We start from the raw sequence: 57,671 nt of genomic DNA, 5'->3' as shown, positions 1-57,671 counted from the left end.
TTCGATACCGTGAATAGGCATAGGGGTATAAACATCATATATAGAGATGTTGTTCTCCTGCAATTTCTTGATGCCAGTTAGCATCTCATCAGGATCTCCAAAGCTGCCTAAAATATATTTGATATTACTCATTGTTATATTTTTGCGTAATCTTCTTGTTTAACACTATCAAATTTCTCTAAAGATTCAATGTACTCTTGTACATGCTCTTTATCTAAGTTTCCTTCTTTAATCAACTTCATCTTAGATTGCTCACTTGAGCTCTTCAAGATCATTTTAACCTCAGCAATTGCAATAGAAGGTAAAACTCTTAAGAACAATAGGAACAAGGTAAAGAATACACCGATTGAACCGACAAACACACCCACATCTACCCAAGTTGGCGAGAACATCGTCCAGCTTGACGGAAGGTAATCACGGTGTAATGAAGTTACGATAATTACGAAACGTTCGAACCACATACCAATGTTCACTACAATAGATAGTACCCAAGTTGCAGCGATGTTGGTACGGATTTTCTTAAACCATAGTAACTGTGGAGAAATTACGTTACAAGTCATCATTAACCAATATGCCCAGGCAAAGGGACCAGCGATACGGTTTTGGAACGCGTATAACTCGTATTGTGAACCTGAATACCAAGCAATGAATAACTCAGTTAAGTAAGCCACACCTACAATCGAACCTGTTAAGATGATGATCTTGTTCATTGATTCGATGTGGAACATGGTGATGTAGTTTTCCAAGCCTAATACTTTACGTACAACCAATAATAAGGTTAATACCATGGCGAAGCCTGAAAAAATCGCACCTGCAACGAAGTAAGGAGGGAAAATGGTGGTGTGCCATCCAGGAATTACCGAAGTTGCAAAGTCCATAGATACAATGGTGTGTACCGAAAGTACCAGTGGTGTTGAAATACCTGCTAAGATTAATGATACTGCCTCAAAACGTTGCCAAGTTTTTACACTACCTGACCAACCGAATGAGAAAATGGTATATACTTTTTTACGGATACCTGTTGCTCTATCTCTAATGGTCGCGATATCTGGTAATAAACCTGTGTACCAGAATAATAATGATACCGAGAAGTAAGTAGAGATCGCAAACATATCCCACACTAGTGGCGAGTTAAAGTTCACCCAAAGTGAACCGAATTGGTTTGGCAAAGGAAGTACCCAATATGCTAACCATGGACGACCCATGTGTGATACTACGTATGTTGCGGCACAAATAACGGCGAAAATTGTCATCGCCTCTGCCGAACGGTTAATGGAGTTACGCCAGTTTTGACGGAAAAGTAATAGTACTGCGGAGATTAGCGTTCCAGCGTGACCAATACCTACCCACCATACGAAACCGGTGATATCCCAAGCCCAACCTACCGTTTTATTTAAACCCCAAGCACCAATACCAAACCAGAAGGTATAGCCTACAGAAACTACCCATAAAGTAGCTCCGCATAGTGCAAGGATAAATCCAATCCACCAAGCCTTGTTAGGTTTATTTTCTACCGGAGATAAGATCTCTTCCGTAATTTGGGCATACGTGATGTCCTTTCCGGTAATTAAAGGTTCCCTTAAAATTGATTCGTTATGTCCTGCCATATTCTATATTGCTGTAAGTAATAGCTTACGCATGTACTTCTTTTGTTTCTGAATCTATGTTTCTAATTTTTGTCATGTAACCAATGCCTGGCTCAACGTTGATTTCTTCTAATACGTAGTAAGTACGCTCGCTACGTAGGGCTTTTGAAACTTCCGAGTTTGGATCATTTTTATCGCCGAAGATAATTGCGTTTGCAGAACAAGCTTCTTGACAAGCCATTTTGATATCGCCATCTTTTAATGCACGCTTCTCAATTTTGGCAGTTAATTTACCCGCTTGGATACGTTGGATACACATCGAACATTTCTCCATTACACCTCTTGAACGAGTGGTAACATCTGGGTTCAATACTAATTGTGTAAACTCGTTGTTCAAGTAGTTATCGAAACGTGAATCGTTCCAGTAGTTAAACCAGTTGAAACGACGTACTTTATATGGACAGTTGTTTGCACAGTAACGAGTACCTACACAACGGTTATAAGCCATATGGTTTAAACCATCTGAAGAGTGTACTGTTGCCAATACCGGACATACTGTTTCGCAAGGTGCATGATCGCAATGTTGACATAACATTGGCTGGTGCACAACAGAAACACTTTCTAGATTATCTAAATGAGCAATTTCTTTCTCTTTAGTAACAGCCCCGTGTTGCTCATCGTTAAAGCTATAGTAACGGTCGATACGTAACCAGTGCATTTCACGACGACGACGAACCTCATCCTTACCTACTACTGGAATATTGTTTTCTACGTTACAAGCCACAATACATGAACCACAACCTGTACAAGCGTTCAAATCGATCGCCATTACCCAGTTGTTACCCAACATTTCGTGCTTATCGGTAGTCCACAAATCATAAACTTTATGCTTGTGGTGGTTACCTGAACCAGCCGCTGGATCTTTCAAGAAATCTTTAAAAGAAGCTTCACGCACAATGTTTCTACCTTCGAAAGAGTAGTGAGTTTGCGTTTGCGCTAACTCTTCCCAAGCGCCAGTAGCTGTTAAAGTAGCCGTAGTTGCATACTTTAAAGTACCGTTAGTATAATTTACAAATGGGAAAGCATTTTTACCTACATTGTTACCTGCTTTACCAACTTTAGTACGTCCGTAACCTAAAGCTACAGAAGCAGTACCCATTGCTTGTCCTGGTTGAAACAATACTGGTAAATCAACCGAGTAACCGTTTTCACCTTTAATGCTTACTACGTCAAATTCTTTGTAACCTAATTTTTCTGCTTGTTTAGGGTTTAAAGCTAAACTGTTATCCCAAGTTACTTTAGTTACTGGATCAGGGAATTCTTGTAAAAATGCGTTGTTGGCTTGTTTACCATCACGCATCGGAATACTTTCAAAAATTTGAAGCTCGATATCTTTTTTCAATGCTTTGCTGCTTGCTACGATAGCTGCTGCTACTGCATCTAATGATAAAGTAAAGCCATAGCTTCCTGCTGGTTTAGCAGCATTGATGATCACACCAGTTTGTAAAACATCTTTCCAAGTTTTACCTGCTGCAGGTAAGATATTTTTCTCCCAGTAGTTACGTACATATTGGTAGTAATCTTGTACTGGAGCATCTGCCCAAGTTAATAAGCTTTGCTCTGCTTGGCGAGAATTGAAAACTGGGTTGATCGTAGGTTGAACAATGCTGTAGTAACCTTCGTAAGTATTTGCGTCACCCCATGACTCTAAATAGTTAGGTGTAATGGCTACTACATCAGAAAGATCAGCAGTTTCATCTTCTCTATCAGAGAAAGAAACTTTCAAACCAACTTTTGCTAAGCCTTCAGTGAAAGCTTTCGTATTTATAGCATCGTAAGCAGGATTTGAGTTCAAAAAGAACACCGCACCTACTTCGCCCTTGTTCATTTCGTCAACTAATAATGCAAATTCAGCATCATTACCTTCGTAACGTTTACAAGGATTATCTAAGTCGATAGTAGTACCATAACTACCGATTGCAACGTTAATGGCGTTTACTAAAGTTTGAACAGAAACATCGTTAGAACCAGCAACTACTAGTGCTTTACCTTTGTTCTGTGTCAATTCCTTAGCTACCAATTTAATTGCTTTATCAGCGTTGGCATTGTCTGGCAAACCTGCACCTGGCAAGCTAGCACCTGTAATTGCATTATATAAAGCAATTAACGCAGGTCCTTCTTCCGATAATTTCAAAGCAATACGAGTATCGGCGTTAGTACCTGTTAAACTCATACCTGCCTCAAATTGGAAGTGGCGAGACATTTTTTTCTTTTCTAAAGATTTATAATCTCTGTTAGAAGTATATTGAGCAGTGAATTCTTCGCCGCTGATCCAAGTTCCCAAGAAATCTGCTGCAAAGCTTACAATTAAATCTGCTTTTTCGAAGTTATATTTTGGCAATACTGCTTTACCAAAGCTGTTTTCGTTAGCCTTGATAATACCTGTATAAGAAACTGGATCATACTGAACCAATTTAGTTGTAGGATATTTAGCAGTAAATTCTGTAACTACCGCTTTTGCCGATGGGCTGTTCAAAGTACTAGCAACTACACGAATTTTCTTACCTGAAGCCTGAACTTTGTTCAATTCGCCTTTAACGAATTTATCCAAATCAGCCCAAGTGGTTTCATCCTTTTTCAATAAAGGACTTTTTAGTTTAGATACATCGTACAAGTCTAAAACCGAAGCCTGAGCTTGCGCATCAGTACCGCAGTTAAATGTTCCTGCGTTAGGGTTAGCCTCAATTTTAATTGGGCGACCTACCACAGTTTTAACCATTACGCTATTTCCTTTGAAACTTGAAACATAAAAGTTAGGGATACCTGGAGTTACCTCTTCTGGTCTAACTAAGTAAGGAATTGATTTATGTACTGGTGCTTTTTGACATGCAGCTAAAGTCACAGCCCCTAAACCAAAACCTAATGCCTTCAAGAAGTCACGGCGTGGGGTAACTGTACTTAATCCTGCTTCACTTAAAACATCTTCTATTGGAAGCGGCTCGGCAAATTCGCTTTTGTTGTTCTCAACAAACTCGGGAGTTTTATTCAACTCCTCCAAACCTTTCCAGTATTTCTTGTTGCTTTCCATTTAAGCTATATTACTGTTTATCGAACTTTCTAAAAAACTCTATTTATTAATAGTGGCACTTACCACACTCTAAACCACCTAACAATGCTGGGGTAATTTTTTCACCTTTTTTGATTTTCTCGTGAGCAGCAATTACGTTAGCATAAAAAGCATCGTTTTTCTTGCCAGAGATATCAGCATCTTTATGACAGTTGATACACCATTTCATTGTTAACGGAGAGTATTGGTAAACCTCTTCCATAGTGTTAACTGGACCGTGACAAGCGAAACAAACTGGATCAGTTGGTTTCAAACCTGCTTCCTTACGAATTGCTTCCTCACCTACTACTACGTGTTGAGAGTGGTTGAAGTAAGCGAAATCTGGCAAGTTATGTACACGAACCCACTCAATTGGTTTTTCTTTAGTCTTATCGTAAGTTTGAGTGTCTGGGTTATAGCCCAAAGCGTTATAGATTTTTTGAATTTCTGGAGAAATCAAACCGTCATCTGTTCTTGCTTGTACGTTTTTATGACAATTCATACAAACGTTCAAAGAAGGAATAGTTGAGTTTTTAGATTTGAATGCACCTGTGTGACAATATTGACAATCAATTTGATTGATACCTGCGTGTAATTCGTGAGAGAATTTGATTGGTTGCGTTGGTTGGTAACCTGTGTGAACACCAGTCTCCCACATACCCATCCAACCGAATGAACCTAACACAATTACCAAACACAATACTGAGAAGAAAACAAATTTCTTGTTTTTGAACAATCCTTTCAAGCCAGTAGCTAAAGAAACATTCTCATCTTCTACCACCTCGATACCTTGCTTTTCAAGTATTAAACGCTCAAGCATTTTAACTGCTCTGCCCAACACTACCAAAACAACGATAGAAAGAACAATGATTGCGATTACACCTGCAATAGAAAGACCTGAAACACCTTCGTCTTTAACCGCTCCAGCACCAGCTGCAACTTCTTTTTTAGGCTCCCCTGCTTTTGCATAAGCGATGATATTTTTAATTTGATCATCAGTCAAATTAGGAAAAGCGGTCATCTCCGATGGAGAGAACTTAGCAGCCTCGATAGCTTGTTTGTTACCTGAAGCTCTTAATTCAACGTTGTTTCTAATCCAAGGAATCAAGAATGACTCTTCCAACTCGTTAACCTTAGGAGTTAGAGCAGGTCCAGTACCATCGTGATCTAAGGCGTGACATGAAGCACACTTCGACTTAAATAACGTTCTTCCCTCTACAACATCTTGCGCTTTCGATACATTTACAATTAAAAAAGATAGTGCAGCTAATACAAATGTTGCTTTTCTAAATTTTTTAAGTCCGAATGAGATATTCCTCATAATGAGTATTTTATGCTTTATTTTGAAATAAAAATTTTTATCTAAGTGATGAATGATGATTTACCTCTCAGAAATAATTGGACAAAAGTAATCTTTATTAGGATACCAATGACATATTAATGACAGTGAAATACAATTTATAATCATTCTAAACTATTGCCTTTTTAGCCGCTAGAGCTAAATAAATCAGCGATTTTTTTGGAAATCGCTGATCTAATTTGGGTTGGTTTTATACACTGATATTTTGATATTAATTATTGTTTTAATATCCAAGCAAAAATGAGTGGCGCTACGATGGTTGCATCACTCTCCACAATAAATTTTGGCGTATTGATATCTAATTTTCCCCAGGTAATCTTCTCATTTGGAACTGCTCCCGAATAAGAGCCATAAGAAGTAGTAGAATCAGAAATTTGACAGAAATAACTCCAGAATGGAATGTTTTCCATCTCCATATCTTGATAAAGCATAGGTACTACACAAATAGGGAAGTCACCCGCAATACCACCACCAATTTGAAAAAAGCCTACACCTTTGCCTTCTGAATTTTTCACGTACCAATCAGCCAACCAAGCCATGTACTCAATACCGCTTTTCATTGTTGTTGCTTTAAACTCATTTTTGATGACGTATGAAGCAAAGATGTTACCCATGGTACTATCCTCCCAACCTGGAACCACAATTGGCAAGTTTTTTTCTGCAGCAGCCAACATCCATGAGTTTTTAGGATCGATCTCATAATATTGCTCTAACACTCCGCTTAACAACATTTTGTACATGTATTCGTGCGGAAAATAGCGCTCCCCTTTATCATCTGCATCTTTCCAGATGGCGTGAATATGTTTTTGTAAACGACGGAAAGCTTCTTCTTCTGGAATACAGGTATCAGTAACGCGGTTATAGTGGTTTTCTAACAAATCCCACTCGTCTTGCGGACTTAAGTCACGATAATTTGGAACTCTTTTATAATGTGAATGAGCAACAAGGTTCATGATATCCTCTTCTAGGTTCGCTCCTGTACAAGAAATAATCGAAACTTTGTCTTGTCTGATCATTTCCGCTAAAGAAATGCCCAACTCTGCAGTACTCATCGCTCCAGCCAGGGTAATCATCATTTTACCACCTTCGTCTAAATGCGTTTCGTAACCTTTAGCTGCGTCCATCATAGCCGCCGCGTTAAAATGGAGATAATTGGTCTCCATAAATTTCGATATTGGTCCTCTGTTAGTACTCATTTTATATTCATTTTGTTTTCGCCCGCAAAAGTACAAATGATTTATGATTTTAGGCCTTATGTATAGGAACGATTTACAATTTCAATCTAAAGCTACTCAAATGATTCACTTAGAGGCGTAGCTTTTAAACACATAGACACATAACCTCTCCATAACAATTAACAGCACCTATATGCTCATCTGATTTCATTTTAATTTCAACAACTCTCTTTAGATTTACGATTTGACTCAAAAACACTGGAATTAGTAGTGCTCAATTAAACAGTTGAACGATTAAACATTTAACCTTTAATAAAATATGTAGCTTTGCTTAAAATCCTTCGTTTATGAACGCAAACCCTTCTGATTTTAGTAAAACAAACGCAACCGTATTTCCCATTTTATTTGCGCTAAGTTTCTCCCATCTACTTAATGACACCATCCAATCTCTTATTCCAGCCATTTACCCGCTGGTTAAAGATTCGTATCACCTTACCTTTTCACAAATTGGACTGATCACCCTAACTTTTCAACTGGCAGCTTCATTGTTCCAGCCGTTTGTTGGCCTGTATACTGATAAAAAGCCCCAACCCTATTCATTAGCCATTGGCATGGGCTTTACCTTGGTAGGACTTATTACACTTTCGCTATCGAATAGTTTCTACCTGATTTTATTTTCAGTAGCCCTGGTTGGCACAGGATCATCCATATTCCATCCAGAAGCATCTAGAATGGCACACGCCGCATCTGGCGGAAAAAAAGGTTTGGCTCAATCGGTTTTTCAATTGGGCGGAAATGCGGGCAGCTCCATTGGGCCTTTGCTAGCCGCTTGGATCATTGTTCCAAAAGGACAGTTTAGTGTCATTTGGTTTTCGGTAATTGCTTTGTTGGCTATTATGGTGTTAAGCTACGTGGGCAATTGGTATAAAAACTATGTTTTAAATCGCGAAGCGAAAAAAGCTAGTGTAATTGCAGAAAGACATCATCTTTCAAAATCGAGGGTAATTACTGCCATTGTGATTTTGTTGGTGCTTATTTTTTCTAAGTATTTTTACATGGCTAGCTTAACTAGCTACTTTACCTTCTACATGATTGATAAATTCCATGTTTCTGTACAAACGTCACAGATATACTTGTTTGTATTTCTATTTTCGGTAGCTGCAGGAACATTACTTGGTGGACCTATTGGCGATAAAATTGGCCGTAAATATGTAATATGGGTATCTATTTTAGGTGCTGCACCTTTTGCATTGATGTTACCTCACGCCAATCTATTTTGGACAGGCATCCTTATTGTTCCTATCGGAATGATTTTGGCTTCGGCCTTCTCGGCAATCTTGGTATATGCACAAGAACTCATTCCTGGGAAGGTAGGCTTAGTTGCCGGGCTTTTCTTCGGCTTTGCGTTTGGCATGGGCGGTCTTGGTTCGGCGTTAATTGGAAACCTTGCCGATAAAACAAGCATCAATTATGTGTTTTCAATTTGCGCTTACCTACCCTTAATAGGACTCATTACGGCTTTTTTACCTAATATTAGCACCACTAGGAAAGCGAAATAGTCATAAAATATATGAGTCAAAAATTAGTTTTATCCTTATGGTGATTTAACAATTGGAGTGGCGTAAAAATAAGTTTCCAAAAAATCAGAGTTATACCTATAATAACCCTGAGGCTGATTTTCGATCAATAAATAAATCTTAGTAGTTGCACCAGGGGGCACATTAATGATAGAACTACCTGTAACAAAACCTATTGAGTAACCACCTCTGGTATCAGTGTCATGCATTGGCCCTCCATAACAAGTATTGGAACCTCCTACTCCTAAATGACTAAAACCTACTTGCGCAACCGTTGTGGGACTTGACGACAAATAGGCCCTTTGCCAAAAAGCAAGATTATCACCTGCGCCCAGACTTGCCCCTATCTCAACAAAAGTGAGGCCAGTGTTTACAATCCAATCGCCCTCGCTTAAGGTAATGCTGAAACCCGTTTCACGATATTGAAGAGTTGCACCTGGACCAGAACCACCGAAATTAGAAGACACACCCGTTCCTTTAATTACATCGCCAACAACATTAGGAGTCATCACTGGATGATTTACCCATTTTGCACTGCCGTTAGCATCACTCATTAACACGTAATTACGGCCCTGGCTACCATCTTCTATACGTATGGCCGAAATAGGAGTAGTGGCAGTGCCACCACTAATCAAGTGTAATTTGGCAAGTGGCGCCAGTACGCCAATACCCACGTTACCACTGGCGTCCACTATAAAATCATCATCGGGCTGTGTTCCCGTGGGAGTACCGGTTGCGGCGTTGTTCTTTTTAGCATCAACATGCAATGCTCCTTGTGGATTTTTGGTGTTTACTCCAGTTTTTTGCGCCAAGCCATTAAGGCTAAAGCCCATCAGTAATATCATGAAGGAAAAGTATTTTTTCATCGTTCTCAAGATATAAGTGATTAGATTTTGACATCTTTTTTGACGTGTTGTCAAATGCCGTTTTTTATTAATTCAAAGGAAAGGCGTAAAAGTAATTTTCAGGAGCTGAGGGATTAAATCGATAAGAACCCGAGTCTTGGTTTTGCAGCATCAAATAGATAGTAGTAGCCACTGTAACTTGTATTATTGCCCGTCCCGTAATAAAGCCTTTCCTATCAGTTGGCGTATTTGGCGTAAAAGCTACTGATCCCGTTAATACTCCACCGTATAAAGGATCCGTTGCGTTAGGACTCGGATGCGAGAAACCAGTTCTTGTTATGCTGCTTGAGGAGTTTGACAAGTATATGTTTTGCCAAAATGTACTAGGGCCTAAATTATCAAAAACCAAGCCCAGGTTTACCGCCCATTCACCTGGCTGCAGAGTTATGCTCAATAACGAGTACACAGGAGTAGATGTACCATTTGCTACTGGATATGTAAAAGCGCCACTTGGGAAATTCCCCAATTTTCCTGTCTTACTTAGCGGCGGAGTTATCCATGTGCCAACACCATTGGCATCAGAACCTAATACTTTGCCTGCCCCTTGGGTACCATCTTGTAAAGTAATAGCTGGGCTGTTGGCACTTTTAAGATGCAATTTAACACTTGGAGACACGGTGCCCACCCCTACTTTCCCATCTGCATCTACTATAAAATCATCCTCTTCCTCTACCGCGGTTGGTGTACCTGTTGCAGGGGTGTTTTTTTTGGCATCAACATGTAGTGGGCCTTTCGGTTTTTTAGTTTTTATTCCAGTTTGTTGCGCAAAACTGCCAAAGCTCAATATGGTAAACAAAAATGTCAAACAAATCAATTGAATTTTCATGAGTATATTTTTAAACGGTATAAAAATTTTATGAATTCAAACAAACAAATACGCACTTACTAGTTAACCGGAACTGCATAAAAATAATTTTGCGGAGCATTGGTTTTGTACGTATAACTAAAATCTTCAAGCAACAAGTAAATGGTTACGGGAGTAGTGCCAGGAACTTCTATCAATGAATTGCCCGAAATAAAGCTTGTTTTTGTCGCTGCAGGCTCATAGGTTAAAAAGTTACCATATAATACACCCGCGTAAGTGGTGTTATTGCCAGCTGGCCCTAAGTGGATAAATCCGTTTTGTTGTACTGCAGAAGTACTTGTTGAAAGATATGCATGAACCCAACCCATCTGTGGCGTATTTGAAACGGGGATACTTTCAAACGTAATACCAGCACTTACTACCCATTTTCCTTGCCCAAGAACAATAGACTGGCCTGAGTAAATAGGACTACCACCAAAGGGTGATGTATTTGTAATTGTTGTAGGAACAGGAAAAACTCCCTTTACCGCCCTCCTTGTTACGGCGGGGGTTACCCAAGTACCTACACCCGAGACATCACTTACCAGCAACTTTCCCAAGCCCTGGCGGCCATCCACAATACGTATGCCGCCTGCTGTAGCACTTTTAATGTGCAACCTGGTAATGGGGGCTAAAATCCCGACGCCTACCTTCCCATCGTTGTCCACTATAAGATCATCGTCAACTTCTGCAGCGGTGGGTGTTCCTACTGCCGAATTATTCTTTTTAGAGTCAACATGAAAGGCTCCTTGTGGGTTTTTGGTGTTCACACCGGTTTGTTGTGCGAAAAGGCTGGCGCCACAGCTTAAAAATAAAGCAGCACAAGAGATAAATAACTTTCTCATAGGCCAAAAATTGGTTAATAGATAGTATGAAGTTAATCAAACGAAGTGTCATTTGCAATTTTTTTTCCAAAAAAAATAACCACAACCAGCTGACTACCAATAAAAACTGCCTTAGTTAGCCAATTTGGACAAAAATAGTTGCTAGAAAGCTCTTCTATCTTTCTACGGCTCTTCCACGAGTAAGCTGCTTTTCCGATAAAAGAGCATCCTGCTTTTTGGCAAATTCTTCAAAGCATACACCTCCAATCCCCTACCTTACCAACAAATCCTTCATTGTTAGCGCTATGTTGGGACAAACATCGTTCAAGATTTGAAATTGAACCGATATGATATTTATCGAGAACTGCAGTAAATAACACAGGCATAGATCATACCTCAAGATAAACAAAAAAGCCTCACTAGAAATACTAGTAAGGCTTAATGTGGAGGATACTGGGTTCGAACCAGTGACCCCCTGCTTGTAAGGCAGGTGCTCTGAACCAGCTGAGCTAATCCTCCAGAGTTTTTATTAAAATCGTTTACTATCCTGTAAACTTTTGGTGGAGGATACTGGGTTCGAACCAGTGACCCCCTGCTTGTAAGGCAGGTGCTCTGAACCAGCTGAGCTAATCCTCCAGAGTTTTATTCCCAATCTAACCAGCTGAACAAGCCCTCTAATTCCGTTTGGGAATGCAAATATAGCGTTATATTATTTCATTGCAATTCTTTTTTTATTTTTTTTAGGAAAGAACTTCTTCAAGTATTTGATGCGACTTTATCTGGCCAAAAGAAGCTGTGTGCAATTGATAGTAAATCAATATTTTATCTAAAACGACACGCCTGTAAGTATTCGAAAATTTAATTTCATTAATTTTTTCAAAAGGTGTGTTTAACAACTGCATTAAGGAGTTGCCATCTACGTCAGCAGTGAAATAAGGATGCACTGGAACAACAGGTGTAAAGCTTCCTTCTTGCAAATCGAAATATTTTTGGTCAACCCTAGCCTGAGCTTGTGGCGCAAAGCCTAAAAAACGAGTCAACTTCATTAAAAATGACAAATGGAAATTTACACTGAGCTCATCCGCTTCGTCAAACCAGCTAATTGCATTATAAAGGTACTCGAACAGCTGCTCGTCTACATGTTGTTGCCTAATGCTCTTATATAATACTTCATTCAAAAACTGAATGATGGTATTTTTAATCACCTCATAAGGGATACTTTTAAATATGGGTACTGCCCTCGCTTCAGCAATTCTTTGTATTTGCGTATTCTGTTTATAATAAACAACCATATCCAATAAATGTAGCGGCTGCAATACATTCATCGGGATTTTGGCCTTTGGCTTTTTCACACCGTTGATCAGGTACGACTGTATGCCGAACTTTTCGGTAAACATTTGTACCACTACGCTACTCTCACTGTACGTAGTTACTCTCAACACTATACCTCGGGTTTTATGCAGCATTTAAAATATTTTGGGCACGAAAATAACAAATGCTACGACTAATGCCACCAAAGCGGCCACCAAAACTGCTCCAGCGGCAATATCTTTCACCAAACCTGCTTTCACATTAAATTCTGGCGACAACCAATCTACCAAAGCTTCAAAGGCTGTATTAAGCAACTCGGCTACCATTACCAATCCAATGCAAATTAAAACAGCCAACCATTCTCCCTTTGAGATATCAAAATACCAGCCTGCCGCAACCACCAATACTGCCGCAACTACATGGAATATAAAATTCGGCTGTGTTGCTATGGTATAGGACAGCCCCTTGGCCGCAAACTTAAAACTCTTCAAAAACCTATTCATCAAATGGAAATTTGTGCATTTTAAAGTTACTTCATTTTTTAAACAACATTTATAGTAAAATCTCTGTTTCTATTAAGCAAGACCCTGCATAAATAGCCTGGTTATTTTGTAATCCGTCATTTTTATGCGTTCTTTACATTTTTTTATAAATCTATATGTGGGTAAAACTATCTAATGCTATTTTAAAAAATCGCGTTCTCCTTATCCTTTTATTTATCGCCATTACCATCTTTATGGGTTGGCAGGCCAAAAACATTAAACTTTCTTATGCAGGAAGTAAAATTCTACCGCTAACCGATTCGGTTTTCATCAAATACAATGCTTTTAAAAAGCAGTTTGGAGAAGATGGTAGTATTGTAGTGATTGGTATTAAAGACGATAAAATCTTCCAAAAAGACACCTATAATAAGTGGGCGAAACTTTCTGACGACCTACAACAACTTAAAGGCATTAAAGGTGTACTTTCCATAGGCAAGTTTTTTGAATTGGAGAAAGACACCGTCAACCAAAAGTTTACGGTTAAACCTCTTCCTGGCAAAATCATCGCTACCGGTGCAGAAATGGATTCGCTAAAGAGCAAATTAAACCAGCTGCCTTTTTACAAGGGACTTTTATATCATACAGAAACTAACGCGACTTTAATGGCAGTTACTTTCGACCAGAAAATCCTTAATTCGGCAGCCAGAAATCCCATCCTTAAAGAAATAGAAGAAAAAGCGTTGGCTTTTGGCAAAAGCGAGAATATAGAAGTTCACCTATCGGGGCTACCCTATATCAGGACTGCCACCAGCAAGCTCATTTCTAACGAATTTGTGCTTTTCCTTGGTTTATCCATTCTAGTTTCTGCTTTAATATTAGTTATCTTTTTCCGTAGCTTTTCGGCCGTATTTTTCCCAGTGCTTGTCGTAATTATGGGAGTGATTTGGAGCGTAGGTACCCTGGTGCTATTTGGCTATGAAATCACCATTTTAACTGGACTAATCCCACCTCTGATTGTAATTATTGGTATTCCGAATAGTATTTTGCTTCTGAACAAATACCACAATGAGCTTAAAAAACATGGCGATAAGCAAAAGGCCTGGAGCGTTACCGTGGAAAGAATTTCGGTAACCACCTTGATTGCCAATATTACTGCTGCTATTGGATTTGGTGTACTTTACTTTACAGGAAGTGAGCTGTTAATGCAATTTGGTAGTGTAGCGGCATTAAATGTGATGTTCACTTGGTTAATGAGCTTGTGTTTAATCCCAGCTATTTTCAGTTACCTGCCTGCACCAAAAAACAAAACACAAGGAACACACGAACCAAATTTATTGGATAAGTTACTAGCAAAAACAGATAAACTGGTGCAGCATAAAAGTGCTTCGATTTATATCGTTACCATCATTCTAACGATTGTTTCCTTAATCGGTGTTTACCGCATTAATGTGAATGGTTACGTGGTAGATGATTTACCGAAAAGTTCTAAAATATTAACTGATCTAAAGTTCTTCGAAAAGAATTTTGAAGGTATTTTACCACTGGAAATCAGTGTCGACACCAAGCGCAAGAATGGCATCTTAAGTCTTTCCTCGCTCAATAAGATTGACAAATTGGAGCAGATGATTGCTGCTTACCCAGAGTTTTCTCGTTCTATCTCTTTGAACACTGGACTAAAATATGCGACGCAGGTATTTTACAACGGAGATACCTCATTTTATCGCTTGCCATCAGATTTTGAGAAGAACTTCATCTTGATCTATGCAGCAAATTCTGGTAAAGGCAATGGAAATATGCTCACCAATTTTGTGGACAAGGATAAACAAACGGCACGTGTAAGTTTCCAAATGGCGGATGTCGGCTCTAAACGTTTAGATCAATTGCTTGATGAGCTGAAACCAAAAATTGATTCTATCCTATCTCCAAAACGTTTCAATGTAACGCTAACGGGCTCCAGCATCATTTTCTCTAAAGGAACCGACTACCTATTGGAGCATTTATTTGAAAGCATTGGCTTGGCCATTGTTTTGATTTCATTGCTGCGTTTGGCGCAATTCAGGAGTTTGGGTATCATGTTGATTTCTCTCCTACCTAATGTTGTTCCGCTAATCATCACCGCAGGATTGATGGGATTCTTCGGCATTCCATTGAAACCGTCAACCATATTGATTTTTACCATCGCCTTTGGATTGGCTTCCGACCAAACCATTTATTTCTTAACCAGATACCAACAGGAGCTTAACCTCACTAATTATAGTGTAAGCAAAGTAATTACCGATACCATTACTGAAACGGGAGTAAGCATGACTCATATTGCTTTAATTCTATTCTTTGGCTTCGGAATTTTTACCGCTTCCACTTTTGGTGGTACAGTGATATTAGGATTCTTACTATCGATCACCTTAATTGTGGCTTTGGTATTTAACCTTACATTGTTACCTGCTTTAATGCTTTGGTTAGACAAGAATAAAAAGCGCAAAAAACTATCTGAAGCCGAAGTTGCTAAGAACCTAGAGAATTTGGATGACCATTAGAAATTGTTTATTTTCAGACCTGCAAGGTTTTAAGAATCTTGCAGGTTAAAACAAAAATGAACTTCCTTAATATCCACTACCTCAAGCAAGGCAACCAGCGACAACAGTCGGCCTACCAAACGTTGGTTAGCCATCAAATCATGGAAAAGCTTGACGCCTACAATCCCATTTTAACAGGCACTATTCCCATCAATATTGATATCGAATCTAGCGATTTGGACATCATCTGCTATTGGGAAGACAAAGGAACTTTCATCGAAACACTTACCAAGTTATTCGCTACCGAAAAAAATTTTCACCTCCGTGAATGCCTTATAGGAAACCAACAAACGATCGTCTGTAATTTTAAGGTAGATACGTTTGAAATTGAAGTTTTTGGACAAAACATCCCTTCCGAAAATCAAAATGCCTATCGCCATATGCTGATAGAACATCAAATCCTGCAAAATGAAGCGAAGATTTTCGGTTGAAAATTATCGAACTAAAGAAAAACGGGTATAAAACCGAGCCTGCTTTCGGAAAATTATTAGATTTGGAAGGAAATCCCTATCATGCACTTTTAGCTTACCAAATTTAAACACCTCACAAATGACGTTCAGAGAAGCCAGACTTGAAGACATTCCTCAAATTCAAATCGTAAGAAATGCGGTAAAAGAAAATACACTCTCAGATCCAAATTTGGTGACAGATAGCGATTGTGAAGAATTCCTATTTTCGAGAGGTAAAGGCTGGGTTTGTGAAATTGATCATCAAGTTGTTGGATTTGCCATTGCTGACCTCAAAGAACAGAACATTTGGGCATTGTTCATCCATCCGACATTTGAGGGGAAAGGCATTGGCAAAATACTACACGGCATGATGTTAGATTGGTATTTTGAGCAACAACAAACCTATGTTTGGTTGGGCACATCGCCTCGCACTAGGGCTGCATCATTTTACCAAACCGCAGGTTGGACACAAAACGGCACTCATGGAAAAAATGAAATAAAATTTGAGATGACTAAAGAAAAATGGATGTCACTTAGGAAGCCATCTCTTCAGTAACTGGTTCCTTTGCAGCAGGCTTCAGCTCCACATGTTTACCATCTTTATCTGCTTTTGTTGCAAATAATATCGGATAGATAAAGATCAATGCTCCCGCGATAAATAGTACTCCAGCAATGGCCAATACAACTTGGCTTCCACTTACTTTATAAGCTTCCATAATTTTGGCGGCAATAAGCGCCGTGATTCCTAAAGCTATTGCTACAATAGCCTTAGTTAGCTTCAGATTTTTAATCATAACTTATTGGTTTCTTACCCTTCTTTGTTGCAATATGCTTATGACAACAAAGATGAGCCCAATAAGTTCTAAAACCATGCTTAAAAAAAGTACTCCTAGTGTTATATTTTCGTTGCTATTCTTCAACAACAGCGCTAAAGGCATCAACCATACCGCCCCTAACATACAGAAAAGCCCTCTTTTCAGAAATTTATCCATAAAACTATTTCAGGCCCAAAACTACCATTATTCATTCTAAAATCTTAACTTTGCAACCTTTAATTTTTGAGATACTTGATTGATGTATAGGGAATTTAAACAATTAGAACTAGCGAAAATAGGTAAAGAAATACTGGAATTTTGGAAAGCGGAAAACATCTTTGAGAAAAGTATTGACAGCAGACCAAAAAACAAACCTTTTACTTTTTACGAAGGACCGCCTTCAGCAAATGGCATGCCTGGCATTCACCATGTGATGGCCCGTGCGATTAAGGATATTTTCTGCCGTTATAAAACCCTAAAAGGATATCAGGTAAAACGCAAAGGCGGTTGGGACACTCATGGTCTTCCAATTGAGCTTGCCGTAGAGAAAAAATTAGGGATCGTTAAAGAAGACATCGGAAAGAAAATTTCTGTAGATGAATACAATGCCGCTTGTAAAGAAGAGGTAATGCGCTACACCGATGTTTGGAATGACCTTACCGAAAAAATGGGTTACTGGGTTGATTTGCAAAACCCTTATATCACCTACAAAAACGAATATATCGAAACCCTGTGGTGGATTTTAAAACAACTTTACAACAAGGGATTTCTATATAAAGGCTATACCATCCAACCTTACTCGCCAGCAGCAGGCACAGGTTTAAGTTCACACGAACTGAACCAACCAGGCACTTACCGCGATGTAAGCGATACCACCATTGTAGCGCAGTTTAAAGCTATTGCAGAAACCTTACCTTCGTTTTTACAAGGTTTTGGAGAAATCCATTTCTTAGCTTGGACCACTACACCTTGGACCTTACCAAGCAATACTGCTTTAACCGTTGGGCCAAAAATCGACTATGTATTGGTCAAAACTTTTAACCAATACACTTTCGAACCTATCAACGTAATTTTAGCAAAACCTTTGGTAGGCAAACAATTTGGAGGCAAGTTTTTCTTAGCGGAAGATGAAGCAGCTTTTGCCGACTACAAAGCTGAAGACAAGAAAATCCCTTATCAAATTCTAGCCGAATGTAAAGGCGAAGAATTAGTAGGCATTAGATACGAGCAACTTTTACCTTTAGCCCTACCTTACCAAAATGCAGAAAATGCGTTCCGAGTAATTAGTGGCGATTTTGTAACCACCGAAGACGGTACTGGTATTGTTCACACCGCTCCTACTTTTGGTGCGGATGATGCTCGCGTAGCGAAACAAGCTAGTCCTGAAGTTCCTCCTTTGTTGATTTTAGACGACAAAGGCAATTCCGTTCCTTTGGTTGATTTGCAAGGTAAATTTGTAGCTTCATTAGGTGAGTTTGGTGGCAAATACGTAAAGAACGAATATTACACTGAAGGTCAAGCACCAGAAAAATCAGTGGATGTAGAAATTGCCATCCGTTTAAAAGAAGAAAACAAAGCTTTTAAAGTAGAGAAATATGTACACAGTTACCCTCATTGCTGGCGTACGGATAAACCAGTACTTTACTATCCGCTAGATAGTTGGTTCATTAAAACCACAGCCGTCAAAGAAAAGATGGCTGAGTTAAACAAAACCATCAACTGGAAACCTGAAGCTACAGGAACTGGACGTTTTGGTAACTGGTTAGAAAACTTGGTAGACTGGAACCTTTCTCGTTCTCGCTATTGGGGAACACCGCTACCGATTTGGCGTACTGCCGATGGTTTGGAAGAGAAATGTATTGGCTCTGTAGAGGAATTGAACAACGAAATTGCGAAAGCTATTGAAGCAGGTTTAATGCCTGCTGGTTTCGAGCTAAAAGACATGCACCGTCCTTATGTAGATGATGTATTTTTAGTTTCCTCAAAAGGAGAAAAAATGACCCGTGAAACCGATCTTATTGACGTTTGGTTTGATAGCGGTGCCATGCCTTATGCCCAATGGCACTTTCCTTTCGAAAACAAAGAAGAATTTGAAAATGCCTACCCTGCTGATTTCATTGCAGAAGGTGTTGACCAAACTCGTGGCTGGTTCTTTACTTTACATGCCATTGCGGTAATGTTAAGCGAAACCAGTGATGAAATCAAAGCCATCAATGAGCGTGTTAACAATCCAGGTATAGCCTTTAAAAATGTGGTATCAAACGGATTGGTACTGGATAAAAACGGCAACAAAATGTCTAAACGCTTAGGCAATGCTGTAGACCCATTTAGCACCATTGATACTTATAGTGCCGATGCTACTCGTTGGTACATGATTAGCAATGCATCACCTTGGGATAACTTGAAGTTTAACCTAGAAGGATTAGATGAAGTACGTCGCAAGTTTTTTGGAACCTTGTACAACACCTACTCTTTCTTCGCCTTATATGCCAACATTGATAAATTCGAGATTGACTTGAACAATCAAACTCCTGTGGCACAACGTAGCGAATTAGACCGTTGGATTTTATCACTATTGCAAAATCTTATTGCCGAAGTTGACGAAAGCTACAACACTTACGAGCCTACCAAGGCCGCAAGAGCGATCCAAAACTTTGTTGACGAGCATTTAAGCAATTGGTACATCCGTTTATCTCGCCGTCGTTTCTGGAAAGGCGAAATGACTGAAGATAAAAAGGCAGCTTACGAAACTTTGTACACCTGCTTAACCAACATCGCACAGTTAATGTCTCCAATTGCACCTTTCTTCTCAGACTGGTTATACCAAAACCTAACGGAGATTTTACCTGCTGCCGCCAAATCCGAATCGGTGCATTTGACTATTTTACCAGAGGCCGATTTATCATTGGTAGATAACGCATTGAACGAACGCATGGAGTTGGCTCAAAACATTTCGTCGATGGTGTTATCACTGCGTAAGAAAATGGGCATCAACGTACGTCAGCCATTAGCTAAAGTATTGATTCCTGTTTTGGATGATAACTTTAAAGATAAAGTAGAATTGGTGAAAGACCTTATCCTGTCTGAAACCAATATTAAAGAAATTTCCTATATTACCGACGCCGCAGGTTTCATCAAGAAAAAGGTAAAACCAAACTTCAAGGCTTTAGGTGCAAAAGTAGGGAAGGATATGAAACTGGTGACCGAAGTCATCAACAACATAAGCCAAGAGGCACTTGCCAAATTTGAAAAAGAAGGCAGCTTCTCTATCCCTGATACGAGCTACTCGATACTTTTATCAGATGTAGAGATTATTGCTGAGGATATTCCAGGATGGCAGGTAACAAACATGGGCAGTTTAACTGTAGCGTTGGATGTAAACATTACTACAGAACTTAAACAAGAAGGTTTGTCACGCGAACTGGTAAATAGGGTGCAGAACCTGCGTAAGGAAATGGATTTTGAAGTAACCGACAGGATAACTGTAAGTTTACAACAGGATAACCTGATTACGCCTGCGGTATTACAAAACAAGCAGTACATTTGCACCGAAATTTTAGCCGATGATATATTATTGTCGGAAAAACCGCTTAACGGAAACAAAATTGTAATTGAAGATGTTGAACTTGAAATTTTGATTGCCAAAATATAAACCATATGGAAAAAGCTGAAAAAACACGCTATTCAGATAGCGAATTACAGGAATTTAAAGAGCTGATTTTAGAAAAATTGAGAAGCTCTAGGGAAGAGTTACTATCGTTAACTTCATCATTAAGCAATCCGAATTCAAATGGCACAGAAGATACTTCTGGTGCCTACAAAACCTTGGAAGATGGTTCTGCAACCTTAGAAAAAGAACAAATCAATCAGTTGGCAGCACGTCAACGTAAGTTTATTGATAACTTGGAAGCAGCATTAGTGCGTATTGAGAACAAAACCTACGGCATTTGCAGAGAAACAGGTAAACTCATTCAAAAGGAACGTTTACGTGCAGTACCTCATGCTACATTAAGCATGGAAGCTAAATTGAAACAAGGTTAATGAAAGGCTATACAAAACCCTTACTTTTAATATTTATTGTGCTTTTGGTCGACCAGGTTTCTAAAACTTGGATAAAAACCAATATGTACTTGGGACAAGAGTATAAAGTCTTAGGTGACTGGTTCATTATCCATTTTACAGAAAACAATGGAATGGCCTTTGGCTTAGAGTTTGGTGGTGAGTTTGGAAAATTAGCCCTCTCTCTGTTCAGGATCATTGCCGTGGGCGGTATTGGTTACGGGCTTCACTACTTAATCAAACGTAAAAACCATCGTGGTTTAATCCTAAACGTAGCTTTGATTTTTGCAGGCGCTTTGGGTAACATCATCGACTCCGTTTTTTACGGAGTGATTTACGGCTACGAAACACTGTTTCATGGTCGTGTGGTTGATATGCTGTACTTTCCAATTTTGAAAGGCACTTTCCCTACTTGGTTTCCAGTTTGGGGCGGCGAACCTTTCGAGTTTTTCAGGCCAGTATTTAACCTTGCCGATGCAGCCATTTCTGTAGGCGTCATCACCATCTTGATTTTCCAAAAAACTTATTTTAAGGAAGAAGTGAAAGACGAGATTGGTATTAATAATGAAACTGTAGAGGACTAGGGTGATTAACGATTGTAGCGTTACGATTTTAGATTTGTCCTATCAAACGAAAAAAGCCTCGCAAAAATTGCGAGGCTTTTTTTATTCACCCCCCTTCTTTAGAGCAGAATGCAGTACCGAGTAGCTGGGATAAAACTTTGGACTATTCAATCTAATCAAATCCAAAGATTTCTCTACAACGCCGAAATGACGCTATAAACCGAAATGCTATGTTCTCACGTCATTGCGAGGCACGAAGCAATCCTACAACTATCGCATTAAGATTGCTTCGTGCCTCGCAATGACGAAATTATTCAAAGATTTAGCTTCGCTGATTTACGATTTACTTCTCAGCTACTACGAGGTCGAAATGACGTACTATGAGTGGACAAGTCCGAAGGACTGATATTATTCTAGAATACGAGATTGTTTAATAAACCACGAAGTGGTGATATAATTTTGTTAGAGAGTGCTCTTTTTAATTCATTTTCATTGCATCTTCAAAGATTTCTCCACAAGGTCGAAATGACGCGATGAACTCAAACCTCTACAAAACTGAATGATGAAAATAATTAAAGCATTTGCTTACATTTGATAAAAGACCAAATCGTATGTTCAGCAAACAAACCTTCCTTATCTGCCTATTTCTAATAAGTATCAATTATGCCGCCAGCGCTCAAAAAATCAAACTATTTAATGGGAAAGATTTGAAGGGATGGCATGCCGACGTACCCGCAAAGGATAAAAACCCAGATACCCCCGCCTCATTCATTGTTCGTGACGGGAAGTTAGTAAGCATGGGAAATCCGAAAGGGCATTTGATTACCGATGCTGTTTTTTCCAACTACCGATTAGAGGTTGAATATCGCTTTACGGGAAAACCTGGAAATTGCGGCGTTTTGGTTCATGCTTCTACTCCTAGGGTGCTGTATAAAATGTTTCCAAAATCGTTGGAAGTGCAAATGCAACATCAAGATGCAGGTGACTTTTGGTGCATTGAGGAAGACATCACCGTACCCAACATGGAAGAGCGACGTGGGCCAAAGGAAAAATGGGGTGTTAGCGCTGGAAAAGAAAGAAGAATTAAAAACTTAACAGATGGTTCGGAAAAACCTTTGGGCGAATGGAACAGCATGAGCATTGAGTGCTTTGGAAATACCGTTAAAGTTTGGGTGAATGGTGTTTTGGTAAACGAGGGAACCAACTGTACGGCTAGTAAAGGTCAAATTGCCATACAAGCTGAAGGTGCCGAAGTAGAATTTAAAAAACTGGAACTGACGCCAATTAAAAATTGAGTCAATAGTTGAGTCACTATGTGTCTAAGTGGTTAGGCAGCTTTCTGGTATTTAGAGATTGTAAAACGTTGAAGGTAGTTAAAGTGAAAATATCACCACATCTAGCATTATATTACATATTACTTTTTAAGATTGACCATTTTTAAATAGAACAGTGCCATCTAAACCCGATTAAAGTGAAAATACTTTTTGTTGCAACTATAAAACAAACCTCGCAGGTTTTAAAAACCTGCGAGGTTTAAAAAGTACTAATGTTCACAAAAAGATTGCAACGAAAAGCGGGACTATCTTTCCCTAGTAGCTTTGAAATTGCTTTTCAAAAAAATAAAAAAATAATCCCCTCATTTTTTGACCTTTGGCTCAATTTTGGCTTAAGGGAGGAAAATTGTTTATGGATTTGCTCCGATATTTACATCTGACTTATAAACACACAAAAATTTGAAATTATGAAACGATTATTTGTAATAGCTTTATTAGCTTTAACGACACTATCTACTTTTAATGCATTGGCTCAACAAGCTGATTTGAGAAGAAAAATTACGGTTACTGGAACAGCCGAAACTGAAGTTACTCCAGACATTATCTACATCAGCATTTCGTTAAAAGAATATTTGAAAGATGGCAACAGTAAGAAAAAAGTAGACATTACCACTTTAGAAACACAACTTTTTAATGCCGTACAAAAAGCAGGAATTGCTAAAGAAAACTTAACCATTAACAACTTAAGCAGCTGGAGCTATCAAACTGAAAAAAGAAAAAATCCAGATTTTTTAGCTAGTAAACAATACCGCTTGAAAGTAGCTGATTTGAATAAGTTCAACTTAATTTTAGAAGGAGTTGACGCGAAAGGGATCACTAACACCTATGTAGAAAGCTACGATTACAGTAAAATTGAAAGCTTGAAAAAAGAGCTTAAAGTAAAAGCTTTATTGGCGGCCAAAGAAAAAGCGGCTTACATGGTTGAGGCTTTAGGAGATAAATTAGGTAATGTATTGGATATTCAAGATGTGGGCGACAATGGTGGCATGATGGTTCCTCAATACAGAAATTACGCCATGAAAGCCGAAATGTCTATGGATGCAGGTGCCGCTCCAGAAATTGACTTTAAGAAGATTAAATTGAGCTTTACGGTAAACACCGTTTTCGAGATTAAATAATTTATTTTTAATAATTTTGCGAACCTATCAGCGTAATTGTTGATAGGTTCTTTTTTTTACTCATAATTCACACATACATGAAAAAACTTATTTACTTGTTTCTGGTTCTTGTTACGCTTACCACTACTGTTAATGCTGCTCCTATTAATGATGATAAACCTAAAACAGAGTTAACGCTTGAGCAGAAAGCTGAACTTGAGTATATCACCAAGCGTGTGGAGGAAATTAAGTCTATGGATAAATCGAACTTGACCAAAGCGGAAAGGAGAGCGCTTAGAAAAGAAGTAAAAGAGCTGAAAAAACGTTCAGATTTTCTAAGTCAAAACATCACGCTTTCTTTAGGCGCAATTATCATTATTTTATTGTTGCTGATTCTTATTCTTTAATTTTAGCAATTAGGTTTTACGATAGAACTTTTTTAAACATGAGTTGTTTATAGCATTGTAACTAGAAACTAAATCGCATGAAAAAAATTATCTATCCATTAATGTTATTGATGGCATTAACATTTAACCTAAATGTAGCCCTTGCTGCAAAAGATAAACCTAAAACGGAACTCACTCCTGAACAAAGGTTAGAGCTAAACAGGATTACGTCCAGAGTAGAAGAAATTAAGGCTATGGACAAATCAAATCTTAGCAGAGAGGAACGTAAGGAACTGCGCAAAGAGCTTAGAGAGATGAAGAAAAAAGCCAAAGCTATAGGAGGCGGTGTTTACCTATCTGTTGGCGCAATCATCATCATTATTTTATTATTGATTCTTATCCTATAAGATAGCACATCACATTAATTAAAAGCTGGAATTTACATTCTGGCTTTTTTTGTGCGTTTAATCACCCCCATATATAAGGCACATCAATTTACGAAGTGAGCCGCATCACGTGCTTGGCTCCTATTTAGCCAGACCTTTATAGTATTAAAACTTGAATGCTATGAAGACTTCTAACACCTTCTGGATTGTCCTGGCCATCCTTCCGTTTTTTGCCCTAGTAGGCAAAGCGCAAACCGCAAAATTAAACTTAAAAGAAAGCTCAATTTTAGTAAAGGGAACTTCCTCTCTTCATGATTGGCGCTGCAAAACCGAACAAATTGCGGGTGATATTTCCTATAAAGCCGAAGCGCTTACTCTAAAAGATATTACTGCTTTAGACTTACAATTAGTTGTCAAATCGATGCGAAGCATCAAAGAAAATGGCAATTATTATGAAAGTGGCATGGATAAAAACATGTACAAAGCGTTAAACGCCGAAAAGTTCCCCAAAATCACTTTTACGTTAATCGACATTAGCAATGTAAAAGCCAGCGCTGGCAAAGCCGATTTTGTTGCCAAAGGTAATTTAACCATTGCAGGCAATCAAAAGCCCATCAGCTTTCCAGTAAATGCTACGCTTACCGCTAACGGAATTGTTTTCAAAGGCACTACCACTTTCAAAATGACTTCTTTCGGGGTAACTCCGCCAAGAGCCTTGTTGGGCACCATTAAAACTGGCGATGAAATCACCATTGAGTTTAATGCCTCTTTTAAAAACAACTAATTGCTACACTTTAAATAAATTAAGATGAAAAGACTTTTACTCGCTGCAGTTTTTGTTACAGTAGCTGGAACTGCGTTTGCACAGCAGAGCAAAATTGCCAACATGAGGCCCTACGATAAATCAGGCATTAATATGTTTGAAACCCCAAAAACAGATACCGTTCCGTTTGATGATGTGAAAGTGAGGATTGGTGCAGGGTTTACGCAACAGTTTCAGGCCTTGAAACACAGCAATAACTCCACATCTGCCACTAAATTGTATAATTTACGCAGTGGTTTTAACTTGGCTACCGCCAATCTTAATATCGATGCACAACTGGCCAAAGGGATTAGGCTGAATCTGATTTCTTATCTATCCGCCAGACACCATCAAGAAACTTGGGTAAAAGGAGGCTTTGTACAAATTGATGCTTCTCCCGTAAATTCTGAATTGTTAGACAATGTTTTCAAGTACGTGACCGTAAAAATTGGCCACTATGAAGACAACTACGGTGATGCCCACTTTCGTAGAACCGACAACGGACATTCTTTATATAACCCGTTTATTGGAAACTACATACTAGATGGTTTTACTACAGAGATTGGTGCGGAGATCGATTTTCAAAAAGATGGCTTTTTAGCCGTAGCGGCCGTTCACAATGGAGAAATTAAAGGCGAGATTTCTGATGCACCAACCCGTAATCCTTCTTTTATTGGAAAATTGGGGTACGATAAACAATTGAACAATGATTTAAGGGTGCGTTTAACGGGTTCGGTTTACCACAACAATGGTGCAGCAGCCAATACCTTGTACACTGGCGATAGAGGTGGTTCTAGGTATTATTTAGTAATGGAAGCTGCTGGGTCTAATGCAAAAGATGCCGCTTGGTCAGGGAACTTACGCCCAGGTTTTAGCCGTCAGGTCACTGCCTTTATGATTAATCCTTTCGTTAAATACCAAGGTTTGGAATTATTTGGCACGCTTGAATTTGCCAAAGGGAAAGCCATTAACGAAGTGAATAAAAGGGATGTGAATCAGTTAGCGGTTGAAGGTATTTATCGCTTTGCGAAAAACGAGAACCTTTTCGTGGGCGTGCGCTACAACACCGTTACGGCCGATATGTTATTTGGCACTGCTACCCAAGAAATAAAAATGAACCGAGTACAGGCCAGTGCAGGCTGGTTTGTCACCAAAAACATGGTGGTGAAGGCAGAATATGTAAGCCAAAAATACAACGACTTCCCTACTTCCAATCTGTTATCAGGTGGCAAGTTCAAAGGGATGATGTTTGAAGCCAGTGTAGGATTTTAGTTAGTTGAATAGTTATGGTTTGAGCCGCTCTTTAGGTTTAGGGGCGGCTTTTTTCGTGAAACGATAGACAGAATTAATATTTATTTCCTCTCCTACCTCCTCCAAAGCGCAAGGACAGTTAGTCCGAAATTCCCCTCTCCTAGAGGGGGGCCAGAAAGGTGTTTGACCAACCAACAAGATAAATCCTCCCCCTGCCCCTTTTGGAGGGGGCAGGGGGAGGAATATTAAACACAATGCTATACTGATTACCACATTTTAAAATCATGAGCACATTTCCCCATCATTTATTAAGCACTATTTTGCTTCTTTTTTTTCAGATAAGCTTTGCACAAGAATACCAGCTCCAACTTTTACCAGAGAGCAGTATCTTAATTAAAGGCAACTCTAACGTGAATAAATTCACCTTTACCTACGAGAAATCGCTCAAACCATACAGTAGCATCAGTGTAGAGAAAAACAGAAACGCACTTATCCTAAAGAATGCAAGGATAGATGCAGAAGTGACAGCCTTTAACTCAGGCAGTAACATGATGGACCGCGATTACAGAAACATGATGAATTACAGGACTTTTCCTTATATCAGCATTGTAATACATCAAATCAATTTTTTGAAGATTTATAACGAAAATAACGGCACTGCCGAAGCTGTAGCAAGTATCAGCATTGCGGGTGAAAAACGCCTGGACACGCTACAGTTCAACTATTGCAAAACGAAAGAAATTTATCGCTGCAATAGTTCACACCAACTTTCGCTAAGGGATTATAAAATAAAGCCCCTCAAAAAAATGATGGGGCTTATTTCATTAAAAGATGTTTTGGCAGTAGAAATGATTCTCTACCTTAAAATAGATTAGTCGATGATATCGAAACCTGTGTATTTTCTCAAAACTTCTGGAATAACAATACCCTCAGGAGTTTGATAGTTTTCTAAAATTGAAGCCACAATACGAGGCAGGGCCAAAGCGCTTCCGTTTAAGGTATGTGCCAATTGGGTTTTCCCCTCTTTGCCTTTAAACCTTAGTTTTAAACGGTTACTTTGATACGTTTCAAAGTTTGATACCGAAGAAACCTCCAACCAACGTTGTTGAGCAGCACTCCAAACTTCCATGTCGTAAGTCATGGCCGAAGTAAAGCCCATATCGCCACCACACAAACGCAATACACGGTAATGTAAGCCCAGTTGTTGCAATAACGACTGTACATATTGACTCATGTCTTCCAACGTTTCGTAAGATTTATCTGGGTGCGTAATTTGCACCACCTCAACCTTATCAAATTGGTGCAAACGGTTTAAGCCACGTACATGGGCACCGTAAGAACCTGCTTCTCTACGGAAACAAGGTGTGTAACCAGTATTTTTAATCGGAAGATCTTCTTCTTTCAAAATCACATCACGGTACAAATTGGTTACTGGTACTTCAGCAGTAGGAATCAAATACAGATCATCTACCCCTACATGGTACATCTGTCCTTCCTTATCAGGCAACTGTCCAGTACCAAAACCCGAAGCCGCATTTACCAAGTGAGGCACTTGCATTTCCTTGTAGCCAGCGGCAGTTGCATGATCTAAAAAGAAATTGATCAATGCACGTTGCAACCTCGCACCTTTTCCTTTATAAACTGGGAAACCAGCGCCAGTAATTTTAGTGCCCAGCTCAAAATCAATGATGTCGTATTTAGCAGTCAGTTCCCAATGCGGCAATGCACCCTCTGGCAAAGCCGTTGGCTCACCATGTGTTAAAACCACTTCGTTATCATCTGCAGTGCTTCCTGCTTTTACCAAATGGTAAGGCAAATTAGGTAACTGTACAATTAGCGATTGTTGTTTTTCTTCAACTTCGTTAAGCTTTTCAGTCAACACTTTGATGTTCTCCTTGTGAGATGCCGTGCTGGCTTTGATCGCTTCTGCCTCTTCTTTTTTACCACTGCGCATCAATTCGCCAATTTGTTTGGCGGCAGTGTTCGCTTCAGCCAACAAGTTATCCAGCGAAACTTGAGTGGAACGGCGTTCTTCGTCAACGGAGATGATTTGATCTACCAATTCAACTTGTTTAAAATGACGAACGCCTAATCGCTCTAAAACTTTCTCTCTATTTTCGCGGATATAGTTAACTTGCAGCATTATTTTAATTTTTCACAAAGATAATAAGAGTTACGTGTTATCTGTTATGAGTTGTATGTTTTTATAAATGCAAACTCAGTCTCGCAACCCGTAACCCGAAACTCGCAACATGGAAGGAAAGCTTTACATTGTACCTACACCCATTGGCAACTTAGAGGACATGACTTTTAGGGCGATACGCATTTTAAAAGAAGTGGATTTGATTTTGGCAGAAGATACTCGCACTAGCGCTCCTTTGTTGAAGCACTTTGGTGTTGACAAAAGAGTTTTTGCCCATCACCAACATAACGAGCATAAGGCAACTGCCGAAATCATCAAGTTTTTAAAGGAAGGACAAAATATAGCCCTAATCTCCGATGCGGGAACTCCTGCCATCTCGGATCCTGGATTTTTCTTGGTTCGCGAAGCGTTAAAGAACGAAATAGAAGTCACCTGCTTGCCAGGCGCAACAGCTTTTGTTCCTGCTTTGGTGAACTCGGGCTTACCTAATGACCAATTTGTTTTCGAAGGTTTTTTACCCGTTAAAAAAGGAAGACAAACGAGGTTAAAGCAGTTGGCAGCGGAAGAAAGGACCATGATTTTTTATGAAAGTCCACACCGGTTACTGAAAACATTAACTGAGTTTGCAGAGTTTTTTGGAGAGGACAGGCAAGTTTCCGTAAGTAGGGAGTTAAGCAAGGTGTACGAAGAAAATGTACGTGGCACGGTAATGGAAGTAAAATCACATTTTGAAAACAATATTTTAAAAGGAGAATTCGTAATTTGTGTGGGCGGGAATGAGCATAAGGATAAAAGAGCAAAGAATAAAGACAAATACTCAACAAAAGAAGATAATGATTAACATAGATAGATTTTTGGCCGATGAGCAAGACCCAAAGGCCGTTGAAAAAGTAGCAGGTAAGCTAAACGATTTATTAACCAGTGGCGAGGAGATTTTGTACCTGGCTGTACAAAAAAAACCTGCCGTAAACTTGCTGCCTGATTGTATTGCCATCAGTAATAAAAGGATTTTTTATTGCTCGCCAAGCAACTTGGGATTGACCATGAACTTCAAGGATATTTCTTGGAAAAACATTAAAGAGGTTTCTTTTAAGGAAGGTCTTTTAGGTTCGAAGTTTATTTGCGTACCTCAGTCGGGTGAAAACATTGTGACTGATTTCATTCCTAAAACTCAAGTGCGCAAGCTACACCAAGCGGCAAACCAACAATTGGAAGAGTATAAAGAAATGTTGAGGCAACAAAAGTTGGAAGAAAACAGAGCTTCGGCTTCTTCGTTCAACATGCCAGCTCCAGCGGCTACTCCAGTAATTGAATTGCCAATTGAGGAAGCGGTGATTATCCCAGAAATAGCGCCAGTTGAGGTGAGCAAAGAAGACGAAATTGAGCAAAAACTGATTAAGCTAAAAACTTTATACGATAAACAGTTGATTACCCGTGAGGAGTATGAGCACAAAAAAGCTGCAATTTTAGATAGTATGTAGGTTGATCGTCATAGCGAATGCAATGTCATTCTGAGCTTAGCGAAGAATCTGTAAGTAAAAAAGCACTACTGGAGATTCCTCCTAACGTCGGAATGATGAGAAGCCATTGCTTTATGCCCGCTATAACGAACGCCATTAATTACAAAATGACAAAAAAAACAACACTGCTCACATTATTGAGCGCCTTAGTGATGTGGTTAGCATGGCCACCACACAACTGGTTAGCACCCCTACTTTTTGTTGGACTTGTTCCGTTGTTGATCGCAATCAATAATATCAAAACAAACGCTGGAAAGAAAATTGGTAAAAAAATATTCCTCACCGCAGGGCTTTGCTTTCTAGTTTGGAACACTGCCTCTATTTACTGGGTGTTTAACTCCATTAATGCAGTAAATACTGGTTTTGTAGGCACCATTGTTTCACTACTTGTATCCTTAATTCCATACGGACTAGGTGCACTGCTTATGACTTTTGCCGTTTGGATGTATTATCGATTGAGCACCTACACTAACAAACCTATTGCTTATACTGGGCTTATTGCTTTTTACATCAGCATGGAATACCTGCACCAAACTTGGGATTTGGCTTTCCCGTGGATGACCTTAGGAAACGGTTTTGCGGGCATGCACCAAATCGTGCAATGGTATGAAGTTACCGGCGTTTACGGGGGTTCGTTGTGGGTTTTATTGAGCAACATTTTGGCATTTGAGGCCTACCAAAAAATCAAAAACCAAAAGCAATATCAACTAGCAGGAATTTGGGCTTTGCTCATTATTTTACCTATTGGATATTCCCTTTACAGATACTACAATTATGAAGAGAAAAGTGTTCCCGTGAATGTGGTGACCGTACAACCCAATATCGACCCTTACGAGAAATTTGGCTCCATATCGGCAAATGAGCAACTGAACATATTAACACACCTGTCAGACTCTGTTGGACAAACCAATACCGAATATTTTATCTGGCCAGAAACCGCCATTCCTAATTATGCGGATGAAGAGCGCATCAGAACCAATCCAGACTTTTTAAGGGCACAACAATTTCTTTCAAAATACAAAAACGGCACATTGATTACGGGCATTGAAAGTGTTAGATTTTATAATGATAAAAAAACACTATCGGCCAAAGTAAATCCTAACGGCGGTTATTACGATAATTACAATGCGGCCATGCAGGTAGAAAACTCGGCTAATGTTGCATTTTACCATAAATCTAAGTTGGTACCTGGGGTAGAGAAAATGCCTTTTCCTAAAGTGTTTTCGTTTTTAGGCCCTGTTTTCAGCAAGCTTGGCGGTAGCGTTTCAGGCTGGGGATGGCAAGAAGAACCAGGTGTTTTTTACGCTTATAGCGGCATTGGTGTAGCACCAGTGATTTGTTACGAGTCCATTTGGGGCGACTGGATTGCTGGTTCGGTTAAACAGGGTGCGCAGTTTATTGCCATCATTACCAACGATGGTTGGTGGGGCAATACTTCTGGCAAAGACCAACATTTATTGTACGCCAAACTACGTTCCATTGAAACTAGAAGATATGTAGTAAGATCGGCAAACACAGGAATATCAGGCTTTATTAACCAACGTGGCGATGTGGTACAACAATCGAAATGGTGGACACGCACTGCATTAAAAGCAGACATTAACCTTAACGACCATATTACCTTTTATGTAAAACATGGCGATGTGGTGGCAATAGTAAGTGCTATTTTAGCGTTATTAGCGGCGGGATTCATCATCCTAAAAAAATGGTTTTTGAAATAAAATAATAGCCACAGATACACCGATCATTTTAATTTTATCTGTGCATCTGTGGCCAACCCTATCCAATAAAAAATGATTAACCAAAAGAAATCTATCAAATTTGCTTTCCTTTTAGTGATAGTTGCCCTTAACTTGGGCTGCGATCAGGTTTCGAAAGTAATTGCACGCAAAAGCATTGAACCTTATGAGCAAATTAGCATTATTAAAGACCGTTTTACCTTAACCAAGGTAGAAAACACGGGAGCTTTTTTAAGTGCTGGCAGCAACCTGCCCGATTTTGTGAGGGTGATTTTGTTAACGGTAATGCCCATTTTGGTATTAGGTTATGGCTTATGGTTTCTTTACAGCAATCGAAACTTACCTCGAATGATGCAAATCGGTGTGTGCTTTTTAATTGGCGGTGGCATTGGAAACATCTACGATAGGATTGTGTACGGCTCTGTGACGGATTTCTTGCACATGGATTTTGTACTGTTTAAAACGGGCATTTTTAACATGGCCGATGTTTCTATTATGACGGGGATTGGCTTACTCCTGCTGCAAACTTTGCTGGCCAAAAAAGAAGAAAAGCAAATCACCAGCCCTGAACAATCCATAGATTAAATATTTAAGACCTGAGGTAGACTTACGAAGTGCCGAGAGAGATTTACGAAGTTTTAGAAACTTTGTAAGTCTTTGATCTAGCCCCGATAGGAGCGGACACGTAGCCCAAGTTTACGCAGGGCGAAGTAAAGCGGATAGCGGGACTACAGGGTAATAGCAGCAGGACAACTGCGCTTCTAAAAAAATACTTAAGCAACTAGAAGTTTAGCATTCATATTTTGGAAGCTTCCAATTCACTAATTACACGTTACCAATCTACCAATTGGAAGCTTCCAAATTTAAATTGGAAGCCTGCAATCTTATACGACTCGGTAGCTTAGTAGACTTACGAGGTTTTAAAAACTTAGTAAGTCTTTATAGACCGACATTACGGGTAGTGCACCTTAATCCATATACTTGCCCACAATTGGCATACGACGGCCCATTCCAAAGGCTTTTGGCGACACTCTTAAAATTGGTGGGGTTTGGTAACGTTTAAATTCGGCGAGGTTAACCATGCGCAAGATGCGTTTCACCAAAGCTTCGTCAAAACCTTGTGAAATGATTTCTCGGGAGCCTTTTTTAAGTTCAATATGTTGGTAAAGGATTTGGTCTAAAACATCGTATTCTGGCAACGAATCGGAGTCCTTTTGGTCAGGACGCAGCTCGGCAGAAGGTGGTTTTACAATGGTATTTACAGGGATAATTTCTTGATCTTTGTTGATATATCTGGCCAAGTTAAACACTTGCGTTTTGTATACATCGCCAATCACACTAATGGCCCCGCACATATCGCCGTACAAAGTGCCATACCCTACCGCACATTCGCTTTTGTTGGAAGTATTCAATAAAATGTAACCAAACTTATTGGACATGGCCATCACCACAATGCCTCGGCAGCGAGCTTGGATGTTTTCTTCGGCCAAGTTAAAAGGTAAGCCCTCAAAAGGTTTGGCCAACATGCTATCAAAAGCGTCGGCAGCTTCTTTAATGGGGATAATTTCGTGTTTACAGCCAATGTTACTCACCAGATCCAAGGCATCCTTAATAGAGTGATCGGTAGAATATTTGGAAGGCATTAATACCGCCATTACATTTTCGGCACCCAATGCCTTGCAGGCCAAAGCACATACCACCGCAGAATCAATCCCTCCAGAAAGTCCCAAAACTGCTTTCTTAAACCCAGATTTAGCGAAGTAATCCTTAATACCCAAAATCAGTGCGTCATGTATTTGCTCAATATCCGAAACACGTTCTGCTGCAGGATATTTATTTTTAACGTTCTGGACCTCGTCCAAATCAAATAGCTGAAGATCTTCCTCAAAATATTTCATTTCGGCTTTCAGTGCGCCTTCTTGATCAAATACTAATGAACCCCCGTCAAAAATAATCTCCGTTTGTGCGCCAACTTGATTCACGTAAAACAAAGGCAATTCATACTTTTTGGCATTGTCTGCCAAAATTTTGATGCGGTCTTCGTCATGACCATAGTCAAAAGGCGAAGCGGCAATGTTGATCATCAAATCAGGCTGCTGTTTGATCAATTCGTCCATTGGGCACGAAACGTACAAAGGATTATCGTTAATGTTCCAAAGGTCTTCACAAATGGTAAGCGCAATTTTCTTTCCCTTAAATTCTACACAATCAAATACGGTGTTAGGCTCAAAATAACGGTACTCATCAAAAACATCATACGTAGGAAGTAATGCCTTTTTCACCACTTGTTTCACCGTCCCACCGACAATAAAATAAGCAGCGTTAAACAAATCCTTACCCTCAATCACCGGGTTTTTAATAGGTAAACCTACAATGCAGGCAATATCAGTGCAATGCTCAGCTATTTCCTGCGCAGCCTTTTCGCAAAGCGATATAAAGTCATCATATTCCAGAAAATCGCGGGGCGGATAACCACTAATGGCCAACTCTGCAAATACCACCACATCAGCTCCTTTGGCTTTTGCGGCTGCTATATTTGCAATGATTTTTTTCGTGTTGTTTTCGAAATTTCCAATGTGATAATTGAGTTGTGCCAGTGCTATTTTCATGGTTTGCGTTGTGCTATAAATATAAAAAACAAGCCTTAATGAGGCTTGTTTGATTTGAAAGGGTTTTAGTGTTTATTAAAAGAACACGCCAATATTTAAACCCACATAATGGTTGCGAATAGATTCACTATTTTTTGCAATATTGGTTAAACCGTTGTTATAAGTTAAACCTGTCATTAAGCTGGTTTTTCCACTTAAGCGATATTCCATTCCACCGCCAATGATCATTCCTGCTCTTAAAAATTTGGTAAGATCAGTTGACTTAGTATCATCAGCAAATACGGTATTACCGCTTTTCACATCTTGTCTTGCCCCAATACGAATATCAGCGGTTAAACCAAATTGGCCATACCATTTCATCCCATTGTTCTCATCTGTCTTTAATTTAACAGATAATGGAATTTCTAGATACTGCATTTTAAACTTCACATCATATTCTGCAGCATTGGTAGAGCTAGAAAGTAAATGATAAGGTATATAGTTCAGGATGGATGCCTTGCCATTAATGGTGGTTACCGTTAAGCCCGTAGCAAAGCTGTAGTTTTCGGCAAACTCAAAATCACTCATTAAGCCATAGCTAAAACCAGTACTTACGCCATTACCTTTGCCATTTTCTACTTTCAAAAATCCAAAGTTAGGATGTGCGGTAAGTCCCAATCTCACTTGCGCAAAAACTTGCGTAGTGGCAATGACAAGTAATGATGCTAAAAGTATTTTTTTCATAAACAAAGATTTTTGTTGTTTTTAAATTGTTAGGGATACATCATGATTTTGTAAATGATGATGGTTTCCTATTCTGTAGTTTATATATTTGTTATCAATGATACAGCTATTGAAACTTCGCCAAAGTTATTTATTTTTTTTATGCGCTACCCTATTTTTTTCGTGCAACAACAGTAGCAAGCCCGATGTAAGCAAAATTGATCTTGCCATAAAAGTAGAAAGATTTGACCAAGATTTATATCAGCATCGAGGAAAAGACATTAAATTAACAGATAGCCTACTCCACAAAAAATACGGTGCATTTTACGAAGACTTCATCAATAAAATGGTAGGTAATGATAGCTACACCAGCCTAGAAGTACTGCAAGGTATTTATGAAGACAAAGCTTACACCGATCTGAACAAAGAGGTGGATAGCATATTCCCCAACCTTAACAAGGTTGAAACCGATTTAACCCAATCTTTCAAATACATTAAATATTATTACCCAAAAGCTCCTATCCCTCGTTTCATAGGCTTCCTATCAGGATTTGCTTACCAAACTCCCATAGGGGATGATTATATGGGCATTGGATTGGATATGTTTTTAGGTAATGACAGCAAATTTTATGGGGCATTAGTGAAAAGTATTCCACTGTACATGTCAAAACGATTCACTCCCGAATACATTGTACCTCGAGTAAGTGAATATTATGTGCGTGAAAATTTATTTAAGGAGAGAGATCAAGATCGGAGCTTATTGGCAAAAATGGTTTACAATGGCAAAATATTGTATTTTATGGACCAAATTATGCCCGATAATATGCCCGACAGCATTAAAATTGGCTATACCCAAAAACAGCTGGATTGGTGCAAGAGTTTTGAAACCGAACTTTGGGCATATTATTTAGAAAGCAATTTGCTTTATGAAACAGATTATGCTAAAATACAGGTTTTTTTAAGTGAGGGGCCATTTACTCCCGGGTTAGGAGAAAGGAATGAATCGGCACCAAAACTTGGCATATGGACAGGCTGGCAAATTGTAAGGAAGTACATGAAAGAAAATCCAGAGGTAACCTTACAACAATTGATGGCCGATACCGATGCGCAAACCATTTTAACCAAATCAAAGTATAAACCAAAACCAAGCAAATAATAATTAGCTAATGCGACGATGACCTAATTATCGCATTATGCAATGATCATATCAACAACTATCACATTAACACACATGAAAATTGGGATTGTATTAAGTGGAGGCGGAATAAGAGGCATTGCCCATTTAGGCGTGCTGAGTGCCCTAAAGAAAACAGGAATTAAATTTGACCATATTGTGGGCACCAGCGCAGGTTCAATTGCTGGCGCTTTTTATGCGGCTGGCATTGACCCCGAAGAGGCTTTTAACATCTTCATGAGGACCCGCTTAATTAAATTTGTACGACCTGCATTTGGTTCTTTGGGCTTGGTGAACATTGAAAAAACGGGTGATATTTTCAAAGAATATTTGCCTGCACATATTGAAGATTTAAAAACCCCTTTAACCATTTGCACCACCAATTTTAGTGAAGGCAATGTGGCCTATTTTAGCAAAGGACCTTTAATTAGGGCTATCCATGCTTCATGCTGTATCCCAGGAGTGTTTAAACCAATCATGATCCACGACCAGATGCATGTGGATGGCGGCGTGCTGAACAATTTCCCTGTGGAACCCCTTTTAAATAATAGCGATTATATCATTGGCTCTACCTGTAACCATTTAAAACCAGTTGACAAGATTGTAGGTATCACCCGATTAATGCAAAGAGCGGGCATTATGTCCATCAATCATGATATGGAAAGAAAATCTAGGTTTTGCAACCTGATGATTGAACCAAAGGGCATGGGCGAAATCAATACTTTTGATACCAGAAAAGCAGAAACCATTTACTGGATAGCTCACGAAGAAGCTTTGAAAACCATCAGAGACAGCGAAAGCTTTCAACAACTTCTTGCGGCGCAAAGGAATCCGTTAATAGGTTTTAGCAACTCAAGCGCGGCCCATTAACGGATCGGTAAAGCTGGCATTTCCTGTTTCAATATGTCCTGCAAACTGCTGGTAAAAGGAATTGTTGCCTTGTACGTTCACTTCAATATCGTACCAATGGTGACTTTTAGCAACATTTATGGTGAGTGTACCTTTGGCACCAGCAGGCAACTCCTTTGTTATTGGCGCTTGTCCGTATGACTTATCGTTAACCTGAACGGTGAGCCGTTGGCTTGAAGTGTTCGTTAATGACACCAGTAACTTGCCTGTTGGCTTTTTCGTTAGCCTGTTTAATTCTGCCGAAAAATCTACCGTTAAAGGATCATTTCCATCACCTTTAAAGTTCCTGAAAAAACCATTCGGCCCATGCAACCTCAGCTCGTAGTTGCCTGCTGCAAACTTTTGTAATGGCCATTGGTAGTTGATTTCATCTCCTGCTTTTACCGCAAAAGACCAATTTCTACCTACTTCCGCTACTTTGTCTGCTTGATAGCTTATGGGCGAATAGACATTGAAAGGCGCTCCTGCCGAACGGTCGGCAAAAACCTGATTGCCTGCCTGCATCTTTATCGCAAATGATTTTTTATCGGCACTAAGGCTTCCCGTTGCCTCCAATTGATAAGGCAAAGCTAGCGCCTTTCTTACCCCTTTTTCCTGCGGAACCATCAAGTCATCAAACCTCGTTTCCTTTTTCACTTTTGCAATGGCCGCTTCATTTAACTCGGTAAAACCGCCAGGTTCTTTTTTAAACTTGGCATTGTGGATCAAAGAGATAAATTCATTTCTATTTTGGAAAGGTAAATTTTCTTTACCTGCACTAAATGGTTCAAAAACGGAAGTTAAATCGCCACAAATGGTACGACGCCAATCGCTAATGTTATCTATCTTAATATTCTTTCTGTATTTCTTATTCAAGAAAGTTTCCAAAAATTGCAAGGTAGATGTATGGTCAAAAACTTCCGAACAAACTTTTCCGCCCCTGCTCCACGGCGAAGCTACCAACATGGGCACCCTAAAGCCTAAACCTATGGCTGCTTCCCTCGCTTGTTTTTGCGGGACACCGTGCGCCACTTCATGTGCCAAACGCACCTGTTCAATTTCTGTATCTATTCCTGCAGAAACCTTTCCTGTATCTGGCTTGGTGCCGTCTGGGATCGAAAACGGCACGACGTGATCGTAATAACCATCGTTTTCGTCGTAAGTCACAATAAAGATGGTCTTTTTCCAAACCTCTGGGTTTTTGGTTAAAATATCGACAATCTCGGAAATTAACCACGAGCCATACCAAGGCGCACTTGGATGGTCTGAAAAATTTTGAGGACCAGCTAACCACGAAACCGTTGGCAGTTTACCTTCGTTCACATCTTTTCTAAACTGGTACAAAATATCGCCCTTTGGCACCACCAACTCCCGCTCCACACCATTGTCCTTGTGTTTCAACGTTGCTGTTTCTCGGTAGTGCTTATCTCCTTTATTCACCACAAAGGCCCTATTAAAAAGCTCTTTTTGTTGGGCACTCAGTTTTGCAAATTCAGCTTCGCCCCATTGGTTAAGTTCTTTAGTAGCATTTTCTAAGGCCGTTGTTTTATCGGCTACGCTTTTTGCAATCTTTTTTGACGCTTCTTCGCTCGAAGGACTTTCTTCCTGTAATTTGGTAATTTCTACAGGGAGTGTTTCTACTTGCTTTTTAAGGTTCTCTACATATTTATCCTTAAACTTCACATTATAAGCCTTGAAAAACTCTAGCAGGTTACATCCAAAGTTAGCCAACCACGAGCGTTCTTCGCCTTTAAAGCCACCGCCACAACTGGTTTCGTTTTGATAAAACTTCCAATTGATTTGGTTTTCCTGCAATAGTTCTGGAAATGTTTTCCAAGTATGTTTGCCATAGGCGAAGTTGTCGTTCCTGATATTGGCCTTTGGCAGTCCATTCTCTACATTGCTAATTTTTCCTGTCCAAAAGAAAGAGCGATTAGGCGTAGTGCTGGTCATGGCCGAGCAAAAGTTGTGGTCGCATACCGTAAAAGCATCAGCCATGGCATAATAAAAAGGCAAATCTTCACGAGTATAATAGCCCATGGTTAAGGGCATGTGGGCGTATTGCTTATTGCCCGATTTCTTCGCCAATAACCATTTATCATATTTGCCCTGATTATAGGCATCAACTTGGCTGGCTCTGGAATGTGGCAGCGAACCCATCCAAGTCACCTTGGTATCTTTAATATTCAAACGAAAGGGAGCGTAAGTTTTCCCGAGCGAATCGGTTTGGAACCACACAGGTTTTTGGTCGGGCAAAGTAACAGCCCTAGGATCATTAAAGCCTCTAACGCCTTGCAAACTCCCAAAAGTATGGTCGAAGGAGCGATTCTCTTGCATGAGGATCACCACATGTTCTGCATCATAAAAAGTACTTCCATCCTTTGGATTTATGGCTAGCGCCTTTTGGATGGACAATGGCATTGTATTAGCTAAACCCGCAGCACCAGACAGCAACAGCGACTTTCGCAAAAATTCCCTTCTACCGTTCATTTAGTTTTATTTGATTTCGATTTATTTCCTTTATGCAAGTTAGAACTTTATTGTTTAGAGAAGTTTAACCGCATGTTAAGTAACATTCGTTTTACAAAACCCTAAACACAAGAGGGAAACAAGAAAATCAACAACAGGAAAAAAGAAATTAGGCTAGTGCCACCAACATTTCGCCTTGCAGCACAGGAATAGCTTTGCAAACATCAATTTTTAAGCAAAAACGAACATCTTCCTCTATATTCAGCTTAATTAAACGATGGTTATGAGAAGATTTTTGAAGATACCCACGTAAATCGCCTTTGGCCAGTTGGTACATATCCAGTGCAGCCACACTCGAATCATCACCAACGGTAAAATCACCTTGAAGCTGCTCTACCACAGCACCAGCAAATAAAGTATCTTCTAAGTTGAAATTATCTTTCCAGCCCGCACACAACAATAAAACATCTTTATTTTCCTTTTTAAGATAGTCGCAAACGGCCGAAAGATTAAGAAAAGAACCCACAACCACCTGATAAGCTCTTTCTTGCGCCAAATGCATGGCTTTTGTACCATTAGTGGTAGTCAATACAATGGTTTTTCCCGCTACTTTTTCAGCAGTGTATGAAAAGGGCGAATTCCCGAAATCGTAACCCGCTACCACTTCCCCATTACGCTCTGCCGCCAATAAATAACCTTGATCAGCATAAGCCAAGCAATCCTCCACATTCATCACTGGAATAATCGCTTCAGCACCATTTTCGATGCCGTATGTAATAGAAGAAGTTGCTCTTAAAATATCAATGACAACTACAATACTATTTTCAATTGGATATAAATCGAGCAGCGCAGGCGTTAAACAAACTTCAATTTTAGACATTTTTCGGAGTTACGGGTTAAAAGTTATGGGTTATGAGCTAAGACCTAGTCCCGTAACTCATAACCCGTAACTGGTAACCTTATTTTTTCAAGAAAGGGAATTTAACTACTTGAGCTTTTACTTTGTTATTTCTAATGTCGATGAAGATTTCAGTACCTTCTTTAGCAAACTCTTTAGCTACATAAGCAATACCAATGGCTTTTTGTAATGATGGTGACTGTGTACCTGAAGTTACCTTACCAATTTGGTTTCCATCCGCATCAACAACCACATAATCATGACGAGGAATACCTCTGTCGATCATTTCAAAACCTACCAGTTTACGGCTTATACCCGCTTCTTTTTGCGCAAGCAAAGCTGCCGAATTGGTAAACTCCTTGGTAAACTTGGTTACCCAGCCTAAGCCAGCCTCAATTGGTGAAGTAGTATCATCAATATCGTTACCGTACAAACAGAAACCCATTTCCAAACGCAAAGTGTCGCGAGCACCCAAGCCAATCGGCTTAATGCCAAACTCAGCACCTGCTTTAAAAATGGCATCCCAAATTTGATCTGCATATTGGTTTTCGAAGTAAATCTCAAAACCACCAGCACCAGTATAACCCGTTGCCGAAACAAGTACATTATCAACACCCGCAAATTTGCCTTTTTTGAAGCTGTAATACTCCATCGAAGCCAAGTCAATATCCGTTAACGATTGTAAAGCATCCGCAGCTTTAGGGCCTTGAACCGCCAATAGCGAAGTTTGGTCAGAAATATTGTGCATTTCAACACCTTTATCATTAAACTTTTGGATCCAGTTCCAATCTTTCTCAATGTTCGAAGCATTTACCACCAACATGTAGGTTTTTTCGTCAATACGATAAACCAAAAGATCGTCTACAATCCCGCCAGTTTCGTTAGGCAAGCATGAATATTGGATTTTACCATCATAAAGTTTCGAAGCATCATTGCTCGTCACACGCTGAATTAAATCCAAGGCATTTTCTCCCTTAAGGATAAATTCGCCCATGTGGCTTACGTCAAAAACGCCCACTGCATTACGTACAGTTGCGTGTTCTGCATTTATACCTTCATATTGCACAGGCATGTTGTAACCTGCAAAAGGAACCATCTTGGCGCCTAACGAAATGTGTTTCTCGGTTAAAGCGGTGTTTTTCATTTGTTATTTTATCTATTTTGAATTGCGATAAGCCTCTTTCAAACAAGCCCATCAATATATTTGGTTGCTATTTTTTAACGGCCAAAAGTACTAAGAAACCGGCTAAGTTTAGCCTAAATATTTTATCTCATCTTTATCATTTGAAAATAAGCATTTGTACTCATCGGTTATTGTAGTCCCGCTATCCGCTACAATCTTTTTGTTGGCTTTGTTATCCTGAACGCTAGTGAAGGATCTGTAGGAGAATGCTGTTCAGAACGAGATTCATCGTTCCTCGGAATGACAAGTAAACCAAACAAAAAGTATTTCCGCTCCTATCGGGTTTATTAAAACCAAGCCTATACAGTAACCCCACTTCGCCACCACCATCTCTAAACCTCGCAGTTTTTAAAAACCTACGAGGGTTAAGACTTTAACTATATTTGAACCTTAAACCTCAACCATGACTTTTACCACTAAAAGAACTACCTCCTCAGACCCTGACTTTATTGTATTAGTAAAGTTGCTTGATGCCGAATTAGCCAAAATAGACGGTGAAGAACATGGCTTTTATGCCCAATACAATAAAATTGACAAAATTAATCACGTAGTGCTGGTTTACGACAATGATATTCCCGTAGCCTGCGGTGCCATCAAAGCTTATGCTACAGACACCATGGAAGTAAAACGAATGTTTACTCAACCCAATTACCGAGGTAGAGGCGCAGCAAGCTTACTTTTACAACACCTCGAAATATGGGCACATGAATTGGGTTTTGACAAATGTGTACTCGAAACGGGCAAACGTCAACCCGATGCCATTTCCCTCTATCAAAAAAATAGCTACCACATTATTCCCAACTACGGACAATACGAAGGGATTGATAACAGTATTTGTTTTGAAAAAATACTAGTCAAGCAGTAGATGTTTTTAGGATTTAATAAAAATCACTCCACTATTTAATCAATTTCACAACACACAATTAAAAAAATTAAAAAATTCACCAAAAACATTTGCATTTACAAAAAATAATATCCTTATTTGCAGTGTATAAAATACACCAACAATAGAAATGATTTTTAACTCATCAATTATTACCACCATTATTATTACCGGAGGCAAAAGCTATCGGGAGCAGTAACGTTGTGTAAAATTGAAAAACATAAAAAACACAAAAAGGCGCTCCCGATCATTCGGGAGCGCCTTTTTTTTTAAACCACTGAAAACTAATAAAATAAACGAATGAAAGTCCTCAAATTTGGCGGTACATCCGTAGGTACCTCCGAGAACATTAAAACACTGCTAAAACTAGTACAAGAAGAAAGAAAGCATGCCAATCCGGTAGTTGTATTATCGGCCATGAGCGGAGTAACCAATCTTCTTCTAGAAATGGCAGACCTAGCCGAAAAAGGCGAAAACTATCAGGAACAACTTAACGGCATCGAGAAAAAACATTTCGAAGTTGTTAAAGCGCTATTACCAGCAGCCGCTCAAAACCCAATTCTAACCAAATTAAAAATCCTTTTCAACGAATTGGAAGATGCCTTGCAAGCAGTGGCTAGCTTAAAAGAATTGAGCTTACGCACCAAAGATTTTATTGTGAGCTTTGGCGAAAGATGTTCGAACATGATGGTGAGCCACATCGCTACACAATATTTCGACAATTCATTGTTTGTGGATGGTTCTCAGCTAATTAAAACCGACAGCAACTTTGGCAATGCCAGAGTTGATTTTGCACTAACCGATGCACTGATCAACGAATTTCACGAGCAACACAGCGACAAAGTTCTATTCGTAACTGGCTTTATCGCCAGCACTAACGATGGTAAAATAACCACTTTGGGTCGCGGCGGCTCCGACTATACCGCAGCCATTTGGGGCGCAGCTTTAAACGTCGCTGAAATTGAAATATGGACTGATGTGAACGGCATGATGACCGCCGATCCTCGCATCGTTAAAAAAGCTTTTTCATTGGATGAACTGAGCTACATTGAAGCCATGGAATTGAGTTATTTTGGTGCCAAGGTCATTTACCCGCCAACCATGGTACCTGCTTTCGCCAAGAAAATTCCTTTGGTCATCAAAAACACTTTCGAACCTGAATTTGCAGGCACATTCATTCGTAGCAATATCAAACCTTCAGATTTACCCATCAAAGGAATTTCCTCTATCAATCATATCAGCATCATTAATTTGAGTGGTAGTGGTATGGTTGGCAAAGCTGGCTTTAGCGGACGCTTGTTCTCTTTACTTTCAAGGGAACAAATCAACGTAATCTTAATTACCCAATCTTCATCAGAGCACAGCATTACTTTCGCAGTTAATCCTCCTGATGCAGCCAAAGCAGTGACCATCATCAACAAAGAATTTGAATTAGAACTAGCTGCTGGAAAACTGGCTTATCCAGAAGTAGAAGGTGATTTAGCGGTATTGGCCATTGTTGGCGAGAACATGAAACGTACGCCAGGCATGAGCGGCAGATTGTTCCACGCACTGGGCCGTAACGGGATTAACGTTAGAGCCATTGCGCAAGGTTCTTCTGAATACAACATTTCGGTAATCATCAGTAAAGATGACTTGGCGAAATCTCTAAACGCAGTACACGACGCTTTCTATACCGATTTGAAACGTACCTTAAACGTATACTGCTTGGGAACAGGAAATATCGGAAAGACTTTATTCAAACAAATTAAAGATCAAACCCAATTCCTAGCAGAGAAAAATGATTTACAGGTTAAAGTAGTAGGCATTGCCAATACCCGAAAAATGGTATTTGATGCGAATGGCTTTGACCTAGACCATTGGGAAGCCACTTTAGAAGAAAAAGGCGAGCAAGCCAACCTATCAGAATATGTGGCCAAAATGCAATCGCTCAACTTGGCGAACAGCGTTTTTGTAGACAATACAGCAAGCGAGGCACCAATTCCTTTCTACAAGCAAGTTTTTGAAAGTAGTGTATCCATTGTAGCCTGCAACAAAAAAGGCAACTCTGCGGAATTTGCACAATACAAGCTTTTCAAAGATACCGCTAAAAAACATGGGGTAGACTTCTACTACGAAACTAACGTGGGTGCTGGCCTGCCTATCATTGGCACTTTGAAAAACCTCATGATGAGCGGCGATAGGATTGATAAAATTGAAGCCATCCTATCAGGAACCATCTCTTTTATCTTTAACAGTTTTAAAGGTGACACCGCTTTTTACGACATCGTAAAAGAGGCGCAGGACTTGGGTTATACCGAACCTGATCCACGAGACGATTTGAATGGTAAAGATTTTATGCGAAAAATGTTGATTTTAGCCAGAGATGCAGGTTACCCTTTAGAAGCATCGGATGTTAAAATCGATAACATTTTACCTGAAGCTTGTTTAAAAGCGGATTCGGTAGAAGCATTTTATGAGGAACTAAAAAACAACGCGGCTTATTTCGATAACCTGAAAAATACTGCGGAAAGTGAGAAAAAAGTACTGCGTTATATTGGGAAGATGGAAGATGGCAAAGTAGAAATCAGTTTGCAGATGGTGGGTGAAGACCATCCATTTTATGCCTTATCTGGTGCCGATAATATCATTTCTTTCGTGACTGATAGGTATAAATTCCGTCCGATGGTCGTAAAAGGCCCAGGTGCTGGTGCCGAAGTAACTGCCGCAGGTGTATTTGCAGATATTATTAACGTAGCTACCCCGTAATCAGCAGAGAACCGTCAATGCGAGGCACGAAGCAATCTTACACATGATACAAGATGCCTTAAGATTGCTTCGCAGGCTCGCAATGACGAAACGTTCAATTAAAATATAGAAAATTAAAAATGGACACTTTACAATACAAGAGTGATAAAAAGTCAAACCTACCCGCAGTAGCACTTGGAACAGAAATCAAAGTTTTTGCTCCTGCAACAGTAGCAAACGTAGTATGCGGCTTTGACGTGCTGGGCTTTGCCGTAAACGCTCCAGGCGACGAAGTAGTGATGCGTTTGGTTGAAGAACCTGGCGTTCGCTTACTGAAAATTACTGGCGACGATGGAAAACTTCCGCTTAACAGCGATAAAAATACCGTAAGTGCTTCGGTAAAACATTACTTAGCACATATCGGCCGAGAAGATGTTGGCGTAGAAATAGAACTCCACAAAAAAATGCCCATTGGCAGCGGCTTGGGTTCTAGCTCTGCCAGTACCGTTGCAGGACTTTATGCCATTAACCAACTGATGGGCAATTTACTCACCGCAAAAGAGCTGGTGCCATTTGCCATGAAGGGCGAAGAAATTGCCTGCGGTTATGGGCATGCCGACAACGTTGCACCAGCCATTATGGGTGGTTTTGTATTGGTACGCAGTTACGAGCCTTTGGATGTGATTTCTTTACCAGTACCACAAGGCATGTATGCAGCTATTGTTTATCCAGAAGTGGATGTACCGACTAAAGATGCCCGCCAAATGATTCGCGCAAAGGTGCAGCTAAAAGATGCTGTTACCCAATGGGGAAATGTAGCAGGCTTAGTAAGCGGCTTATTTTTAAACGATTTGGATTTGGTTGGCCGCAGCATGAAAGATGTTTTGGTAGAACCTACACGTTCCATCCTTATCCCCGATTTTGAAGTGCTGCGTAAATTAGCGATGGAAAACGGTGCGGTGGGTTTTGGCATCTCAGGCTCTGGCCCATCGGTGTTTGCCTTAACCAAAGATGAGGAAAGCGCTAAACTGATCACCAAAGCACAACAAATGCACCTACACCAAATCAATATTCAAAGCCAAGCTTACGTGTCTGAAGTAAATACTGAAGGACCTAAAACATTGTAAAAATTGTTACCAGTTTTGTGTGATGAGTTACAGGACTAAATCCATAAACCAACAACTCATAACCGATAACTCGTAACCCACAACCCATAACCAATGCAATTCTATTCAACCAACAATAAAGACTTACGCGTTTCTTTTAAAGAGGCTGTTTTTAATAGCATGCCTTTAGACAAAGGACTATACATGCCCGAGGTCATTCCTCAACTACCTGCTTCTTTCATCGATAACATCGAAAAATATTCCCTAACGGAAATTGCTTATGAAGTAGCATCGGCGTTACTAAAAGACGAGATTCCTGCCGATGATTTGAAAGCCTTAGTAGAAGAGGCTGCCAATTTTGATGCCCCTGCTGTTCCCTTAGATGACAACACTTTTGTTTTAGAGCTTTTTCATGGTCCTTCCCTAGCATTTAAAGATTTTGGTGCCCGTTTCATGAGCCGTGTAATGGGTTATTACCTAAAAGACGGGGAGCAATTACTAGATGTTTTGGTGGCTACTTCGGGTGATACTGGAGGTGCCGTAGCACTGGGCTTCTTAGGCGTGCCCAATACTCGAGTGACCATCCTTTATCCAAAAGGGAAAGTAAGCCCGATACAAGAGCAGCAATTAACTACTCTTGGACAAAACATCAGAGCTATTGAAGTTGATGGAACTTTCGACGACTGCCAAGCTTTGGTGAAACAAGCCTTTGCCGATGAAGAACTCAACCAAAAATTCCGTTTAACTTCGGCCAATTCCATCAACATTTCTCGTCTTATTCCTCAAACATTCTATTATTTCAACGCTTACGCACAACTAAAAAGAAAAGGATTTAAGGAGGTGGTATTTTCGGTACCTAGCGGAAACTTCGGTAACATTGGTGCTGGCCTACTCGCTTACAAAATGGGCTTGCCCGTAAAACAATTTATTGCGGCCACCAACGCAAACGACACCGTTCCGCGTTTTTTGGAAACTGGCGTTTACGAAACCAAGCCATCTGTACAAACTTATTCCAATGCCATGGACGTAGGCGCACCTAGCAATTGGGTCCGCATCATGGATTTATTCAAACAAGATACAAAAGTATTAAAAGAAGTAGTCACTGCTTATCGTTTTACAGACGAGGAAACCCTCGAAGGTATTAAAGACATCGCTGAAAAATACGATTACATTGCTTGTCCACATACTGCGATTGCCTACTTAGCTGTAGAGAAATTTAGACAACAGACTGAGGATGAAAGCGCAGCAGTATTTTTATCTACCGCCCATGCTTGTAAATTCCCAGATATTTTCCCACCATTGTTAGCTTCTAAAATCGAAATTCCTCTTTCTGTAGAAGAATTAAGCGGCAGAACAAAACAAGCAGACGAACTAAAAACAGACTTTGCTGGTTTTAAAAGCTATTTGCTGCATCACTAATATAAACTTCAGGCGGAACTCACTTTCCGCCTGAAATTTACACATACTCTCCAAAAATCCAGAAATTAGGACTATTCTACGATGATATTTCTGGCTTCTGTAAGATCATTATTAAAAGTAAGTCGAGTCCGCTATCTGTCTATGTGATTCATTATATAGCAACCTAAATCGCATCATTTCATACAACCGTTTCTAACTTATTTCTACTCATTTGAATATCGTGGCATCTTTTTTGACCCTAGAGAACAGATTTTACGGAGGATCTAGAATCAGATCCCGTAGAAGTAACTAAAATATTTTTATAACAAATGCTTAACATGAAAAATGCAATCGTAATGAGCGCTCTCGCTATCACAATGAGTTTGAGTAGCTGCGGAATATTCCAAAAAGAAAGTAAAACAGACGCCGCTTCCTCAGAAGTGATTACAGGGAAAAAATGGAAACTGATTGAACTAAATGGCAAACCTGTGGCCGATAAAATCAATGGAAAAGAACCATTCCTCAAACTAGATGACAATGACAAACGATATAGCGCTAGTGGGGGATGTAATGGCATAGGCGGAAGCTTCACCTTATCAGCTAACAATCGCATCAACTTTTCACAAGGCATGTCTACCATGATGGCTTGTCAAGATATGAGCGTGGAACAAGGACTAGGAGCTGTTTTTACGGCTGCAGATAATTATACCATAAAAGATGGAATCTTATCTCTCAATAAAGCACGTATGGCACCGTTAGCAAAATTCAAAGAAGTAAAAGAAGTGGCTTCTTCTAAAGAACAAGCTTTGAACGGAACTTGGGAACTAGATTATATTTCTGGACCTCGTATCGCATTTGATGGTCTTTATCCAAACAGAAAGCCAACCATTACCTTTGATACAGCAGCAAAAAAAGCAAATGGCAATAGCAGCTGTAACAACTATAACACCACCATCAAAATCAACGGCGGAAATCTTAATTTTGGCGCTGTAGCCACTACAAAGATGGCTTGTAAGGGAACTGGTGAGTCTGTATATTTTAAAACCTTAGAAACAATTACCAATTACGACATTAAGGACAACACCTTGCACCTGATTATGGGAGACATTGTCGTGATGCGCTTTCACAAAAAATAATTTTCAAAACACGATTTATAGAAAGCCCTTACCTTTAAAAAAGTGAGGGCTTTTTTTATCAAACCCATAACATAACACCCTTAAAAACAATCTATAAGGCAATAATCTCACGAATTCCCTACCTTGCTTTTTCCATCGCACAGCACACTGTTGATTTCACAAAAATAAAAAACGATAGTTATCCACTTTTCCACACAAATTGGCCTAGTCTTTGTTTATGATATTACAACAAGGAGGAGTAGTCATGATAGCAAACCTACATTCGGCCAATGCCACATTTTATAAAGCTAAATCAAAAAGCACGGTTAAATCCTCTACCTACAAAGAAAGAGTAAAAGCCGACCGTATTGTAATGGTCTTGATGTTGTTAGGCACCATCGCTTTCGCTGTATTTGGCATGTAACTATAGCAATAACGCATCTATGCGTTGAGCCTGTACCATATTCAAAGATTTTGACCAGCTAAAGACGGTAAAATGTCCATCTTGTGAGGCAACTAAAGCCAAAGCACTACGTTGGTCGAAAACAAATTGCGCTGCAGATAAATGTCTTGTCCCTCCTATTTTAGCTGGATGCACCACCACCGCTTCTGCGTTATTAATCGGTTCAGTGTATGAAATCTGATGAATATGCTCGCTACTATTTGCCCTTCCAGTTTTAGCACCAAAAGCCAGCAATTCATATTCGTCGGTAACAATAGTCGCACCATCCACCGCTGTTAACCCCGCCAAATGATCAATTTCTCTTTTCAAAGCGGTTTGCCAAAATATCTCGCTGGCATCACTCCGATCCTTCTTTACCAAATCAGACAAACCTTTAAACGAAGGCGTAAGTGAGTAGCTGATGGGGTGTATTACCGATTGCTTCCAATCATCATTTCCTTGAGGAACAATTAACACGGCACCACCCCTACCATGTGCCCGCATCGAAACGGACAACTGGATCAAAATATTAGCAGAATCGTTCCAATAACTATCGGCCGTAAGATCAAGCAGTGATAATAAAATGCCAGGGCATTCGCCTATTTTTGGGGCACTTTCATTCACAATTTTAATTTGATCCCCTTTTAGCACCGCAACATTGGTGAATTTACCATAACCTGCCATCCTACGATGTTTCACTACCAATAAAGCTGGCTCCGAAACATCAACTACAAAACAATAATTCGGAATATTTAAAGTGGTTCCCCAAATATATAGGTCGTAACCATCGTGCCATACACCAATATGGATTCCTCCACGCTCAACACCAGGGGCCAATTTGGTTAACACCGTCGGATTTAACGGTAAATTCTGTTTAAACAACAATGGCTTAACAGCCTGCTCTGGAGGTAAAAATGCAATCGAAATTTTAGGAGAATGTCCTTCTTCCTTACGTAAGCTACTCCAAAAAGCGGCGTCTAAAATAGCTTCAATTACTCGGGCTGGAGGTTGAGGTGCCAAATCAATTTCTCCCTTAGCACTAGCTTCTGCCAAGTGTTCGGCAAAATGCGTTTCTATGGTAGCTGCAACAATTTGCGCCGCTTGGTAAGTCGCCCTGTTAATCATGTTACTAAGTTATCTATTTGGTTTCGCAAAGTTATCAAGTTAACAATTCCATGTTGTAAAACTAAAGTCAGGATTTTAGAGACTATTTAAATTTCGGCTGAGCTTTTACTTATCAGTCTGAGCCTGTCGAAAACTACTTTTTAAATGATGTTTCAGCAAACTCAACATGACACTTTGTTTATGAAAAGAAATTTAAATAGTTTCCAGAACAACACCCAGAATTTCTATTCTCAATAAAACTGTAACGCTTCTGTAACGCCTAAAATTTGATTGGAAGTACATTAAAGTATCATTTTTAAATCGTCAATGAAAAACCAATCCAACATGATGAAAATCAAAATCACCACACTATTTATTTTTTTAGCATCTTTCAGTTTTGCCCAAACACCCGATGCTAATGGCATTGTTTACGTAAAAAAGGGTGCTACCGGCTCTGGCGATTCATGGGACAATGCCGTGGGCGAGCTTGCCGATGTATTGAAGGTTGCCAAAGCCAATACCGCCATAAAGCAGGTGTGGGTTGCGGGCGGAACCTACAAACCCATGTACAGCCCTTTTGACCATAATTTTGGCGCAGACGATGGCAGGAATAATTCTTTTTTGCTGGTAAAGGACCTAAAAATATACGGCGGTTTTGCGGGGATCGAAACAAACCTTGCCCAGCGCGACCTCTCTGTAGCATCCAATCAGAGCTTTTTAAGTGGCGATGCTAACGGCAACGATGCGGTTACCGGCAGAGGTGAAACATTGACTTTTGCCAACAATGCCGACAACTATTATCACGTGGTGATATCGGCCGGCGATATGGGCACGGCAGAACTTAACGGCTTTAACGTAAAAGGCGGAAATGCCAACTCGGCCATTTTCATAAGACGGCAAATCAATTCTATTGGCGTATCAAACCACTCGAACTTTGGCGGCCTGTACATCAACAATTCATCGCCAACCATAACCCTTTGCCACTTTTCCCAAAACTACGCAACAGGATATGGGGGTGGCATTGGCACTTTTGGCACTAGGGCGCCCATAATAACGCTTTGCACCATTTCTGGAAACAGCGCCAGCCAGGGCGGCGGGATATATCTGGGCGGCCCTTTGGATATCAACAATTGCCTTATTTCAGAAAACCGCGCTACCAATGGTGGCGGGGTTTATATCGACTCTTCGTTGCCAAAACTGGCTTCGTGCAACATTTCGAACAACTATGCCACAACGGGTGGCGGTCTGCACAACACCTCATCGCCCACGGTCATGTCTTGCAGGTTTTCCAACAACAAGGCCGAGCATGGAGGAGGCGTATATATCGATGTTAATTTTAGCAAGCCCAAGTTTGTCAACTGCCTAATGGCCAACAACGGAGGAGGTAGCGGCGGCGCCCTGGAACATAGCTACGAGGCACTAAATACATACACCTTGCTACTTAACTGCACCTTGTATGGCAATTCTCGCGCTACAGGAACCAGTCTGCACATCCCTTGCGGTGAGATAAGGATAGAAAATTGCATTCTTTGGGATAATGGACGGAGAAGCAGGTATGAATACGCAGAAGTTAAGGTAAAAAAAAGCTTGGTAGATGGCGACATCATCAATACATCGTGGGGAAGCTATACAGACCTTATACCAAGGGACAATGTAACCACCGAAAAACTTTTTATAGATGCGCCCAACGGCAATTTTAAGCTAAGACTGGGAAGCCCAGCCATTGGTAGTGGTGATAATAGCCTTTACGAAAATGGTGACGACGAAACCGGCAACAGCAGCTTGGCCACAGACAGAGATGCCGCCGGCAATGCCCGACTATGGCGGCAAAATATCGATCTGGGCGCCTACGAGAACACCAACACGGAAATTTTGTACGTAAAAAATGATGCCACCGGAGAACGCAATGGCGATAGTTGGCAAAACGCGATGCCAGATTTAGCAGATGCACTATTATTGGCAAAGACCCTAGACATCGAAGCATACGGAGCGATAAAAGAGATTTGGGTGTCCAAAGGCACGCACAAGCCAAAATACAGCGCCGAGAGCGGGGCTAATTTTGGTACCAACCAAGGTCGAGACAACGCGTTTTTAATGGTAAGAGGTGTGAAATTATACGGTGGATTTGCGGGTACAGAAACCAGCTTGGCCCAACGGGATTTATCCGTTTCCACCAATACCACCACGCTTAGCGGCGATTTTAACAACGATGACATCATAACCGGCAAAGGGCAAAGTTTAAGCATTACAAACAATAGTGAGAACGCATACCACGTGGTCATATCTGCCGATAATTCGACTGGTGCAGTTCTTGATGGCTTTACCATTACTGGAGGCAACGCAAATACTAGCGCAACCTTTACAGTAAGCGGCCAAACCATTTACAGGACAGCTGGCGGCGGCATGGCGGTGCACGGTGCCTCGCCCAGCCTTAGCAATTTAAAGTTTTACGGCAACAGCGCCAGTATAGCTGGCGGAGGAATGTACAATTACGATGCCTCCCCAAGTCTTAACAAAATTAGCTTCATTAAAAATAAAGGAGGTGCCTTGGGAATGGCATTTAGTCCAACCCTACAGCTTAACGAGGTTAGCTTTAATGAAAACCATGCACTTTATGGTGGCGGAATGGTCATCGATGCCTCTTCTTCACCAATTTTAACCAATGTTAGCTTTACAGGCAATTATGCAAGTATGGGCGGGGCAGTACACAATTCAGGCCCCACCATTTACAACCGTGTAAGCTTTACAGAAAACACAGCTTTAAGCAATGGAGGTGCCATATATAATCCACTAGCATCTCCAAAATTTATAAATGCTAGTTTTATAGGCAACAGTGCCCCAGTAGGCGGGGCAGTGCACAGTTACGGTGCTACGGCAAAACCAGAGTTTACCAATTGTACCTTTAGCGCCAACCAGGCAACAAATGGTCAAGCCATACATGCCACTACCAGCTCGCAAATTACTTTGAACAATTGTATTGTATGGAAAAATACGGGTTTTATAGGTAATAATAATTTAGAGGAAAATAGCGCTACCTATATACTTAAAAATACGCTACTGCAATATTCCGGCAATGGTTTCAACATTAGTTTAGATGCAGCCAGTAGCTCTCTGCGCAATGTCAATCCACTTTTTGCGAATATTAATGGCACAGATAATATAGCAGGCACTGCCGACGACAACTTAAACCTAAAATCTGGAAGTCCAGCCATTAACGCAGGTAATAATACTTTGTATGAAGATTCAGACGGCAATGGTAGTAACAATAGTTTAACCACAGATAAAGACCTAGCAGGCAATCAACGGTTATTAGGTGCCAGCATAGATTTAGGTGCATTTGAAAGTATAAGCACTTTGCCCGTAACACTTTTATCGTTCCAAATTAAGAAGGAAAATAATTCAGCAGTTTTAACATGGGAAACTGCTTCGGAAAAAGACAATGCAGGTTTTGAAATCTTCCGCGCAACAGACGATAAAAACTTTGCAAGCATTGCCACTATAGCTGGAAAAGGCACCACCAACCAAAAAAGCAGTTACATTTGGTACGATCGTCATCCATTAAACGACCTTAATTATTATAAACTGGTACAAAAAGATATCGATGGAAAAACGGAAGAGCTGGGAATTGGAACATTGAACTTCAAGCTCAACAGCGAAGGTGTTTTGCTTTATCCAAATCCAGTTATAGAAAAAGCAAAGGTGTTTTTTGATGAAGGCAAATATAAAAACATCATGCTGTTAGACATCTCTGGAAGGGTTTTACAACGGCAGAAAATTAACCCAACCGAAACGGAAAAAGTGATAGCGATGGATAGCATTCCTAAAGGAACCTATCTATTGAAATTACAGGGCGACACCCAAAAATCAATCGTAAAAATCATTAAAAACTAGATTGTGTCTTAATCATGAAAACCACAACACTGTTTATCTTATTTGTTTTTTCAGCTTGCTTTGGCTTTGCCCAAGCGCCAGATGCCAGTGGGATTTTATACGTTAAAAAGGGTGAAACGGGCAATGGAAGTGCATGGAACAATGCGATTGGCGAATTGGCCGACGCATTAATTGCGGCTAAAACATTGAACGAAACCACTCCAGATCTTGTTAAACAAATTTGGGTGGCCAAAGGAACCTATCATCCGTTGTACAGTGTTAAAGATGCAAATTTTGGTCAAGCCGATGGCAGGTATAATGCCTTCTTATTGCTAGATAAGGTAAAATTGTATGGCAGCTTTGAAGGAAATGAAACTGCTTTATCACAACGTGTACCTTCGAGCCAAAATGTATCAATTTTAGATGGAAGCCTAAATGGGCAAAACTCCTTTCATGTAGTAGTGGCTGTGGGCAATAACCCCGAAAGCTATTTCATTAATGGCTTTACCATTACCAACGGTTATTCATTAGATATTTTCAGTGATCAACTCACCACCATAAAAGGTTTCGAAGTTAATGTGCAGCACGGCGCAGGCATTTACGCCAATGTGAGCATTTCTGCGGAGCAATGTTCGTTCACCAATAATGGATCTGCACTTGGTGGAGGGATTTTCATCAATGGTTCAGGAACTGAAAATGCTTTGATCAATCGAAATATTTTCGAAAATAATTCGGCGATGCGTGGTGGTGGATTATACATTGGCATGAATGCCGAAGTAAGAAACAATTTGATCAACGCAAACGCAGCTGTTTACATGGGCGGCGGCGGAATGTGCATTGCTGGCGGAAACGTAAAGGTTTTCAATAATAACATCACCAATAATAATTCCCAAAACCAATGGGGAGGTGGCATTTATTTATTCAATGGCAATTATACTATCTACAACAACTACTTTAAAGGCAATACCCATAATTTAAGCGATATCGAAGGAACTAGCTATCCTGACATTAATTTTTTACAAGGTACTGTAGATTTTGACTACAACTTTGTACAAAAATATAAAGCTGGAGTCGGGAATAACATCACCACTGGAAGCCTTCAAGATGCAGGCGACCCTAATAGCAACACCATAGGTTATAAAGTACAAGTGGGCAACTTAGATTTTAATGGCAGAAAAAGGGTGCAGGGTGGCAGAATTGATATTGGCTATACAGAAACCACCCATTACATGCCCGATGCTAACGGCGTAGTGTATGTGGACCAAAATACTGCTTTTGATGGCGATGGTTCCTCTTGGGCAGAAGCCGCAAAAGAACTGGCAATGGTTGTCGACAACGCAAAGATCAACAACGATGTTAAAAAAGTTTGGGTTGCAAAAGGTACCTATCTGCCCCAATTTAAATCAGCTTTGCTTAATCAAAATAGTGTGGCTACTACAAACGTTAGCAAAACCTTTGTTTGGACTCCAGATTTAAAGCTATATGGTGGTTTCAATGGGACAGAGGATGCCAGTTCTTTTAATTTAGATAACCGAGATTTTACGATCAATGAAACGATATTAAGTGGGAATTTAAATGGGAATAACACTAACAATGCCCAGCACGTGATCGTTTTAAGTGGGAACATGGGAACAACAGCCGAAATAAATGGTTTTACCATTAGTGAAGGACAAACCTCAGGCGGTTTGTCTGGAATGGACGAAACGGTTAACGGAAATCTCATTAGCTCTCGACACGGTGGCGCCATTTACCTTCATAATGCCTCACTATTAGCTCAAAACCTCATCATCAGAAATAACACCGCAATCAATTCTTTTGGAGGCGGTAACGGCGCTGGCATTTACTTTTTTTCAACCAGTCCAAGTACAACGTTAAAACTCTCGAAAGTTATCCTTAGCACAAACAAAGCCGCCATAGGAGGAGCAGCCTATCACAATGGTGGCACTATCAATTATGAAAATGTAAGCTTAATTAACAATAATGCCGATACTAGGGGCGGGGCATTATACAACGGCAACACTATTGCCTCCTTTGTTAATAATAGTTTTAAGGGGAATAAAGTATTAACGGCAGCAAGCAATTTTGGTGGAGGTGCTATTTACAATGGCAATAGCACTGGCACTACCGTAAAATTCATCAATTCTCTTTTCGTAGAAAACGAGTCGCCTGTTGGTGGTGCCATGACCAACAACGGTAACAACACCTTGGATGTTTCATTAGTCAATTGCACTTTTTATAAAAACATCGCCGTTTCCAATACAGGTAATGCTACTGCAGCTGCAGTACTAATGGTAGGAAGTCCCAAAATTACCATTAGCAATAGTATTTTCTTTGGCAATCAAGTTACGGATGTTGATGATGTAAAAGACATTTCTCCCGCCTCTGCTCAAATTACTTTAAAAAATAATATTACGGAAACCTACGGTGTAAATGATGCCGACAATAATAGGGTTGGTGCTAACCCTTTATTTTTTGATGCCAATACAGGAAATTTTGCTTTGCAAGCTGGAAGTTTGGGGATTAACGCAGGCAATAACGCCCTATATGCCGCCACGGGAAGAGACCTCAATACAGATAAAGATTTAGCGGGAAACCCTCGCTTGAGAGAAGCAAATATTGACCTGGGTGCATTTGAAGAGGTAGGTACTTTACCTGTCACACTTTTATCGTTCCAAATTAAGAAGGAAAATAATTCAGCAGTTTTAACATGGGAAACTGCTTCGGAAAAAGACAATGCAGGTTTTGAAATCTTCCGCGCAACAGACGATAAAAACTTTGCAAGCATTGCCACTATAGCTGGAAAAGGCACCACCAAC

At 39.9% G+C, this 57,671-nt stretch carries 47 protein-coding genes and 2 tRNA genes (1 of these 49 cut by a window edge); 29 read left to right on the top strand and 20 right to left on the bottom strand.

Features of this window, described 5'->3' with window-relative positions; translation table 11 throughout:
• The 5 genes from DUT70_RS16285 to DUT70_RS16265 all read right to left on the bottom strand — a co-directional run.
• Window positions 1-132, bottom strand: partial view of a DUF3341 domain-containing protein gene (locus DUT70_RS16285; RefSeq protein ID WP_113648413.1) — the 5' portion only. The gene continues 405 nt to the left of window position 1, outside the view; 132 of the gene's 537 nt are visible here — the first part of the coding sequence; the start codon lies at window positions 130-132; the stop codon falls past the left edge of the window.
• 2 nt (window positions 133-134) lie between these two features.
• Window positions 135-1,607, bottom strand: a complete 1,473-nt coding sequence (nrfD, locus tag DUT70_RS16280; protein ID WP_113648412.1) for an NrfD/PsrC family molybdoenzyme membrane anchor subunit — start codon at window positions 1,605-1,607, stop codon at window positions 135-137.
• 25 nt (window positions 1,608-1,632) lie between these two features.
• On the bottom strand, window positions 1,633-4,674 hold the full coding sequence (locus DUT70_RS16275) for a TAT-variant-translocated molybdopterin oxidoreductase (protein ID WP_113648411.1): 3,042 nt from the start codon (window positions 4,672-4,674) through the stop codon (window positions 1,633-1,635).
• A 46-nt stretch (window positions 4,675-4,720) separates the two neighbouring features.
• A complete protein-coding gene (locus DUT70_RS16270) occupies window positions 4,721-6,013 on the bottom strand; it encodes a c-type cytochrome (RefSeq protein WP_113648410.1) in 1,293 nt (430 codons plus the stop codon).
• Window positions 6,014-6,267: 254 nt separating this feature from the next.
• Window positions 6,268-7,248, bottom strand: a complete 981-nt coding sequence (locus DUT70_RS16265; protein ID WP_113648409.1) for a deoxyhypusine synthase family protein — start codon at window positions 7,246-7,248, stop codon at window positions 6,268-6,270.
• 326 nt (window positions 7,249-7,574) lie between these two features.
• Here DUT70_RS16265 and DUT70_RS16260 point away from each other — a divergent pair, with 326 nt between their 5' ends.
• Window positions 7,575-8,786 (top strand): MFS transporter, encoded by a 1,212-nt coding sequence (locus DUT70_RS16260; RefSeq protein WP_113648408.1) that lies wholly within the window; start codon window positions 7,575-7,577, stop codon window positions 8,784-8,786.
• A gap of 35 nt (window positions 8,787-8,821) precedes the next feature.
• Here DUT70_RS16260 and DUT70_RS16255 read toward each other — a convergent pair whose 3' ends face one another.
• The 7 genes from DUT70_RS16255 to DUT70_RS16225 form a co-directional block, all read right to left on the bottom strand.
• Complete coding sequence (locus DUT70_RS16255; RefSeq protein WP_128353379.1) at window positions 8,822-9,670, bottom strand: hypothetical protein; 849 nt, start codon at window positions 9,668-9,670, stop codon at window positions 8,822-8,824.
• Between the two features lie 67 nt (window positions 9,671-9,737).
• The gene (locus DUT70_RS16250; protein WP_113648406.1) at window positions 9,738-10,535 is read right to left on the bottom strand and encodes a hypothetical protein; all 798 of its coding nucleotides are present in this window, start codon (window positions 10,533-10,535) and stop codon (window positions 9,738-9,740) included.
• Window positions 10,536-10,594: 59 nt separating this feature from the next.
• A complete protein-coding gene (locus DUT70_RS16245; RefSeq protein ID WP_113648405.1) occupies window positions 10,595-11,398 on the bottom strand; it encodes a hypothetical protein in 804 nt (267 codons plus the stop codon).
• A gap of 423 nt (window positions 11,399-11,821) precedes the next feature.
• A tRNA-Val gene (locus DUT70_RS16240) sits at window positions 11,822-11,896 on the bottom strand.
• A gap of 39 nt (window positions 11,897-11,935) precedes the next feature.
• Window positions 11,936-12,013: transfer RNA gene (locus DUT70_RS16235), tRNA-Val, on the bottom strand.
• Between the two features lie 104 nt (window positions 12,014-12,117).
• On the bottom strand, window positions 12,118-12,843 hold the full coding sequence (gene recO, locus DUT70_RS16230; protein WP_113648404.1) for a DNA repair protein RecO: 726 nt from the start codon (window positions 12,841-12,843) through the stop codon (window positions 12,118-12,120).
• Window positions 12,844-13,191: a diacylglycerol kinase family protein gene (locus tag DUT70_RS16225; protein ID WP_113648403.1), complete on the bottom strand. Its 348-nt coding sequence runs from the start codon at window positions 13,189-13,191 to the stop codon at window positions 12,844-12,846.
• 155 nt (window positions 13,192-13,346) lie between these two features.
• Here DUT70_RS16225 and DUT70_RS16220 point away from each other — a divergent pair, with 155 nt between their 5' ends.
• Genes DUT70_RS16220 through DUT70_RS16210 form a run of 4 tightly spaced genes read left to right on the top strand, consistent with a single transcriptional unit; the run spans window position 13,347 to window position 16,748 of the window.
• Window positions 13,347-15,704: an efflux RND transporter permease subunit gene (locus DUT70_RS16220; RefSeq protein WP_113648402.1), complete on the top strand. Its 2,358-nt coding sequence runs from the start codon at window positions 13,347-13,349 to the stop codon at window positions 15,702-15,704.
• 56 nt (window positions 15,705-15,760) lie between these two features.
• Window positions 15,761-16,174 carry a DUF4269 domain-containing protein gene (locus tag DUT70_RS16215; protein ID WP_262512185.1) on the top strand — a complete coding sequence of 138 codons (414 nt, stop codon included), beginning with the start codon at window positions 15,761-15,763 and terminating at the stop codon, window positions 16,172-16,174.
• Window positions 16,171-16,281 carry a DUF4269 domain-containing protein gene (locus DUT70_RS21505; RefSeq protein ID WP_262512184.1) on the top strand — a complete coding sequence of 37 codons (111 nt, stop codon included), beginning with the start codon at window positions 16,171-16,173 and terminating at the stop codon, window positions 16,279-16,281. Before DUT70_RS16215 ends, DUT70_RS21505 begins: the two co-directional genes overlap by 4 nt.
• Before the next feature lie 11 nt (window positions 16,282-16,292).
• The gene (locus DUT70_RS16210) at window positions 16,293-16,748 is read left to right on the top strand and encodes a GNAT family N-acetyltransferase (RefSeq protein WP_113648401.1); all 456 of its coding nucleotides are present in this window, start codon (window positions 16,293-16,295) and stop codon (window positions 16,746-16,748) included.
• On the opposite strand, the gene DUT70_RS16205 is transcribed toward DUT70_RS16210, so the two are convergent.
• Window positions 16,726-16,986: an isoleucyl-tRNA synthetase gene (locus DUT70_RS16205; RefSeq protein ID WP_113648400.1), complete on the bottom strand. Its 261-nt coding sequence runs from the start codon at window positions 16,984-16,986 to the stop codon at window positions 16,726-16,728. The two genes, DUT70_RS16210 and DUT70_RS16205, sit on opposite strands and share 23 nt — an antisense overlap.
• Before the next feature lie 280 nt (window positions 16,987-17,266).
• On the opposite strand from DUT70_RS16205, the gene ileS reads away from it, so the two are divergent.
• The 10 genes from ileS (at window position 17,267) to DUT70_RS16155 (ending at window position 27,760) form a co-directional block, all read left to right on the top strand.
• A complete protein-coding gene (gene ileS / locus DUT70_RS16200; RefSeq protein WP_113648399.1) occupies window positions 17,267-20,659 on the top strand; it encodes an isoleucine--tRNA ligase in 3,393 nt (1,130 codons plus the stop codon).
• Window positions 20,660-20,664: 5 nt separating this feature from the next.
• On the top strand, window positions 20,665-21,048 hold the full coding sequence (locus DUT70_RS16195) for a TraR/DksA family transcriptional regulator (RefSeq protein ID WP_113648398.1): 384 nt from the start codon (window positions 20,665-20,667) through the stop codon (window positions 21,046-21,048).
• The gene (locus DUT70_RS16190; protein ID WP_113648397.1) at window positions 21,048-21,650 is read left to right on the top strand and encodes a lipoprotein signal peptidase; all 603 of its coding nucleotides are present in this window, start codon (window positions 21,048-21,050) and stop codon (window positions 21,648-21,650) included. The genes DUT70_RS16195 and DUT70_RS16190 overlap by 1 nt, the downstream gene beginning before the upstream one ends.
• Before the next feature lie 590 nt (window positions 21,651-22,240).
• Entirely contained in the window at window positions 22,241-22,924 is a 684-nt protein-coding gene (locus tag DUT70_RS16185; protein ID WP_113648396.1) for a 3-keto-disaccharide hydrolase, read from the top strand.
• 446 nt (window positions 22,925-23,370) lie between these two features.
• A complete protein-coding gene (locus DUT70_RS16180; RefSeq protein ID WP_113648395.1) occupies window positions 23,371-24,081 on the top strand; it encodes an SIMPL domain-containing protein in 711 nt (236 codons plus the stop codon).
• A gap of 77 nt (window positions 24,082-24,158) precedes the next feature.
• Entirely contained in the window at window positions 24,159-24,467 is a 309-nt protein-coding gene (locus tag DUT70_RS16175; RefSeq protein ID WP_113648394.1) for a hypothetical protein, read from the top strand.
• Between the two features lie 77 nt (window positions 24,468-24,544).
• The gene (locus tag DUT70_RS16170; protein WP_113648393.1) at window positions 24,545-24,853 is read left to right on the top strand and encodes a hypothetical protein; all 309 of its coding nucleotides are present in this window, start codon (window positions 24,545-24,547) and stop codon (window positions 24,851-24,853) included.
• 160 nt (window positions 24,854-25,013) lie between these two features.
• The gene (locus DUT70_RS16165; protein ID WP_113648392.1) at window positions 25,014-25,616 is read left to right on the top strand and encodes a YceI family protein; all 603 of its coding nucleotides are present in this window, start codon (window positions 25,014-25,016) and stop codon (window positions 25,614-25,616) included.
• A gap of 24 nt (window positions 25,617-25,640) precedes the next feature.
• Window positions 25,641-26,906 carry a hypothetical protein gene (locus tag DUT70_RS16160; protein ID WP_113648391.1) on the top strand — a complete coding sequence of 422 codons (1,266 nt, stop codon included), beginning with the start codon at window positions 25,641-25,643 and terminating at the stop codon, window positions 26,904-26,906.
• A 263-nt stretch (window positions 26,907-27,169) separates the two neighbouring features.
• Window positions 27,170-27,760: a hypothetical protein gene (locus DUT70_RS16155; RefSeq protein ID WP_113648390.1), complete on the top strand. Its 591-nt coding sequence runs from the start codon at window positions 27,170-27,172 to the stop codon at window positions 27,758-27,760.
• Here DUT70_RS16155 and serS read toward each other — a convergent pair.
• Window positions 27,757-29,028, bottom strand: a complete 1,272-nt coding sequence (serS, locus tag DUT70_RS16150) for a serine--tRNA ligase (protein WP_113648389.1) — start codon at window positions 29,026-29,028, stop codon at window positions 27,757-27,759. The genes DUT70_RS16155 and serS overlap by 4 nt on opposite strands.
• A gap of 109 nt (window positions 29,029-29,137) precedes the next feature.
• Here serS and rsmI point away from each other — a divergent pair, with 109 nt between their 5' ends.
• The 4 genes from rsmI to lspA all read left to right on the top strand — a co-directional run bounded on the left by rsmI (window position 29,138) and on the right by lspA (window position 32,872).
• The gene (gene rsmI, locus DUT70_RS16145) at window positions 29,138-29,869 is read left to right on the top strand and encodes a 16S rRNA (cytidine(1402)-2'-O)-methyltransferase (RefSeq protein WP_113648388.1); all 732 of its coding nucleotides are present in this window, start codon (window positions 29,138-29,140) and stop codon (window positions 29,867-29,869) included.
• On the top strand, window positions 29,862-30,509 hold the full coding sequence (locus DUT70_RS16140) for a PH domain-containing protein (RefSeq protein WP_113648387.1): 648 nt from the start codon (window positions 29,862-29,864) through the stop codon (window positions 30,507-30,509). Before rsmI ends, DUT70_RS16140 begins: the two co-directional genes overlap by 8 nt.
• A 146-nt stretch (window positions 30,510-30,655) precedes the next feature.
• Window positions 30,656-32,269 carry an apolipoprotein N-acyltransferase gene (gene lnt, locus DUT70_RS16135; RefSeq protein WP_113648386.1) on the top strand — a complete coding sequence of 538 codons (1,614 nt, stop codon included), beginning with the start codon at window positions 30,656-30,658 and terminating at the stop codon, window positions 32,267-32,269.
• A 72-nt stretch (window positions 32,270-32,341) separates the two neighbouring features.
• A complete protein-coding gene (gene lspA, locus DUT70_RS16130) occupies window positions 32,342-32,872 on the top strand; it encodes a signal peptidase II (protein ID WP_113648385.1) in 531 nt (176 codons plus the stop codon).
• A 383-nt stretch (window positions 32,873-33,255) separates the two neighbouring features.
• On the opposite strand, the gene DUT70_RS16125 is transcribed toward lspA, so the two are convergent.
• Together DUT70_RS16125 and DUT70_RS16120 are read right to left on the bottom strand one after the other, a co-directional pair.
• Entirely contained in the window at window positions 33,256-34,896 is a 1,641-nt protein-coding gene (locus tag DUT70_RS16125) for an NAD+ synthase (RefSeq protein ID WP_113648384.1), read from the bottom strand.
• 75 nt (window positions 34,897-34,971) lie between these two features.
• Window positions 34,972-35,619: a porin family protein gene (locus DUT70_RS16120; RefSeq protein WP_113648383.1), complete on the bottom strand. Its 648-nt coding sequence runs from the start codon at window positions 35,617-35,619 to the stop codon at window positions 34,972-34,974.
• A gap of 97 nt (window positions 35,620-35,716) precedes the next feature.
• Here DUT70_RS16120 and gldB point away from each other — a divergent pair, with 97 nt between their 5' ends.
• Window positions 35,717-36,754: a gliding motility lipoprotein GldB gene (gene gldB, locus DUT70_RS16115; protein ID WP_113648382.1), complete on the top strand. Its 1,038-nt coding sequence runs from the start codon at window positions 35,717-35,719 to the stop codon at window positions 36,752-36,754.
• 75 nt (window positions 36,755-36,829) lie between these two features.
• Window positions 36,830-37,642: a patatin-like phospholipase family protein gene (locus tag DUT70_RS16110; RefSeq protein WP_113648381.1), complete on the top strand. Its 813-nt coding sequence runs from the start codon at window positions 36,830-36,832 to the stop codon at window positions 37,640-37,642.
• Here the strand turns inward: DUT70_RS16110 and DUT70_RS16105 are convergent.
• The 3 genes from DUT70_RS16105 to gcvT all read right to left on the bottom strand — a co-directional run bounded on the left by DUT70_RS16105 (window position 37,625) and on the right by gcvT (window position 42,171).
• On the bottom strand, window positions 37,625-40,150 hold the full coding sequence (locus DUT70_RS16105; RefSeq protein ID WP_113648380.1) for a phosphocholine-specific phospholipase C: 2,526 nt from the start codon (window positions 40,148-40,150) through the stop codon (window positions 37,625-37,627). The two genes, DUT70_RS16110 and DUT70_RS16105, sit on opposite strands and share 18 nt — an antisense overlap.
• Window positions 40,151-40,298: 148 nt before the next feature.
• Window positions 40,299-41,009 carry a 2-phosphosulfolactate phosphatase gene (locus tag DUT70_RS16100; RefSeq protein WP_113648379.1) on the bottom strand — a complete coding sequence of 237 codons (711 nt, stop codon included), beginning with the start codon at window positions 41,007-41,009 and terminating at the stop codon, window positions 40,299-40,301.
• Window positions 41,010-41,088: 79 nt separating this feature from the next.
• Complete coding sequence (gcvT, locus tag DUT70_RS16095; protein WP_113648378.1) at window positions 41,089-42,171, bottom strand: glycine cleavage system aminomethyltransferase GcvT; 1,083 nt, start codon at window positions 42,169-42,171, stop codon at window positions 41,089-41,091.
• A gap of 442 nt (window positions 42,172-42,613) precedes the next feature.
• Here gcvT and DUT70_RS16090 point away from each other — a divergent pair, with 442 nt between their 5' ends.
• From DUT70_RS16090 to DUT70_RS21215, 6 genes are all read left to right on the top strand, one after another.
• Window positions 42,614-43,075, top strand: coding sequence for a GNAT family N-acetyltransferase (locus DUT70_RS16090; protein ID WP_113648377.1), 462 nt, complete (start codon window positions 42,614-42,616; stop codon window positions 43,073-43,075).
• Between the two features lie 318 nt (window positions 43,076-43,393).
• The gene (gene thrA / locus DUT70_RS16085; RefSeq protein ID WP_113648376.1) at window positions 43,394-45,841 is read left to right on the top strand and encodes a bifunctional aspartate kinase/homoserine dehydrogenase I; all 2,448 of its coding nucleotides are present in this window, start codon (window positions 43,394-43,396) and stop codon (window positions 45,839-45,841) included.
• A gap of 119 nt (window positions 45,842-45,960) precedes the next feature.
• Window positions 45,961-46,947: a homoserine kinase gene (locus tag DUT70_RS16080; RefSeq protein ID WP_113648375.1), complete on the top strand. Its 987-nt coding sequence runs from the start codon at window positions 45,961-45,963 to the stop codon at window positions 46,945-46,947.
• Between the two features lie 93 nt (window positions 46,948-47,040).
• Complete coding sequence (gene thrC, locus DUT70_RS16075) at window positions 47,041-48,345, top strand: threonine synthase (RefSeq protein ID WP_113648374.1); 1,305 nt, start codon at window positions 47,041-47,043, stop codon at window positions 48,343-48,345.
• A 317-nt stretch (window positions 48,346-48,662) separates the two neighbouring features.
• The gene (locus DUT70_RS16070) at window positions 48,663-49,460 is read left to right on the top strand and encodes an META domain-containing protein (RefSeq protein WP_113648533.1); all 798 of its coding nucleotides are present in this window, start codon (window positions 48,663-48,665) and stop codon (window positions 49,458-49,460) included.
• Window positions 49,461-49,704: 244 nt separating this feature from the next.
• Window positions 49,705-49,863: a hypothetical protein gene (locus DUT70_RS21215; RefSeq protein WP_205529820.1), complete on the top strand. Its 159-nt coding sequence runs from the start codon at window positions 49,705-49,707 to the stop codon at window positions 49,861-49,863.
• On the opposite strand, the gene DUT70_RS16065 is transcribed toward DUT70_RS21215, so the two are convergent.
• Window positions 49,864-51,006 (bottom strand): putative sensor domain DACNV-containing protein, encoded by a 1,143-nt coding sequence (locus DUT70_RS16065; protein ID WP_113648373.1) that lies wholly within the window; start codon window positions 51,004-51,006, stop codon window positions 49,864-49,866.
• Between the two features lie 306 nt (window positions 51,007-51,312).
• Here DUT70_RS16065 and DUT70_RS16060 point away from each other — a divergent pair, with 306 nt between their 5' ends.
• Both DUT70_RS16060 and DUT70_RS16055 read left to right on the top strand, forming a co-directional pair.
• Window positions 51,313-54,876 carry a choice-of-anchor Q domain-containing protein gene (locus tag DUT70_RS16060; protein WP_113648372.1) on the top strand — a complete coding sequence of 1,188 codons (3,564 nt, stop codon included), beginning with the start codon at window positions 51,313-51,315 and terminating at the stop codon, window positions 54,874-54,876.
• Window positions 54,877-54,890: 14 nt separating this feature from the next.
• On the top strand, window positions 54,891-57,671 hold a 2,781-nt coding region (locus DUT70_RS16055), incomplete at its 3' end, for a choice-of-anchor Q domain-containing protein (RefSeq protein WP_205529819.1).

Source organism: Pedobacter chitinilyticus (genome assembly GCF_003313385.1).
Taxonomy (GTDB): domain Bacteria; phylum Bacteroidota; class Bacteroidia; order Sphingobacteriales; family Sphingobacteriaceae; genus Pedobacter; species Pedobacter chitinilyticus.
This window is presented reverse-complemented; position numbering and strand designations above follow the sequence as displayed.

What these genes read in the sequence shown, in the direction of transcription:
- ileS (WP_113648399.1), top strand. Translation starts at nt 17,267, where the DNA reads ATGTATAGGGAATTTAAACAATTAGAACTAGCGAAAATAGGTAAAGAA.
- lspA (WP_113648385.1), top strand. Translation starts at nt 32,342, where the DNA reads ATGATTAACCAAAAGAAATCTATCAAATTTGCTTTCCTTTTAGTGATA.
- DUT70_RS16105 (WP_113648380.1), bottom strand. Translation starts at nt 40,150, where the DNA reads ATGAACGGTAGAAGGGAATTTTTGCGAAAGTCGCTGTTGCTGTCTGGT.
- gldB (WP_113648382.1), top strand. Translation starts at nt 35,717, where the DNA reads ATGATACAGCTATTGAAACTTCGCCAAAGTTATTTATTTTTTTTATGC.
- gcvT (WP_113648378.1), bottom strand. Translation starts at nt 42,171, where the DNA reads ATGAAAAACACCGCTTTAACCGAGAAACACATTTCGTTAGGCGCCAAG.
- DUT70_RS16080 (WP_113648375.1), top strand. Translation starts at nt 45,961, where the DNA reads ATGGACACTTTACAATACAAGAGTGATAAAAAGTCAAACCTACCCGCA.
- nrfD (WP_113648412.1), bottom strand. Translation starts at nt 1,607, where the DNA reads ATGGCAGGACATAACGAATCAATTTTAAGGGAACCTTTAATTACCGGA.
- DUT70_RS16210 (WP_113648401.1), top strand. Translation starts at nt 16,293, where the DNA reads ATGACGTTCAGAGAAGCCAGACTTGAAGACATTCCTCAAATTCAAATC.
- DUT70_RS16110 (WP_113648381.1), top strand. Translation starts at nt 36,830, where the DNA reads ATGAAAATTGGGATTGTATTAAGTGGAGGCGGAATAAGAGGCATTGCC.
- DUT70_RS16070 (WP_113648533.1), top strand. Translation starts at nt 48,663, where the DNA reads ATGAAAAATGCAATCGTAATGAGCGCTCTCGCTATCACAATGAGTTTG.
- recO (WP_113648404.1), bottom strand. Translation starts at nt 12,843, where the DNA reads ATGCTGCATAAAACCCGAGGTATAGTGTTGAGAGTAACTACGTACAGT.
- thrA (WP_113648376.1), top strand. Translation starts at nt 43,394, where the DNA reads ATGAAAGTCCTCAAATTTGGCGGTACATCCGTAGGTACCTCCGAGAAC.
- DUT70_RS16100 (WP_113648379.1), bottom strand. Translation starts at nt 41,009, where the DNA reads ATGTCTAAAATTGAAGTTTGTTTAACGCCTGCGCTGCTCGATTTATAT.
- DUT70_RS16065 (WP_113648373.1), bottom strand. Translation starts at nt 51,006, where the DNA reads ATGATTAACAGGGCGACTTACCAAGCGGCGCAAATTGTTGCAGCTACC.
- DUT70_RS16225 (WP_113648403.1), bottom strand. Translation starts at nt 13,191, where the DNA reads ATGAATAGGTTTTTGAAGAGTTTTAAGTTTGCGGCCAAGGGGCTGTCC.
- DUT70_RS16250 (WP_113648406.1), bottom strand. Translation starts at nt 10,535, where the DNA reads ATGAAAATTCAATTGATTTGTTTGACATTTTTGTTTACCATATTGAGC.
- DUT70_RS16155 (WP_113648390.1), top strand. Translation starts at nt 27,170, where the DNA reads ATGAGCACATTTCCCCATCATTTATTAAGCACTATTTTGCTTCTTTTT.
- DUT70_RS16220 (WP_113648402.1), top strand. Translation starts at nt 13,347, where the DNA reads ATGTGGGTAAAACTATCTAATGCTATTTTAAAAAATCGCGTTCTCCTT.
- DUT70_RS16120 (WP_113648383.1), bottom strand. Translation starts at nt 35,619, where the DNA reads ATGAAAAAAATACTTTTAGCATCATTACTTGTCATTGCCACTACGCAA.
- DUT70_RS16215 (WP_262512185.1), top strand. Translation starts at nt 15,761, where the DNA reads ATGAACTTCCTTAATATCCACTACCTCAAGCAAGGCAACCAGCGACAA.
- DUT70_RS16265 (WP_113648409.1), bottom strand. Translation starts at nt 7,248, where the DNA reads ATGAGTACTAACAGAGGACCAATATCGAAATTTATGGAGACCAATTAT.
- DUT70_RS16255 (WP_128353379.1), bottom strand. Translation starts at nt 9,670, where the DNA reads ATGAAAAAATACTTTTCCTTCATGATATTACTGATGGGCTTTAGCCTT.
- DUT70_RS16205 (WP_113648400.1), bottom strand. Translation starts at nt 16,986, where the DNA reads ATGATTAAAAATCTGAAGCTAACTAAGGCTATTGTAGCAATAGCTTTA.
- DUT70_RS16245 (WP_113648405.1), bottom strand. Translation starts at nt 11,398, where the DNA reads ATGAGAAAGTTATTTATCTCTTGTGCTGCTTTATTTTTAAGCTGTGGC.
- DUT70_RS16195 (WP_113648398.1), top strand. Translation starts at nt 20,665, where the DNA reads ATGGAAAAAGCTGAAAAAACACGCTATTCAGATAGCGAATTACAGGAA.
- DUT70_RS16275 (WP_113648411.1), bottom strand. Translation starts at nt 4,674, where the DNA reads ATGGAAAGCAACAAGAAATACTGGAAAGGTTTGGAGGAGTTGAATAAA.
- DUT70_RS16180 (WP_113648395.1), top strand. Translation starts at nt 23,371, where the DNA reads ATGAAACGATTATTTGTAATAGCTTTATTAGCTTTAACGACACTATCT.
- DUT70_RS16175 (WP_113648394.1), top strand. Translation starts at nt 24,159, where the DNA reads ATGAAAAAACTTATTTACTTGTTTCTGGTTCTTGTTACGCTTACCACT.
- DUT70_RS16190 (WP_113648397.1), top strand. Translation starts at nt 21,048, where the DNA reads ATGAAAGGCTATACAAAACCCTTACTTTTAATATTTATTGTGCTTTTG.
- DUT70_RS16140 (WP_113648387.1), top strand. Translation starts at nt 29,862, where the DNA reads ATGATTAACATAGATAGATTTTTGGCCGATGAGCAAGACCCAAAGGCC.
- DUT70_RS16170 (WP_113648393.1), top strand. Translation starts at nt 24,545, where the DNA reads ATGAAAAAAATTATCTATCCATTAATGTTATTGATGGCATTAACATTT.
- thrC (WP_113648374.1), top strand. Translation starts at nt 47,041, where the DNA reads ATGCAATTCTATTCAACCAACAATAAAGACTTACGCGTTTCTTTTAAA.
- DUT70_RS16260 (WP_113648408.1), top strand. Translation starts at nt 7,575, where the DNA reads ATGAACGCAAACCCTTCTGATTTTAGTAAAACAAACGCAACCGTATTT.
- DUT70_RS21215 (WP_205529820.1), top strand. Translation starts at nt 49,705, where the DNA reads ATGATAGCAAACCTACATTCGGCCAATGCCACATTTTATAAAGCTAAA.
- serS (WP_113648389.1), bottom strand. Translation starts at nt 29,028, where the DNA reads ATGCTGCAAGTTAACTATATCCGCGAAAATAGAGAGAAAGTTTTAGAG.
- DUT70_RS16270 (WP_113648410.1), bottom strand. Translation starts at nt 6,013, where the DNA reads ATGAGGAATATCTCATTCGGACTTAAAAAATTTAGAAAAGCAACATTT.
- DUT70_RS16060 (WP_113648372.1), top strand. Translation starts at nt 51,313, where the DNA reads ATGAAAAACCAATCCAACATGATGAAAATCAAAATCACCACACTATTT.
- DUT70_RS16090 (WP_113648377.1), top strand. Translation starts at nt 42,614, where the DNA reads ATGACTTTTACCACTAAAAGAACTACCTCCTCAGACCCTGACTTTATT.
- DUT70_RS16160 (WP_113648391.1), top strand. Translation starts at nt 25,641, where the DNA reads ATGAAAAGACTTTTACTCGCTGCAGTTTTTGTTACAGTAGCTGGAACT.
- rsmI (WP_113648388.1), top strand. Translation starts at nt 29,138, where the DNA reads ATGGAAGGAAAGCTTTACATTGTACCTACACCCATTGGCAACTTAGAG.
- DUT70_RS16185 (WP_113648396.1), top strand. Translation starts at nt 22,241, where the DNA reads ATGTTCAGCAAACAAACCTTCCTTATCTGCCTATTTCTAATAAGTATC.
- DUT70_RS16165 (WP_113648392.1), top strand. Translation starts at nt 25,014, where the DNA reads ATGAAGACTTCTAACACCTTCTGGATTGTCCTGGCCATCCTTCCGTTT.
- lnt (WP_113648386.1), top strand. Translation starts at nt 30,656, where the DNA reads ATGACAAAAAAAACAACACTGCTCACATTATTGAGCGCCTTAGTGATG.
- DUT70_RS16125 (WP_113648384.1), bottom strand. Translation starts at nt 34,896, where the DNA reads ATGAAAATAGCACTGGCACAACTCAATTATCACATTGGAAATTTCGAA.